Genomic DNA, 57,671 nt, shown 5'->3' with positions numbered 1-57,671 from the left:
ACTCGTCAAATGGCTCGAAGCCAGGTCCCGATTCCAAAAACCAGTCTCCGTTGCAGGATCTGTCTCAAATCCAGCTTCCTCAATAATGTTGACCACAAAGCGTTTGCGGGAGACCCCTAGAAAGATCGGATACCCCTTTTGGTGAATCGTCTCAAGTTCTTGTAATAAGAGTAAGTTCTCACGCTTGGTCAAACCAAAGCCGATCCCAGGGTCCAACATAATACGATCCGTCTGGACACCAGCTGCTTTCGCTACCGCAAGCGAGCGGTCAAAGAAGGTCCACATCAAGTCTTGAATCGGTTCTTGAGCCATCTGTTGAAGCTCTTGCTCTGAAAAGACTGGTTCGAAACCAAAACTTGGAAAGATAGTGGAACTTGGATGATGCGGTCTTGCCATCACTGGATTAAACATGAGAACTGCGCTCGCTTCATGCTCCGCGACGACAGCAGCCATCTTAGGATCTCCAAGAAAACCCGTAATATCGTTGACAATATCAGCCCCAGCTTCGAGCGCCGCCGCCGCCACCTGGGACTTCCAGGTATCCACTGAAATCAAGACATCACTTTCTTTCCGAATGGCTTTAATTACTGGAACCACGCGGTCAATCTCTTCTTGGATCTCTACATAATGACTACCTGGTCTGGTTGATTCTCCCCCGATATCGAGGATCTGAGCTCCTTCTTGGATCAGTTTTCTCGCCTGCTGCAAGGCTGCATCCAGACTCGTATACTTACCGCCATCAGAAAATGAATCCGGAGTGACATTTAAGATCCCACAAAGAAGGGTCCCTTGGCCACTCAGCCATTTATTATCAATCATTTTCGTTCTCCTTCGATTCCCTTCCTACAGCATGCTTGCGAACAAAAGAGGCTAGAACAAGTGTTCTAAACCCTTGAGTCTACTCTCCATACGGATTTCTGATTTTATCTGACCTTCTGTAGGATGGTTCTGCATCAAAACTCATTGGTACCTACCATTTTATCATAATTTATCATGGAAGAAAACTCTCGATACCGGCAATAAACAAAGGAGGAATACAGCAGGATAATAATAAGCTAGCGCATTCAAGGTCATATGGAGGCAAATACTGTACTCGATCCGCTGGTAGCGATAAGCCACCCAAGTTAAGATCAAAGACATACCTCCGTAGGCTACCCATTCCCCCAAGGCGCTCGGTCCATGCAAATAAGTAAAAAAGAGAGCACCGGCTAAGTAACCGATCGGTTCTGCTCCTCGAAAGATCAAACGAGGGATGATGGCCCGACAAAGCAGCTCTTCTAGAATCGGAGCGACAAGGATCACGACCATGCCCATAGCAAGAAAAGGAGCATGAGATTGCAGCTCATTCAGAGCCGCTTGGTTTGCTGTTGTACCACCTGCCTCTTGTTTCAACAAGGGATAGGCGAGCAGATTATTAGCCATCAACAAGAGAAGAAAAAGAAAATTTCTCCCCAAAGCCGGCCAGGTAATGACCCGAACATCTAAGTTCTCCAGAGGGCTCATCTTGATGACCTTATAAAAAACAAAGAGCACTGCCACTGTCACCATGAGAGTGAGGATAGTGACCCACCTTGCATCTACTCCTTCTTGAAGGGAATAAACCATGGTGATGAGGGGGAATTGTGAGAGAAAGAATACGGGCACAAAAAGAAGGAGCCAGAGGGCATTCTTACATAATGGGTGCTTTCGAACAAAAGACTGTATATTTTTCAATGGACAACCTCTTTCTTGTATAAAATAAGAAGACTGGGGCTTTCGCCTCCAGCCTTCTCTCTTTATTACAGTTTACTGATTTTTGAAACGTTCAACGTCACGCGCAATCACCAACTCTTCATCCGTTGGAATCACCAATACCTTCACACGGGAATCATCTGTGGAAATGTCTCCGACAACTCCAAAGACGTTCTTTTCAGGGTCGACCTTGCAGCCAAACCAGCTGATGCCATTGATAATAGAAGAGCGAACGTTTACTGCATTTTCACCGATTCCTGCTGTAAAGATGATGGCATCTGCACCATTCAAAACAGCCAAGTATTGACCGATGTATTTTTGCAAACGATCGATAAAGATATCGTAAGCCAATTTAGCTTTTTCATCTCCATTGTGCATCGCTGTATGGATATCCCGCATGTCACTAGAAGATCCAGAAACACCCAGAAGACCTGATTCACGATTGAGGATACGGCTGATATCTTCAGGCTTATTGAAATCCTCTGTATGTTCCATCAAGTAAGGAATAATCGCTGGATCGAGATCCCCTGTACGGGTTCCCATCATGACTCCACCTAGAGGGGTGAAGCCCATTGAGGTATCGACAGAGATTCCCTTGTCAACCGCTGTAACAGATACACCATTTCCAACGTGGCAGGTGATCAATTTCAATTCTTCTAATGGTTTTCCAAGAAGTTTAGCAGCTTCACCAGCTACATACTGATGACTGGTTCCATGAGCGCCGTATTTACGGACCTTATTTTCTGTGTAATATTTAGTTGGAAGAGGGTAACGATAAGCTTTTTCCGGCATGGTTGTATGGAAAGAAGTATCAAATACCACAACACTGGTAATATTTGGACAAATCTCTCTAAAGGCACGAATTCCAGCTGCATTTGCAGGATTATGAAGAGGTGCTAACAAAGACAATTCTTCTACTTTTCGAAGGACTTCGTCATCTACCAAGGCAGAATCCTTGAAGTATTCTCCACCAGCAACGACGCGGTGGCCCACACCTGTAATCTCATCGTAGGATTTGATAATATCAAAGCGAATCAAATCATCCAACAAAATTTTTACAGCTTGTGTATGGTCCTGGATATCTAATACTTGTTTTTCAGAGCGTCCATCAAATTTAACGGTTGAAATAGAATCCTTCAAACCGATCCGTTCAATCAACCCTTTTGCAAGAACAGTTTCCTCTGGCATTTGGTACAATTGCCATTTCAAACTAGAGCTTCCTGCATTAATAGAAATTGTTTTCGACATATATTCACCTCATTAAGCGTTTTCACTTCCTCTATTATATCAGATCTTTGATCAAATTTCACTATCCTTTAACCAGTTTTGGAAACTTTCCATAAAGTGAACCACCTGGTCTTGATCCTGGAGATCGGTAAACGGATAGACAAAGGGCTGAACAGACTCTTCTTCTTGTTTTCGTAGGACGAAAATCGTCTTAGCATATGCCGGATTTGAAAAAAGAGATTCTGGCAAGGTCAGCATGGCAAGGAGTTGAGCCTTGTCTGTTAGCCAAGCTTTCAACAGATCACTCTGAGAGCTCGTCAAGAGGTTGTTTGGAGCTAAAAAGATGGCTACTCCTTGAGGTTTCAGGTATTTCAGAGCCTGTTCCATCATAAGGTGATGAGCATAGGTATGGCCTTCGGAGCTCGCTACCTGATAGCGCTGTGCAATCGCATCATCTGGATAATAACCAATTGGAAGATCACTGACGATCAAGTCACTTTCTTTCAAAACTTGTGGGCGAACCGCATCGCCTTGTGCAAAGACAACACTGGACTCCATCACATCTGCGATACTAGCAGATAGATCAATCAAGAGATCATCTACTTCCAATCCTAAGTAATCAATCGTGAGACGGCTATTGTTGACAATAGTCTCAGCGAGATTTCCGGTTCCACTTCCCACTTCTAAGACATCCAGTTGGTCGCTTTTAGCCAACTGATCGATCAAAAATGTAATGATAAAACCAATCGCATCTGGTGTGAACTGGTGATTCGCTTGTAAAGGCTCTGTCTGAGCAGCTTTCATAAAAAGGAATTGGTAGGCTCTGCGCCATTCTTCCTTACTCAAACCTAGTTCTTTTAATTTTTTGCTATTGTTTTTAACAATGTCTAGATCTGTCTTGCCATCCAAATACATGGCATTTTGTTCAATCAAGGCGTCATAAAAGTTGGTCGACAATTCATTTTGAATACTTTGAGTGTTTTCTAATAGATAGGTATAGGCTTGTTCAATTTTTTCGAAATTCATGATTTCCTCCGCACCCTATCATACCAAAAATTAGTCTTTTTCGCTATTTTCTGATGGTTCCTTGGTCTCGTTTGGCGTCTCTTCAGAAGGCGTTTCGGTCTCTGCCTTCTCCTTATCTTTCTGTGTCTTCTTTTCTTTTTGACTCTTCTTGTTTTCCTTTTCTTCCCTTACAGGAAGGACAAACTCATAGCTTTCGCCATTCATCTTAGCCTGAGCATGAAGAAAACCAGTGTCCTGCTGTAGCTGAACAACTCCAGACTTTAAATGAATCTCTGATGTCTTCTCATCACTCTTTCTCTTTTCAAGAGCCAATTGCACCAAAGCATAGGCCCGTAGACGATCTTGACTCGTCTTTAAGATCCGTCTTTCCGCAACCTGACGATGCAGGTAAAACTGAAGCAAGAGACTAAAAATCGCTGCCATCAAGAGAGCGTAAAGCAAGACACCAGCCTTAACTTTTTTCATTTTGTATCGCTGGTACCACATGGTAGACATACTCCCTTTCTAGACCTTCTTCAAAATTCAACCGCAGATGAAGGAGCTCTCCCTCCTGCCAAATTTGGCTAGAGCGAACCCCTGAAATCATAGGCTGATAGCCTCTGCCCTTATCATCTGTTTTTCGGATATCATCTCCTTTAGATTGGCCAATAGCAATTGGTTTTTGATCCTGAACCAAGTAGATATGATTGTCCGCTACTTTTTCAAAATGACTCCGGTCCAATTCCACCTGCAATTGTTGCTGAAAAAGTATCCATTCCTCCTGCTTTTGGTGTGCTTGGTAGTCCAATTCAGCATGCAGGAGCTTAGTCAAGCCTTGAAAGACCAACACACCCCCACTAAGGACCAAGAGAGCGACCAAGGCTTCGAGCAGGGTAAAGGCCTTGACCTTACCTTTATTCCACATGCAGTACCACCTTTCCTTGATGATAGACCGTGAGTTGATCGGCATCTTTTTCGACTTGAACTTGAATACCATTGGCCTCCAGATGATTTTGCCCTGTCTGAAGTGCCATTTGAGCGACAGATAAGACCTCTACCTCTTTGAAATCCGCTAGTCGCTCCCTACGCGAACGCCGGATCTCCCCTAACAATAAGGTCGTAATCATGGCAAATAAACCCAAGGCTACCAAAGATTCTATGAGAATACTAGCGGGAACGGATGCTTTTTTTAATTTTCCCATTTCCAAGCGACAGTTGATAGGTCACCACTCCTCTCTGTGTCTGAAAGTGAACATTGGCCAGGGATGAATTGCCACCTGCACGGTCTAAACGAATGGTTTTAGGATCTTGCAAAATGACAGAATCAGGAATCTCCACTGTCTGGTAGGGCGTTTGAATCTTCCTTGCAGTCACTTCAACATCCAATTCCGTTTGCCTTGCCAGTGCTATCTTCTGACTTTCTTGATAGAGGTGTTCAAACTCTGCAAAAAATACTTTTTCTTCCACCTGCTGAAAGCTCGTCCTGATCGATCCCGATAAGCCCAGATAGATAAAACTGACGATCATCAAGGTCAAAAGGGTCTCCACCAAGGTGAAGGCCTTAATCTGCAACCGCACGAGTTTCTCCACTATTTTTCGCATAATAGGCACGATAAGATTCTGCTTGTTTGTTGGTAATATTTCCATCAGCAATTAGCTTTGATAGAGTGGCTTGGTCATTGGTATGATTGAGCTCGTACAATTCAGCCTGACTTTCGACCACCTTGACAACGGCTGCATTGCCTGTCTCTTTCACAGAGTCTTTTTGCTTGGTCAAATTCGGCACAAAGAGCAATAAGAGTACACTGATGATCAATAAGACCACCAACATTTCAATCAGCGTAAAAGCTTTTACCTTATATGTTTTTAATTTTTTCATAAATGAACCTCCATATTTTGATAAATCGGCAGCAACATGGCTGCATAGAGTAACACAATCACAAGAGCCACAAAGACAAACACCAAGGGTTGTATTACATTCATGGCCTTGTGAACCCGACGAAAGAAATCTTCCCATGTTTTTTCAGCATAGATCTCTAGCTCACTTCCGAGCTTTGATTTGACTTCACCGTATTCAATCATAAGGGGCAATTCTTTTTTGAAAAAAGGATACCCCCTGACCGTCTCTGAAAAGGACTGGCCACGGTCTAAAGAAAGAGCTAAGTCCCTTCCAATTTCCTGAAAAAGCTGGGATTTTTGCTCCTGCATCATGGAAAAAATCTGAGACAACTCCAATCCTTGCCCAATCAGATTGCCCCATTCTCTGGCATAATAGGCTGTCAAATAAGCTTGAATCATGCCTTTTCCGAAAGGCAGATGAGACAAGGTTCTAAAAACGTTGATTTTGCCCGACTTCCGATAATAGAGAAAGCCGAGTAAGAAGAAGGTCACCAGTCCCGCTCCTAAGACCAAAAAGAGTTGGGGGAAGGAACTGATCAATTGCGTCCCAATATTTTGAGCATCCATTTGAGGAAGCAAATAATTGCGGAGGCCTAGCATAATTAGAACTAAAAATCCAAGCAAGATGAGAGGATAGGTGCTCACCTCAATCAGCTTTTTCTTGACCTTGCGCATGTTTTCAAGGTAAGCACTGATTTTCTCCAAGCTCAATGCAAGATTGCCATGGAGCTCAGCAAGAGACAGCTGTGTCGTCACCGCATCTGAAAAACCGATCCCCGCCATCATCTCTGAAAAACTCCGGCCCCGCGAGAGATCCTCTCGCATCTGGGAAACCAAACGACTCTCCACTAGGTGAGAGCGATCCAGAAAATCGACAATCTCAGACAGATGAAAACCACTCGAATAAAGATTCAAAAACAATTCGATGATTTGCTTTTGTTTAGCGGTAGATAATTTTTTCGGCTTGGGCTTGAGCCAGCTGGATATATCCCGATTGAGCCAAGAGATCCATTTGTTGGTTCCAGCGGCTGGCTGAGTGCTCTTGGTAGTTTTCCGTCGCAAAATCGACCACACCTCCTCCTGCAATTAATCGTTGGTAGCAAATACCTTGTAAAACAATCTTGAGCTCTTCCTCACTCACTCCAAGTTCTAAGAGCCTCTCATAAACACCTCGAACGCTTTTCGCATGAATCGTAGAGAAGACGGTGACTCCTGTCAAACTAGCTCGTACGACCGCACGAGCTGTTTCCCTATCTCGGATCTCTCCAATAATGAGAAGGTCCGGCCGATGGCGTAAGGAGAGTTTGATCAGGTTGTCATAGGTCATGCCGATCTGGTCATTCAGCTGAAGTTGAAGCATATTGTCCTGCTTGATCTCGACAGGGTCTTCAATAGACATGACTTGCTGGTCCGCAAAGCGCTCTTGCGCCAACGCATGCATGAGAGTGGTCTTTCCCGAACCAACAGGACCTGCAAAGAGATAGAGGCCACGACCAGCCAATTTCTTCTTCAAGTCCGGCAACTGATCAAACCAAAACCGCAATTCACGTTCCTCATCATGCAAGAGCCGAATGACCAAGCTTTCATAACCACGATAATCCCCCACCGTCGACAAGCGAATCGAGACCACTCCATTCTCCAAAGGGTAATCACACGATCCTAGCTGGCTGCGCCTTTTTTCTCCCACATTCATCCCTGCTACGAACTTAAAGTGGCTGATAATAGCTGTCATCTCTTCAAAAGGGAAGGACTGCACAAAGCGCCTCTCGTCTCCCACCCTCATAAAAACTTGGTACTCCTCCTTCCGAGGAATGAAGTAAAGATCCTGAGCTTCTTCCTTTTTCCCTATACGGATCAGTTTTTTTGCAATTTCTTGAACCATAGTTCCTCCTCTCACTTATACTATTCGAAAAAGAAGACAAAAAAAGAAGACTTTCTAGATCGCTCTAGAAAATCTTCCGAATGTCTCTTATGACAGGGTTGTCCCCTTTTTTGAATCGAGTGTATATTGACAAGAACGGTGTTTGCGACTGCCTCTTTCCTTTTCGTAGCCTGGGCGGAGCTTGCTTTTAGGGATCTTGTGCTCGTCTTCTAGAAGGACAATCGAATGGAAAAACTGCACATCTTCACTGCAGTCCTCACACCACTCTTGCTCCTTGGTATCCCAAAAGATCGTCATGAGGTCACTCCGACTCTTATAACTTGGAAAATGCTCATTTAACTCCAACCATTTCTGCTTGTAGTATTTCAAAGCCTGGTAATAGTCTTCAAACTTCCGACTACTCACGATATCATCTTCCCAACCTTCTAAAAACCACCAGGGTTCACAGTCCCCGTACATTTCAATCACTCGATACATAAACTCTTCCATCCTTTGTATCCTCTATTATATAGAAAATCCTTTGAGAATAAAAGTTTTCTGCTCAGAGCATGATTTTTCAGGTAGTTTTCAGGCGATTCTCACCATTATTTTTCAAAAATAGACTGCCTAATTGCTATTGGGTCCTTTTTTCGAGAATCAAAAGAAGAGAGTCCCCCAAAATGGCGAGCCATCTTGGGGAACTCTCTTTTCTCAAGTATTTAGAACAATTCTAGTGCAATCATAGTTGTCATGGTTGCATCATAATAGTTATTTAGAGGTAGATCTTGTGTAAAGATATACTTGTTCTGTTGCACCAACTTCAAATAGCCTTTTTCATGTTCAGAGGCATAGACAATCGGTGCCAAAAAACTTGCTGCCTGATGATTGTTCAAGGCCTTCCCTTTCAAGTCATAACCTGCATACAGGTTTCTTTGACTCTTGAAAAAATTAAGCATCTTTTTCACCAATTTTTGACTGGTTTTGTCCTTACTTTGAACAAGGTTGTATGGAAGGCGACAAGCGTTATACGAGTAGGCACCATCATACTTGGATTCAATCGTCTTGGGATCCGCTACGCGCGTTCCTTGCTCATCTACCCAGATGAAATCAGGTAGTAAACCTGTTTTGGTTTGGGAGCTGATCGTTTGGAGTTGCTGCAACATCTTTTCTTTGATATCCAACCACTTCGAATCTTTTGTCACTTCATAAAAGATCTGGAATTGCGCTGGCAGTGTATCAGACGTCCGCATCAAATGATAGAATTCCGAGTCCTGATTGGCCCAATTCCCCACCGTTAACACACCGGTTTCTTCATTGTAGTTGTGTGCGAGAATATCTTCTAAAATCGCTTTGGCTTGAGCCTGGTAGTCTTTAGCTTGCTTTGGCCATTGCTGAGCAGCTTTTAGAAGAGCACAGGCGATGTAGAGATCCCCATCTGTGGCGTTATGATCCTCATCCTTTGCTTTTCCATTGCTGATAGTTTGTTTCCAAGACATCAATTGGGTACCTTCCAAGCGATGATTTAGATAATAGTGATAGAGTCGGTCAAAGTCTGCTTGTTGGGCTTGTCCTTTTTCGGCAGCCGCAACAGTAATGAGCATTCCATAACTTTGCGCCTCGGATAACACTACCGTTTGATTGCTATCATTGGTGGTTCGAACATAGGATTCTTTCCCTTTTGAAACAACAAAATGCTCATTCCACTGACGATAAATTCGATTTCGCATCTCCACTTTACTTCTCGTTCTCGCTAAAAACAAGGTCAAACAGAAAATGCAAAGGATGACTAGAAACCATACATATCTCATCTTTTTCGTATTCATAATTTCTCCTATCCTGCGAATCGTTTTGTTTTAACCCATTTAGTTTCTTTCCGGTGCAATAGTTTGTCCATCACAATCGAAGAGATGGCATCAATCGATACAATGATAAACAGTTGAGAATAGGTGAAGTAGGCAGCTAAGGCCAACCAAATTTGCTTGGTAGTTGCTTGACCAAATTGTGAGGCAAGAGCCACATTAATCTGAAGTAAGTAGAGCCCAATCATCAAGATCCAATTGAACAACATCAATTGCGCAATATAGATATTTTCTGAATCAAAGGCAAATGGAATTTGCACGCCTGGCAACACTGTATGGAGACACATGGCCAGAATATTGGCAAAAAAGATCAAGTCTGATAACACGATAGCTGCATTGAACCAGAAGAAGATACAGGAATAGTTGGTCACTTCTAACTTCACGCGCCAATTTCCCTTACCAAATAAATGCTTGAAGTTAGAAAGAACCACTTCATAATTCCCTTTGGCCCAACGTTTCCGTTGCATATAATAACTCTTCAGAGTTTCCGGCTCTTGTTGAAAAGCTTCTGAATTATAGGCTAGAGCAATCAACTTCCCACTTTGCATAATCTTAAAGGAAATATCCGTATCCTCTGTTAAGGCACCGTTTTTCCATCCCCCAATACTCTTGACAAATTCAGTTTGAATAATGAAGTTGGTTCCTGGAATCCGTCCAATCTTAAAGAGATGCCACATGCCTACATGGTGAACCCGTTGGGTGACGACAATTTCTTGGTTGATACAGCGGGTCAAGAAGTTTTGACCGGCATTCCGCGTTTTATTGCGACCAAAAGAAGCCACATGACGCTCTGGATCTTTGAGCACTTCTTTCACAAGGAAATAAAGAGCATTCTTTTCAGGCATGGCATCTGCATCATAGACACAGATATAGTCTCCGGTCGCCATGGCCAAAGCGTCATTTAACACACCGGCTTTCCCACCTGTCCCACTGCGATTGATGATGGTCAAATCACGTCCTGCATACTCTGGCAATGCTTTAACTGCCAAACACTCTTCATAAGTGCGATCGGAACAATTATCCGCAAACAGTAGTAATTCTACACGATCATGTGGGTAGTTCAAATCAAGGATCGCTTTGGCTGTCTGTGCAATAACCACATCCTCATTATGGGCAGGTACGACGATCGTCACTTTTGGATAATAAGGAAGCGGATCCGTATTGACACGAAAATCACTGTGTTTAAACCAAAAATGAACGGCTGAAAAGAGGATTACTAGGCCCCAGGCTAAGGACAGCCAAATCGAAATCAAGGCAATAATCATCACAATTTGACTAATCATGGTCCACCGCCTTAAAGTTTTTATTGACACGGCGGTAAATCACCGTATAAGCTACAAATAATACAATAAAGCACAAGGCAAAAAATACACTAATGCCTACAGCTATATTAAAAAATATATTTGTAAGAGACATGTTTTCCTCCTAATATTCCACAATAATATCTGTTTCAAGTTGACGTTTTAAGTAACGAATCATTTCTTTATAGCGATGGTATTTGGTGCGATTGGATTGATCCACTACAAGAAAGCCGGACTGAAATTGGATGGCTTGCACCCCATCTTCTCCTTGGAACACCAGTCCTTCCAACTGTGGTTTTAAGACTGTCATATAATCGCCCTTCAGATCCCGCTCGCTATCAGAAGATAAGATCAAGAAATTACCATCTGATACATAATACAAGCTTTCATTTGGCTTTAGATGATGCGTTACCAAATAGTTGATTTGGTTCAAGGTCCGATTGTACTCTCTCGGTTGCAATTGGAAGAACAATTCCTCGTGCGACCAGTGAATGAGTAAGGCTTGAATCGTATCATTGGTTTCCCCACCATAAGAAGCGATGCGGTTACGGTAATCTGCGTAAGCTTCTGGCTCTTGATCCTTCACTTTTGCAATCTCTTTAAAGAGGTGGTAGCGAATTTGGGTCAAAATTCCAATCAAGATTGGAAAACTAAAGAGCAGAAGCAAGGCTTGATGAAATGGGATATAGACAACACCCGCCACCAAAAAGACAATCCCTAGGGCAAATGACAACAGGATGGTCCATGTCAACAACAAATCTGATAAAACAATAGCAGAAAATAATCCTAAAACAAAGAATAATCCTTCTTCAATCAGAATCTCTCTTGCAAAAAACAAGCAGTAAAGTAAAAGAAGTACTTCGAAAACAATCAAAATTAGCAACCATCTACTTAACTTTTCCGTTTTTTTCATTTATTCTTTCTCTCCCTCATGAAATTCTTCAGCAGCATCTCCCTGGCCAAAGTAATGTTTAATAGCTTGCACGATTCGCTCAGAAGCTCTTCCATCTCCATAAGGATTTCGGGCATTTGCCATTTCTAGATAAAGATGTTCGTTGGTTAAGAGCTCCGTCATCGTGGATTTGACGACGGCAGGATCCGTACCAACTAATTTCAAAGTTCCTGCTTTGACCCCTTCTGGGCGTTCTGTTGTATCACGCAATACCAATACCGGTTTCCCCAATGATGGTGCTTCTTCTTGTACCCCACCTGAATCCGACATGATAAAGTAACTTCTCGAAGCCAAGTTGTGGAAGTCAAGCACATCTAAAGGTGCAATGAGATGGATCCGATCATGATCTCCTAATAGATCGTTTGCCGCCTCTTGTACCGCTGGACTAAGGTGCACTGGGTAAACCACTTCAATATCCGGTTCTTGATCCACCATTTCTCTCAGAGCTCCAAAGACCGCTCTCATGGGAGCTCCTTGATTTTCTCTTCGATGCATGGTGACAAGGATGATTTTTTTAGCTGGATCTAATTGATCCAGTACTTCGTGATGATAGTTCTCTTGAACCGTGAGTTTCAGTGCATCAATAGCAGTATTTCCTGTCACCACAATAGAGGATTCCGGATGATTTTCTTTTAAGAGATTGGCCTTACTTTCGCCAGTCGGCGCAAAATACAGATCCGCTAGATCATCCGTCATTTGACGGTTCATCTCTTCTGGATACGGAGAATATTTATCAAAGGTTCTCAAACCAGCTTCGACGTGACCAATGCGGACTTGATTGTAAAAGGCAACCAAACTCGCCGCAAAGGTAGTGGTCGTATCTCCATGGACGAGCACCATATCTGGCTTTTCTTTTTTGATAACTGGATCTAATTGATTCAGAATTTTAGAGGTAATGTCTAATAAGGTCTGGCTTTTCCCCATAATATCCAAATCGTAATCAGGTACGATGTTAAAGGTTTCTAAAACCTGGTCCAGCATTTGACGGTGCTGGGCAGTGACCACCGTAATGGTCTCAATGGTCTCCCTCTGCTTTTGCAACTCCAACACCAAAGGGGCCATTTTAATGGCCTCCGGTCGCGTCCCAAACACAACCATAATTTTCAATTTTCCCATAAACTTCCCCCGTTGACATACATGTAATTCGACATTTTTTTAATTTGTGTACATCTTTTTCCATTCTACCGCCAATGACTTTAAATGTCAAACCGTTTTTGGGTTTTATAAAGAAATTACTAATAGTTAGTCATTTTATTATTTTGGTATTTAGAATACATATCCATATAATCACTAATTGTAAGTATTTACAGCACGACTTCTACCGGGCTAATATTTTTGGTAAAAAAATAAATCAATAATTATACAATTATTTTTTCAAATAATAAATTTTTATAATTTTTTCAAAAAAAAGCCGGAACATGTAGTTCCGACTTTTTTTCTTATTCTTCTACGACTTCAGCTGTTTGAACTTCATCGACTGTTCCATCTGTTACTGGCACTTCTTCGATGATTTCAACTTCGTTAATCGCTTGTGGTTCCAAGTTACGGTAACGAGCCATCCCTGTACCTGCAGGAATAATCTTACCAATGATAACATTTTCCTTAAGTCCAAGGAGATGGTCTTTCTTACCACGGATCGCTGCGTCAGTAAGAACACGAGTGGTTTCTTGGAAGGAAGCAGCTGACAAGAAACTGTTGGTTTCAAGAGAGGCTTTGGTGATTCCCATAAGGACTGGACGAGCAGTCGCAGGAACTCCACCAGAGATAAGGACATCCTTATTAGCATCTGTAAAGTCTGTAATGTCCATAAGCGTACCCATGAGAAGGTCTGTATCTCCTGGATCCATGACACGTACTTTACGGATCATTTGACGAACCATTACCTCGATGTGTTTGTCGCCGATTTCTACCCCTTGGCTACGGTATACTTTTTGTACTTCCGCAAGAAGGTAAGTTTCAACCGACAAGACATCACGAACGGCAAGGAGACGTTTTGGTTGGATAGACCCTTCTGTCAGAGCCGCACCACGAGAGACTTGATCTCCTACTTCGACTTTCATGCGGGCAGTGTAAGGGACAACGTATTCACCTTCACCAGTTGCTCCGCTAACAAAGACTTTCTTGGTCCGTGTAGAAGCATCTTCTTCGATCGCTGTGACTTCCCCTTTGACCTCAGTGATGACCGCTTCCCCTTTTGGATTGCGGGCTTCAAAGATTTCTTGGACACGAGGAAGACCTTGAGTGATATCGGTATTTGAGGCAACCCCACCCGTGTGGAAGGTACGCATGGTCAACTGTGTACCAGGTTCCCCGATAGATTGGGCAGCGATGGTTCCGACTGCTTCACCCACTTCAACCGCATCACCAGTCGCCAAGTTGATACCATAACAGTGACGGCAGACACCATGGCGGGTGTTACATGTAAAGACAGAGCGGATAGTGACTTCTTCCACACCAGCATGAACAATTTCACGTGCTAGGTCTTCTGAGATCAAGGTATCTGGACCAACGATGACTTCACCTGTTTCAGGATGTTTAACAGATTTCTTGGTATAACGACCAGTCAAGCGTTCTTCGAGTGGCTCGATCATTTCCTTACCATCAGTAATGGCACGGATCACAAGTCCACGGTCTGTTCCACAGTCATCTTCACGAATAATGACGTCTTGGGCAACGTCAACCAAACGACGAGTCAAGTAACCTGAGTCGGCTGTCTTAAGGGCCGTATCGGTCATCCCTTTACGGGCACCGTGAGTTGAGAAGAACATTTCGAGTACTGACAAACCTTCGCGGAAGTTTGACAGGATTGGCAATTCCATGATCCGTCCGTTTGGAGCGGCCATCAAACCACGCATACCGGCAAGTTGCGAGAAGTTTGAGATGTTACCACGGGCTCCAGAGTCCATCATCATAACGATTGGGTTCTTCGGATCTTGGTTATCCACCAAGCGTTTTTCCAATTTCTCACGGGCTGCACGCCATTCAGCTGTAACAGCATTGTAGCGTTCGTCATCCGTGATCAAACCACGACGGAATTGTTTCGTGATCTGTTCCACACGTTTGTGAGATTCTTCAATGATTTCTGCCTTATCTTCAACGACCGGAATATCGGCAATCCCCACTGTCAAACCAGCAAGGGTTGAATGATGGTAACCTAAGTCTTTCAAGCGGTCCAAGAAAGCAGACGTTTCAGTTGTACGGAAACGTTTGAAGATTTCGGCGATGATATTTCCAAGATTTTTCTTCTTGAAAGGAACGTTTAATTCCAATTTCTCAATCGCTGATTTGACATCTTGACCAGGCTCCAAGAAGTACTTAGCTGGAACACCTTCTGTCAAGTTGGCATTATTAGGCTCTTGAAGGTATGGAAGCTCTGCAGGCATGATATCGTTAAAGAGAATCTTACCAACAGTTGTCAAGAGAATCTTGTGTTGTTGTGCTTCTGTCCATGGTTTGTTCAAGCTATCCGTCGCAATTCCGACACGGGTATGCAAGTGAACATAGCCATTGCGAAGAGCCATCACGGCTTCATCACGGTCTTTAAAGACCATTCCTTCACCTTCACGACCAGCTTCTTCCATAGTGAGGTAGTAGTTCCCCAATACCATATCCTGAGATGGCGTAACGACTGGTTTACCATCTTTAGGGTTCAAGATATGCTCAGCAGCCAACATCAAGATACGAGCTTCTGCTTGAGCTTCTTCTGAAAGCGGTACGTGGATGGCCATTTGGTCTCCATCGAAGTCGGCATTGTAGGCTTCACAGACAAGGGGGTGCAAGCGAAGGGCTTTCCCGTCAATCAAGACAGGTTCAAAGGCTTGGATCCCCAAACGGTGAAGGGTCGGTGCGCGGTTCAAGAGAACTGGGTGTTCTTTGATGACTTCTTCCAAGATATCCCAGATACGTTCATCTCCACGTTCGACCAAGCGTTTTGCAGCTTTAACGTTTTGTACGATATCACGTGCAACGATTTCACGCATAACAAATGGTTTGAAGAGCTCGATAGCCATTTCACGTGGCACACCACATTGGTACATCTTCAGAGTTGGACCAACGGCGATAACGGAACGTCCTGAGAAGTCCACCCGTTTACCAAGCAAGTTTTGACGGAAGCGTCCTTGTTTCCCTTTGAGCATGTGGCTCAATGATTTGAGTGGACGACTACCTGGTCCTGTGATTGGACGACCACGACGACCGTTGTCGATCAAAGCATCGACAGCTTCTTGGAGCATCCGTTTTTCGTTTTGCACGATGATACCAGGGGCATTCAATTCTAACAAACGTGCCAAACGGTTGTTCCGGTTAATTACCCGGCGATAAAGGTCATTCAAGTCAGAGGCGGCAAAACGGCCACCATCCAATTGGACCATCGGACGAAGATCTGGTGGAATAACGGGAAGGATGTTGAGGACCATCCATTCTGGCTTGTTGCCAGATTTGTAGAAGGCGTCCAAGACATCCAAACGGCGCACAGCCTTCACACGTTTTTGACCAGTTGCAGTCTTCAATTCTTCTTTCAAGAGAGCAATTTCAGCTTCCAAATCCACTTGTTTCAAGAGGTCTTGGATGGCTTCTGCACCCATCTTAGCTACAAAAGAACCTGGTCCGTATTCACGCAAGCGTTCACGGTATTCACGTTCTGTCATGATGGATTTGTGCTCAAGTGGAGTATCTTTTGGATCGATCACCACATAAGCTGCGAAGTAGATGACTTCTTCAAGGGCACGAGGACTCATATCCAAGGTCAATCCCATACGAGAAGGGATTCCTTTGAAGTACCAGATGTGTGATACAGGTGCTTTCAACTCGATATGCCCCATGCGTTCACGACGAACTTTCGCACGTGTTACTTCAACCCCACAGCGGTCACAAACGATCCCTTTGTAACGGATTCGTTTGTATTTCCCACACGCACATTCCCAGTCTTTTGTAGGTCCAAAGATGACTTCATCAAAGAGACCTTCGCGTTCTGGTTTCAATGTACGGTAGTTGATTGTTTCAGGTTTCTTGACCTCTCCATAAGACCATGAACGGACCTTGCTTGGAGAAGCTAGGGTGATTTGCATACTTTTAAAACGATTTACATCAACCACTATTTCTTACCTTTCCTTGTTTTCATACTTGTTTTATTTGGATACAGCTTAGGTGGAGGAAGAAAGGAAACTTTCTTGCCACCTCCTTGTGTCTGTATCTTGTTATCGAATCATCCTGCTAGAAGCATTGGTTGCTCACAGGACAATCATTTTTACTGATTATTTTTCTGATTCTTCGGCATCAAAGGCTGCTTTTGCTTCCTTTGCTGCTTTTTCGCGTGCTTTTTCAAGGTCATCCACATGAATCACATCATCGTCTTCCCCTTCATCAAGGTCACGAAGTTCCACTTCTTGATCATCTTCGTCCAAGACACGCATGTCAAGACCAAGTGATTGCAATTCTTTGACAAGAACGCGGAAGGATTCTGGTACACCTGGTTTTGGAATTGGTTTACCTTTGGTAATCGCTTCATAAGCTTTCAAACGTCCGTTAACATCATCTGACTTGTATGTCAAGATTTCTTGAAGGACATTTGATGCACCATAAGCCTCAAGGGCCCACACTTCCATTTCCCCGAAACGTTGTCCACCAAACTGAGCTTTCCCTCCGAGTGGTTGTTGGGTAACCATTGAGTATGGTCCGACTGAACGGGCATGGAGTTTATCATCAACCATGTGGTGAAGCTTGATCATGTACATGACACCGACAGAGACACGGTTGTCAAACGGCTCACCAGTACGTCCATCGTAAAGAATCGTCTTGGCATCGCTATCCATACCAGCTTCTTTCACAGTATCCCAGAGATCTTCTGAGCTTGCTCCATCAAAGACTGGTGTTGCGATGTGAATACCCAAGTTACGAGCTGCCATACCAAGGTGAAGTTCCATAACCTGACCGATATTCATACGTGATGGCACCCCAAGAGGGTTCAACATGATATCAACCGGTGTACCGTCTGGAAGGTAAGGCATATCTTCAACTGGAACAATACGAGACACAACCCCTTTGTTTCCGTGACGACCGGCCATCTTATCTCCGACGCGGATCTTGCGTTTTTGTGCAATGTAAACACGAACCAACATGTTGACACCAGATTGTAATTCATCACCGTTTGCACGGGTAAAGATCTTAACATCGCGAACGACTCCATCTCCACCGTGAGGTACACGGAGTGATGTATCACGCACTTCACGAGATTTATCCCCAAAGATAGCGTGAAGGAGACGTTCTTCGGCAGAAAGGTCTTTTTCACCTTTCGGTGTTACCTTACCGACAAGGATATCGCCTTCTTTAACCTCAGCACCAATACGGATAATACCTGTTTCATCCAAGTCACGAAGAGCATCTTCCCCGACGTTTGGAATTTCACGGGTAATTTCTTCAGGGCCTAACTTGGTATCGCGTGTTTCTGATTCGAATTCTTCCAAGTGAACAGATGTGTAGACATCTTCTTTCACCAAGCGTTCGCTCATGATAACAGCATCCTCGAAGTTATACCCTTCCCAAGTCATGTAAGCGACGATTGGGTTTTGACCAAGGGCCATTTCCCCTTTTTCCATCGATGGACCATCAGCGATAAAGTCGCCTTTTTCAACGGTTTCACCAACTTTAACCAGAGTACGTTGGTTGTAAGCTGTACCGGAGTTTGAACGACGGAATTTTTGAACATGGTAGACGTCCAAAGAACCATCTTCCCGACGGACTTCCACCTTATCCGCATCTGCATAGGTAACCTTACCACCATGTTGTGCAATAACTGCAGCACCTGAGTCATGGGCTGCTTGGTATTCCATACCAGTACCCACATAAGGGGCTTTTGGATCAATCAATGGAACAGCCTGACGTTGCATGTTGGCACCCATGAGGGCACGGTTGGAGTCATCGTTTTCCAAGAAAGGAATACATGCTGTCGCAACGGCAACTACTTGTTTTGGAGACACGTCCATGTAGTCGACTTGATCAGATGGGAACTCTTGGTTGTTACCACGGTGACGTCCCATAACGATCGGCTCAGCAAAGCCACCCTTTTCGTTCAACTTAGAGTTGGCCTGCGCGACGATGTACTCATCTTCTTCATCGGCTGTCAACCAAACGATTTCGTTGGTCACTACACCTTTTTCACGATCCACTTTCCGGTATGGCGTTTGGATGAAACCATATTTGTTCAAGTGTCCGTATGAAGACAAGTTGTTGATCAAACCGATGTTTGGTCCTTCAGGTGTTTCGATTGGACACATACGACCATAGTGGGTATAGTGCACGTCACGCACTTCATATCCGGCACGGTCACGTGTCAAACCACCAGGCCCTAAGGCAGACAAACGACGTTTGTGAGACAACTCAGAAAGTGGGTTGTGTTGGTCCATGAACTGGGACAACTGTGAAGACCCAAAGAATTCTTTGATCGCTGCAGTTACGGGACGAATGTTAATAATTTGTTGTGGTGTCAAGACATCGTTATCTTGTACAGACATCCGTTCGCGAACGTTTCGTTCCATCCGTGAAAGTCCAAGACGCACTTGATTGGCAAGCAATTCACCAACGGCACGAATCCGACGGTTTCCAAGGTGGTCGATATCATCTACACGGCCAAGTCCTTCTGCAAGGTTCAAGAAATAGCTCATCTCTGCCAAGATATCTGCTGGAGTTACAATGCGTACTTTGTCAGATGGATTCGCATTCCCGATGATGGTGACAACACGGTCTGGATCTGTTGGAGCGACAACTTTGAATTTTTGCAATTCAACCGGTTCTGTCAAAACAGCAGCATCATTTGGAATGTAAGTGATTTTGTTCAAACCATTATCCAATTGTTCTGAGATGCTGTCGATGACATCGCGCGTCATGACAGTACCAGCTTCTACAAGGATTTCTCCTGTTTCAGCATCCACCAATGGTTCTGCGATTGTTTGATTCAACAAGCGGTTCTTGATATTGAGTTTCTTGTTGATCTTGTAGCGACCAACTGGTGCCAAGTCATAACGACGTGGATCAAAGAAACGGGCTACCAACAAGCTACGTGAGCTTTCCGCTGTTTTTGGTTCACCTGGACGAAGACGCTCGTAGATTTCTTTGAGGGCTTCATCTGTCCGCGAATCCATTGGATTTTTGTGAATATCTTTTTCGATGGTGTTGCGAACCAATTCGCTGTCCCCAAAGATATCGATAATTTCATCATCTCCAGAGAATCCAAGAGCACGCACAAGCGTTGTAAATGGAATTTTACGTGTGCGGTCGATGCGCGTGTAGGCGATGTCTTTTGAGTCAGTTTCAAGCTCTAACCAAGCTCCACGGTTAGGGATAACTGTTGATCCATAGCCAATCTTACCATTCTTGTCCACCTTATCATTGAAGTAGACACCTGGTGAGCGGACCAACTGAGATACGATAATCCGTTCTCCACCATTGATGATGAAGGTTCCCATTTCAGTCATGATTGGGAAATCACCAAAGAAAACTTCTTGGGTCTTGATTTCACCTGTTTCTTTGTTGACCAAACGGAAGGTCACAAAGATTGGTGCTGAGTAGCTGGCATCGTGAATGCGCGCTTCTTCAAGCGAATACTTGGGTTCGCGGATTTCATAACCCACAAATTCCAATTCCATTGTATCCGTGAAGTTTGAGATTGGAAGCACATCTTCAAATACTTCCTTCAAGCCATGATCCAAGAAATCTTTGAATGAGTCTGTCTGGATTTCAATCAAGTTTGGTAAATCAAGAACCTCTTTGATTCTTGAAAAACTACGACGGGTCCGATGTTTCCCGTATTGAACGTCATGTCCTGCCAAAGTTTTTAGCTCCTTTTTCTATACTAGGATAGCTTGGTAACATCACTCCTACCACCTATCCGGTTTTAACTACAATTTTGTGATTTGCATCACGTGAAGAACTGTCTCTTCACCTTATTCGTCGCTTTTTGTAATTTTTAGAAAAATTAAATTTGTGTAACAAACTAGGGTTTTCCTGAAAAATAGGCACAAAAAGAGCAGCTAAATCGACTTATTCAAGTAAGATTTAACTGCTGTAAGCTCTTATTTGGACAATATTTCAAATAAAGCACACGACAAATTAGTTATCACTATTATATCGTTTTTTGCTCCAAAAATCAAGGCTTTCTCTAGTTTTTCTACTGGATCAGACTAGCGTCGATTGCCGCGATTGGAACTATTTCGATTTGAACTATTGCTTGATGAACTATTGGTTGTCGAATTGTTCTTATTATTGGACTGATTTCCACTGCTATTACCGAGAATCGCTGCCCAAGCACTTTGGTAATCGCTATCCGATCCCCCGATGGCAAAGCGGTATTGAGTGGTTGGCGCTCCGTTTTTGGCCCAAAGGCTCGTCACCATTTGACCGCTCACATCGATATCCCGGCCATTGACATTGACGCGACCCGGTCTTTCACCAGTCGATTTGAGCACTTCAGAGCGGATCACACTCTTATCGAGAGTGAATTTATCCTGAATTCCGAAGAGACTTGGATCTGCTTGGTAGATCGCATTTGCCAACTGCGCCATGTATTGGGCATTGTTGTTGTATCCAGTCAAGGTCTGCATAGAAGCATTGTTGTCATGGCCAATCCAACCTCCTAAAGAAACATTAGGGGTGGACAGCATGAGCCACATATCCCCATTTGAGTTAGTGGTACCGGTTTTTCCAATCCAGTCAGCACCTGCCAGCGTTGGATTGACTTGGCTAATCCGTGACTTAAAGGTCGTTGTAGCACCAGACGTAATAACCCCGCGCAAGAGATCCTGCATAATCGTTGCCGTCGCTGGAGAGTAAACACGAACAGGATCTGCCTCGTGCTTGTATACTACATCCCCATCTCGATCAATGATTTGCTCTACCATGTAGCGTTTGAGGTAGTTCCCATTGTTAGCAATGGTTTGGAAACCATTGGTATGTTGGGCAACAGTGACCTCAATTCCTCCCCCCATTGGCAGACTCTCAATGCCATATTCAGGGATATCATAGCCCATTTTCTTCATGTAGGATGGGACATCCACACCCTTTTCACGAAGGGTCCGGTAAGTCCAGTAAGCTGGAATATTCCATGAGGTATTGAGGGCCTCACGGAGATCCATCATGGCTGTCCCTCGGCTATCCACGTGCATGATTGGCTCACCACTTGAGAAATTAGTCGGGTAGTTAGAAAGGATGCTATTGCTTCCCATCAAGCCTTGGTCGATGGCAATACCATAGGCCAACAGTGGCTTGATAGTAGATCCTGGGGAACGTTCTGTATCAAAGGCATGGTTGTTTTGGTTACCATCAAAATTCCGACCACCGATAAATCCTAAAACAGCACCCGTTCGGTTGTCCATCAGGACATTCCCAACTTCTACCAGTCCCGTTCCATCATCCAAGACGCTTCCAAAATTCGCGACTGCAGCCTGCATCGCATTGTGAACCGGTTTGTTAATAGTGGTTTGGATAGTGTAACCACCTTCGCGCAACTCACTCTCAGCTAATTCTTGATAAGCCTTGACGGTTTCATTATTTTTCAGGTCTTGCTTGGTGACATTGTCTCGCTTGATCAAGTAATCATACATGGCCTCTTTTGCTTCTTCCATTGCTTGGAAGTAGAGGTAGTCATGCGGTGTTTTCTCGATGCCATCTGGAGCAATGAAGTCTTTGGTCAAGTCGTACTGAGCATAGGTTTCGTAGTCTTTTTTCGATAAGGCTCCCGTCCGGTACATATTGAACAAAACATCTTTGGCACGCGCCAAACCTAACTCGAGATTCTCCTTGCTCTTTAGGCTTCCGTCTGCAGCATAAGGTGAGTAGACAATCGGACTCTGTGGCAAGCCAGCGATAAAGGCTGCTTGTGGAACAGACAAGTCTTTCGCAGAGACGCCAAAGATCCCTTGAGCTGCGGCTTCCACACCTGCAATATTTTGTCCCCGATTGTTTCGTCCAAAAGGCGAGACGTTTAAGTAGGTGGTTAGGATTTCGTTTTTATCCATTCCCCTCTCTAAAGCTAGAGCATCGACAATCTCTGTCGCCTTACGAGTAAAGGTTGGAGCATCTCCTACGACTTGCTGTTTGATCAACTGCTGGGTTAAGGTCGATCCCCCACTAGAGGAACCGACACCGGCTACAGATCCAAGCGTCGCCCGAAGAACAGCTTTGGGTACAACCCCCTTGTGGCTTTCAAAGTTCTCATCCTCAGTAGCGATCACAGCCTTTTTGACATTGTCGGAAATGGCATCTCCAGCTACCAGCGTGCGGATCAAATCACTGTCCACTTCTGCAATCAGGCTCTTATCGGAATAGGTCAGTTTTGAAACACTGCTGACATTGCGAACCTGCTGGACTAGTTCTTCTGTCTTTGGAACCTTAACATTGCTAAAGAGGCTTGCTGCATAACCAATCCCGATCCCTGCGCCAAATAAAAAGAGGCACACAAATAAGGCGATCATCACATCCCACAAGAGTTTGAGCGTCCTCAAAAAGGTCGCAAAAATATCGCCGACAGACCAGCCACTTTCTTCATTTTTTTCCTTATTCGGAGTTTCTGTATACATCTTTGCAAAGAATTTTTGGACTTTCTTCCAAAACTCTTGCAGCTTCTCTTTTAATTGATTCACTGATTCTTTCTCCTTGTTCCCTATATTATAGCAGATTAGCCCCTTTGTTTTCAATCACAAGAGCGTAGAAATCCTCGTTCAATCTTCTTGAGTAAGGACAAGAAAATGACGGAAAGCATTGCCATTTCCGTGGTTTATGGTAGAATAGAGAAATGAATAAACTTATAAAGGAGAAAAGACACATGCACATTTTTGATGAGCTAAAAGAGCGTGGTTTGGTATTTCAAACGACGGATGAAGAAGCCTTGCGCAAAGCACTGGAAGAAGGTCAGGTTTCTTATTATACTGGTTATGATCCAACTGCTGACAGCCTTCACCTTGGTCACTTGGTTGCCATCTTAACGAGCCGTCGCCTTCAACTAGCAGGCCACAAACCTTACGCGCTCGTTGGCGGTGCGACTGGTCTCATTGGAGATCCGTCCTTCAAAGATGCTGAGCGTAGTCTCCAAACAAAAGAAACTGTTCAAGAATGGGTTCGCTCCATTCAAGGGCAATTGTCTCGTTTCCTCGATTTTGAAAATGGTGACAACAAAGCCGAAATGGTCAACAACTACGATTGGTTCGGAAGCATTAGCTTTATTGACTTCCTTCGAGATGTTGGAAAATACTTTACGGTCAATGCTATGATGAGTAAAGAATCTGTTAAAAAACGGATTGAGACAGGGATTTCTTACACAGAGTTTGCCTACCAAATCATGCAAGGCTACGACTTCTACGTCCTCAACCAAGAACACAATGTCACCCTTCAAATCGGTGGATCTGACCAATGGGGAAACATGACAGCTGGTACTGAGTTGATGCGTCGTAAGGCAGATAAAACTGGTCATGTTATGACTGTGCCTTTGATCACAGATGCAACTGGTAAGAAATTCGGTAAATCAGAAGGCAATGCCGTCTGGCTCAATGCAGACAAAACATCTCCATACGAAATGTACCAATTCTGGATGAATGTGATGGACGCCGACGCTGTGCGCTTCTTGAAGATCTTCACTTTCTTGTCACTGGACGAGATCGAAGAGATCCGTAAGCAGTTTGAGGCTGCTCCTCATGAACGTTTGGCTCAAAAGATCTTGGCGCGTGAAGTGGTCACCCTCGTTCACGGTGAAGAAGCTTACAAGGAAGCCCTCAACATCACGGAACAACTCTTTGCAGGAAACATCAAAAACCTTTCTGTCAAAGAACTCAAACAAGGCCTTCGTGGTGTGCCAAACTACCAGGTCCAAGCAGAAGACAACCTCAACATTGTAGAACTCTTGGTCACAGCTGGTGTAGTGAATTCTAAACGCCAAGCCCGCGAAGATGTTCAAAATGGAGCGATCTACGTCAATGGCGAACGCATCCAAGACCTTGACTATGTCTTGAGCGATAGCGATAAATTAGAAAATGAATTGACCGTTATCCGTCGCGGTAAGAAAAAATACTTTGTTTTGACTTATTAAGAAAGTAAAACCACGAAGTTTCGTATGAACTTCGTGGTTTTCTTATACACTTTTTTCTGAGACTATTTCCCTTTTCTGCGATGCAACAAAGCTTGGTTGATTCGTTGAGTTTTTTTATGGAGTTGCCAAATCTGGTACAGCCAGATCAGGCCGTAAATGGCTAGAAAGATCAACCAAGGAATCGGGCTCCGTAAGGCTGTCCCCCAGCCAAAAAACAAGTAGGTTAATGCTAAGATGGCAGCTGTCACAACTAAATGCAAAGCCACACGCAAACTATAGGTCAAAAACTCTTCTTCCTCAAGAATGAAGGTCAAGATGCCCATTGTCCCACTCATCAAAAATATCGCTAGGATGTTGCGGACATTTACAGCGGGATAGACGATGTTGGTATAGACATGGGATAATAACACCAAACACAAATAAAAGAAGGATCCTGTCCTCATACCAGATACAAAATAAGCTATAACTCGTTTCATCACTTTCTCCTATACCCCTAAATAATCCATCAAGGATTTGACATATTTCCGACTGACACTTGATTTTACTCCACGTGTCAGTTTAGCCATCATATTGCCTGAAAAACTATCCGATAGCGATTCTAAATGGTCGATATTCATCACAGCGTGGCGTGATATCTGTAAAAAATTACGACGATTAATCCGATGTTGAAAATTTATCAAAGTATCTCTGATGGTGAACGTTTTGTCTGTCGTATAAATGGTGAGCTGATTCTTATCAATCTCAGCTAGAATAATGTCATCAATTTTCACCATGATCAAATGATCATCTGTTTTGATAGGGATCACTACTTGATTCACTGTCGAAAATTGTTCGAGATAGTCCATCACCTCTCGTGCTTGATCAGATAATTGCTTGGCTTGAATGACCACACAGGGGTCGTTTTCTGGGATATCTTGTTTTTCCTCAAAACGAATCTTCATTCCTACTCCAATTCTCACTTACTTTCTTTTACTCGATCTTTTTGCCAAGGAAATCCAAATCCCCAAAGCTAGAAGAATACCTCCTAACACTATAAGGTATGTTTGTTCCTTTGTCAATAAAGTTTGCCATTTGAGCTGAACACCCATTTTTTCTTGAAACTCTTGAAGAAGCTTATCTTGACCTTTAAAGGTCTCACTTAATGCTTCTTTCATGAGGACTTGTCGATAAAGTGCAGCAATATAAGTAGCTGGGGTACATTTCATTAGTAGTTGAGCAAAATTAGGTAGAACCCCCAAAGGAACATAAGTCCCTACCAAAAAACCAGAAGCTGTACCCACTATGGTCGAAAACTTCCCAAGACTGTCTACGGAATGGAAAAAATAAACAAAAATGGCATTCACCAAACTAGAAAGCAGGCTACTAAGCAGCATGATGTGGAGTACTTCAGGTAATAGAGAAAGGGTTGGAACTTCTCTAAAATAACCACACATCAGCACATACATAAGGGCCTGCATGAAAAAAGAGATGATGATTGCGCTCGTTAGATACGAAAATGGTAACCGCCACTTTCCTTGATCCGATAAATAAAGATCCTGATCTACTTGACGTTCACGATCCTTTACTAACTGAGTCAGGGCAGCCAGACTTGTCGTAATCCCTGTTACAGCCAGCGTCCCACTCATTAACCAATTATTTAACACAGGACCTCTATTGGGGAGCTGAGCCCAAGCATCTGTTAGATTTTTTTGAAGAAAAATAATATAGAGAACAAAGGAAATCAAGGCTCCCAACAGGGAGAAGAAAACTCCTGAACGATTTCTGAAGTACAATAAAAAATTTCGCTTTAGTAAGGCTAGCATTAGCGGACCTCCCTTCCTGTAAGTGCAATAAAGGCATCATCCATGGTCCCTGGACGAAACTCAAAATGGGCTATTCTATCTCTAACTTGCGCCAGGTAATCAATGGCTTCCCTTTCACTCTTGGGTTGAAAAATATACTCCAATTGACTTTGTTGCTCTACTGACATTCCCAAAGATTTGAGACTTTCTATCTGCTGTCTCTCCTTGAAACGAATCTTCAAGATGTTTTTTGCATATTGACTCTTAATATCTAGCGCCGATCCTTGAGCAATCACTTCCCCATGGTCCACAATATAAATTTGATCAGCTTCATCTGCTTCGTCAAGATAATGCGTGGTCAATACAACAGTCATTCCCTCTTCTCTCTGCAATTGATAGAGCAAATCCCAGATAGACTTCCGAGTTTGGATATCCAAACCTGTCGTTGGTTCGTCTAAGAACAGAATATCTGGTTGTGAGAGCAGGGCACGCGCAATGTCAACCCGACGCTTTTGGCCACCTGAAAGCGTCCCGTATTTCTGCTTTTGGAAAGCTGATAGACCTAGCCGATCAATAAGATCAGACACACGATTTGGTTTTAGGTCTTTGTACTGTCTGGCACGAATGGTCAGATTTTCCCTAACTGTTAGCATCTCATCTAAAACACTGGTTTGGAAGACCACACCAATTTTCGTACCTGGTTCATAGATGATTTCACCTTGCGTTGGTTGTTTCAAACCAATCAACATGGAAATCGTCGTTGATTTCCCCGCCCCATTTGGTCCTAGAATCGCATTAAAGGTTCCCTTTTCAAACTGTAAATGAATATTGTTTACGGCTAAATGATTTCCATATCGTTTACTGATGTTTTTAGCTTGTAATATCATGTTCTCTCTCCTTTTTGACAATATCAGTCTAGCAAAAAAGCCGTTTAAAAAACGGCCTTTTGGGATAAGCGGTCAAAATGAGAACCTAAGTGGCAAGATGAAAGTGACAAAAAGAAGAAAATTTAATGCAACCATTCTTTTCCCCATTGATTCAAGTCCTTTAAAATCGGCATCAGTGATTTCCCTTTTTCTGTCAGCTCATATCCTGTATGAAGAGGCAGAGACTCATAATCATATTTCTCAATCAATTGGAGCTCTATTAAAACATCTAATCCACGTGTCAAACTGATAGTTGTAATCCCTTCAACTTCTCTTCTCAATTGATTGAAACGAACTTTCTTATGCTTGTTTATAACCCATAATATATTCATCCTCCATTTCCCACCAACCACATCTAAGACTCGAGACATACTACAGTTCCAATTTTTATTTGTTAACATTTTTTCTCCTTACAAAAATGTGCCTACTATTCAGGTAGTTTGTAAAGTATTATAATCTATTTATCATTTATTTTAAAGGAGTCACTTATGTTTATTGTAAATCTTACCTATATCAAGCCCCTTGATGAAGTTGAAAAATTCTTAGAAAAACACATAGATTTTTTAAATCAGTATTATACAGAAGGTCATTTTATCGCATCTGGAAGAAAAAATCCAAGGACCGGCGGTATCATTCTCATGAGAGCAAAAAATAAAGATGCTGTCCAAGAAATCATTGCACACGATCCATTCTATCAAAATAAGATTGCTCAATATGAGATCATTGAATTTGAGACAAGTAAATATTGTCCAGAATTGAAAACCGTCCTGAACAATCCAGTGGACAAAATTAGATAAAGAAACTCAAGGTCCACTCAATTCCGCGTAGAACCGTTAAAAAAGTGTGACTTAGTCCCATTAAAGCATCAGTTGCTATCTAGAGGCTCTTTTGTTACACTACTAATATGAATACACCGATCAAACCAAAATTACAACGATTTCAAACAGCCACTGCCTTTGCCTGTCCCATCTGTCAATTGGACCTAGAACTTGTGGGTACTAGTTTTAAATGTCCCAAGGCCCATTCCTTTGATTTGGCGAAATTTGGCTATGTTAACCTGGCTCCCCAGATCAAGCAATCAAAGGACTATGACAAAGAAAATTTCCAAAATCGCCAGCTGATCTTAGAAGCAGGGTTTTATGAGCCGATTCTAACAGCGATCGGACAAAAAATTCCGACTTGTGATGGCAAGATTCTAGATATCGGTTGCGGAGAAGGTTATTACTCCCGAAAACTACAAGAAGCTTATCCCCAAGCTACTTTCTATGCATTTGATCTTTCAAAGGAATCCGTACAACTAGCTGCCAAGAGTGATGCTAGCTGGAAGGTCAATTGGTTTGTAGGAGATTTGGCTCATTTACCCATTCAATCTAAGAGTATGGAGGTCATTTTGGACATCTTCTCCCCGGCTAATTACGCTGAATTTGAACGTGTCTTAAAGACAGAAGGGGTGATCATTAAGGTCGTCCCAACCTCTTCTCATCTAAAAGAAATTCGTCAGTTGGCCCAAGATCAATTGACCAAGCAATCTTACTCCAACCAGGAAATTTTGGAGCATTTTGAAGACCACTGCCAGTTCCTCTCATCCGAAACGGTCAGCCTTACCAAGAGTTTAACTCCTGAAGAACGCCAGGCGTTCCTCGCCATGACCCCCCTTCTATTTCACGTTGACCAAGAAAAAATCGACTGGAGCCAACTTACAGAAATCACCATCGAAGCTGAGCTGCTGGTTGGGAAAATCAAGATACAAAGGACTTAAAATACAAAGTAAAAAGGCTGAGACAAATCGTCTCAGCCTTTTTACTCATCTTCTGTATGCTCTGTCATGACTTGTAACGCACGTTTTTATATCCTTTTGGCTATCTGTACGATTTTTTCGAGTTCTTCTTTCCGTTGACGATCACTCATATACTCCACTCGTGTAACTTGTGTCATTTTAACCGGTTTAATACCACAGGGTTTCAAGATTTGAGATTTTAGAACCTTTGCGTAGTCTTGAGAAAAAGGAAGAAAAATTTTTGGCGTATTATGCGTCGTAATGATCCACGCTTTTCCATCTAGTTGCCCCACCGGACCTCGAGGTCCATTCTGATAAGCAAAACCTGCAACAAAAACACGATCAATAAAACCTTTTAAAATAGCTGGCATTCCACTCCACCAAGTAGGGAAAATAAAAATCAACTGATCCGCCCAACTCAATAAATCTCTATATGGTTTCATATCTTCATTATGCTGTAAATCTCTCCTTTTATGCCTTTCATCAAAACGTAAAACCGGATCAAAGTTTTCTTTATATAAGTCTACTATTTTAACTCTATGCTCTGGTGCTAAATGCTTTTGCACAGTTTGAAGGATTGATGCATTATAACTTGTTTCATTCGGATGTGAATAGATTATTAAAACATTCATCAGCTATCTCCTTTTATATAAATATCAAGCATCGTTCTGACGGTCTTTTGAACATCATTTTCTTTAAAGCTTTCTCCAACAGGACTCCTTACCAATAGAGCCAAACCAGCAATAAAACTCCAAAAATGGATCAAAATTTCTGCGTCACCACTAGAAAGATTTTCCTCATCTTTAAGTCTTAACGCTACCGACTTAAAATGTTCAAATCCTGGTAAAGAGGAGTTGACTGAAATAGTTTCCTGGAACAACTCCATATAGTTATATGGAAATTTGATAAATAATGCTTCAAATAGATAGGTTTCCTCTTGGGCAAACCTTACAAAGTTACAGCCCATCAGAGTTAGTTGAGTTATTGCATCTATGGAAGTATCAATTCCAAGTATCATATTTTTCAAAAAGAACATTGATAAGTGTTCCATAACAACTTGAATATATCTATCTTTACTTCCAAAATGCTTATAGGGAGCTCCATGAGTCACCCCACATTTTTGAGCTATTGTACGCATAGACATCCGGTCAATCCCGTTAGTTCTGATTTCTTCAATGCCGACCGAAATTAACTTTTCTTTCAGTTCTTCCGTATTCCGTTTCATTTGACCACCTTCCCTTATCGAAGTATACGTTGTCTACTTTTTATAAAGTATACACCGTCTACTTATTTTTGTCAAATAAAAAAATACTCAAAACTTAGCTTTAGAGTCCCTAACCTTCTGTTATGTACTCTCCTAAGGAAAGTTTCTAAGAAGATTTTATCTTCAATTAAAAGGCTGAGACGATTTGTCTCAGCCTTTTACTCATCTTCTGTATGCTCTGTCATGACTTGTAAGCGATAAGTTTTAGGCGATTTTCCACAGAGTTTGCGAAAAACCTTGTAGAAATAGCCAACATTACTGTAACCGACCTTGTAGCAGATATCTTCAATACTATCATTGGTCGATAAGAGGAGCTGCTGGGCAGCCTTGATCCGCTGTTTGTTGAGGAGTTCTGCGAAAGTCGCATTGGTTTCTCGTTTAATCAATTGGCCTAAATAGACTGGATTGATAAAGAGACCCTGACTGATGTCCTTGAGTGACAGCTCTTTTTGGTAATCGCGGCTAATCACTTGAAGGACACTCGCTACATTTTCATTCATCCGATAGTGGGATAAGAAACGAGACAACTCTTCCTGGATAAAGCCAATCATCTCGCTAAAGGTGGCAGCATCATGGACTTTCTTGACCACATCGGCCAAATCATCTCCTTGCAGGTATTCAAACAAATGAAAGACATCCATCAAAAATTGGATAAAGAGCTGCTTGGTCAGTGAAACCTTAGGTGTCTTCTCAAGGATCATTTTTTCTAACCAGTCCAGTTCTTCTAAGATCTGCTGGATATTTCCTTGCATGATCACCCGATAGGCAGGCTCGTAGTAATGGAAGACCTCTTCATCTTGATTGAGAGGGATCGCCCCATAAAAGAGGCTACGCTCTACTAGGTCCTTAAATTTATGAAAGTGCTCCTTATATGGAGGCTCAAAGGCCTTCTCAATCATGGCTTCTTCTTTTTGATCCGAGATAAAGAGTTGAAGATTTTGCCCAAGAACTTGATAAGACGAGCTGATAAAGCCTTTTTTCTCCTTAGCGACTCCAATCCACAGTGAGTTCCGACCTGCGATATACTGACAAAACTCTTCCTCAGAAATATCATCGTGAATCAGACGGTTGGCCAACTCTTGGCTTGGTTGCTGGATTTTATGCTGAATTTTTTCTAGGATATTGCCCATCTCCACCTTATTGACAGGTTTGAGCAGGTAGTCTGCCACACGCAAATTGAGGGCTGTCTTGACATATTCAAAATCCTGATAGCCTGACATAATGATATAGGCAGCATCTGGGATCAAATCCTTCATTTCAGCAATCATCTGAAGTCCAGTTTTCCCAGGCATATTGACATCCGTGATCACCACATCTACCGGATACTCTCGCACATAATCAAGGGCCTGGTCTGCATCTTCTGCAGTTGCGACCACTTCCATATTCCAGTGGTCAAAGGGGATTAATTTTTTTAAGCCTTCTGTAATCATATACTCATCGTCTACTAATAAGACTTTGTACATTCTGTCTCCTTTATTCATCTTGAATGGTTATCGTATAGGTCACTCCATGGTGAGGTTGGGAGAAGACTTGGATATGGTAGCGATCTCCAAAATAGAGTAGCATGCGTTCATGGACATTGACAATTCCGATGGACTGCCGGCCACTCTTTTCTTCGATTTCTGAGCGGGGATTGCGATTGGCCAGTATCTCTTGAATTTTTTCTAGCTGTTCTTCTTCCATCCCACGCCCATTATCAGTAACTAGGATCATGACTTGCCCTTCTCCTTGCAAGACTTTGACACTAATCACATTGTCCTTGCGTTTGTGATCCACTCCATGCGCAAAATAGTTCTCGACCAAAGGCTGGATGGTGAATTTGGGAATCTTCATCTTTTCCAAACCTGGATCGATCTTAAAGCCATAAGCAATCGATTTTGGATAACGCACCATACAGAGGTAGCTGTATTTGCGACAAAATTCGAGCTCATTTTCAACTGTCGTCACTCGCTCGTCTGAGATATTATTGCGCAAGAGACTACTAAACTCATAGATAATATCACCCAATTCATCCTGCTCTTGCATGACGGCATACATCCGGATAAATTCCAGTGTATTGTACATGAAGTGGGGATTGATCTGGGCTTGTAGTGCCCGCATATTGGCATCTTTTTGGCTGAGCTGTAGCTGGTAGATATCCCGAATATTCTTATCCATATTGTCTAACATGGTATTGATCATATTACCAATAACCAGCAGTTCTTGGTCCTTGGTCGAGGTATCAATCCGTCGTTCACTCTCGCCTTGACTGATCAGATTCATGGTATCGACCAAATCGAGGACTTGACGCCGGTAATTTTTGAAAATCTGCCGTAATAACAAGTAAAGGATCAAGAAAATCAGGAAAGCAATGGAGAGAAAAGTAGTCAGGTTAGCTAGACCCTTTTTGAGCAGATAACTTTCAGAAACAGCTACATCCACCTTGTAGCCATAGATCGTGCTACGGGTTTGCCATTTAACATCTTTTGATTGCCCCTTATCCCCTTCATGGTACATCTCTTTCCCAAAGGGAGTGAAAATCCGCACAGCGATCGGAAGATCGCCTCTGGCATTATCAATCGCTGCCGTCAAAATTTCTTGGTCCAGCGTCATATAAGCAATCCCAACTCCAGCACCCGTAGTCGGATCTGTCAAAGGAACCGGAATGGCTGTCGCAGGAGCCTTGTAATGGTCCGCCGATACTTGCTTGCCTCCCTGTGATTGCCGGGTAGAGACAAATACCGTCTTGTAATCAGACAAGGTGACATCGATACCCTCGATGTTTTTATTACTCAAATAGAGACTGTCAATATTCTTATGTAGGGACAATTGGATATAAGAAGGGAATTGGGCATTCAATCGCCAAGTCTCATACTCCGATGGTGACAAGGTAAAATAGCGATAAACTCCTTCTAATTTTGCAGGGTTTTCAACGAGGCTACGACCTTCTTGTGTGACCCGTTGATAAGAGGTCTCAAGATCCGTCACCACTTCGGTCAAGACCCGTTGGGCGATCCGGTCGGCTTCAGCTTGCTGGTTTTTCCAAGAGATCCCCGCGACAACTAGGCCCATAATGGTCAAAATGACTACCATGACATAGGCGTAGAATTTTAAAAGCGTACTTAACCAGATTTTTTTCATCGTTAGGATACCAATTTTTCGTGGATGTTTTGATAGACAGGGTCAAAGATATCATTGACAAAGAAATGCCATACACCGATCAAGACGAAAAAGAGAAGGGCTGGCATATAGTAGCTAATGACACCAAGTAGCGCGGTTCCAAGGATGAGCTTGAGAACCGGACGAATGTCCAGCAACATTCCGATCAAACTGAGCTTGATACTGTTGGCATAAGAGAGATCAAAATGAACTTGCAATTTCAAATAAACGGCGTAAGCTAGAGGCGCAACCAAGAGGAAAACCAGATTAAACAAGAGAACCAAAATTTGGAAGAAATTCAAGTGAGGAATCTGGACCATGAGGTACATGCCATAGAGGAGAACCCCTTCAATGGCAAAGAAGGTATAAAAGACTTGATTAGCCGGGCGTAGATTTTCTTTGAAGAGTTCCCAAGCGCGTGACCAATGATAGTCCTTGTAGGTCATGCCATTTTCCGCATAGAGGCTCATGATAGTGGCACTAGCCGGTCCTACTCCTAGTAGAACACCCCCACAGATCGTCAAGACCCAAAAAATCCCTGTTACCAGCATAGCAACATAGACTCTCGTAAAAATGAACTCGATGATTTTTCCCATCATTCAGCCTCTTTTCCAATTAGTGATTCTATTATACCATAAAAATAAAACGCTTTCCCTTATTTGCATTGGTAAATTGAAATATTGATTTTCATTTACAGTTCTATTTTCATAAAGATATGAAAAGGCTCTGGAGATCCCTCCAAAGCCTTTTCGAACTACCTGTTCTTATTTTTTAGAAGCAAGGAATTCGTCGTATTGTTTTTGCATTTCGTCAAGCACTTTTTGGTAAGCACCTTCTGATTTCAATTTTTCAAGCATCTTAGGAACTTCTACTTCAGGATCCACAGTACCAGTATTGATCGCACCTGCGAATTGGTTCAAAGTATTTGTAAGAGCAGTGATTTCTGATTTCACTTTGTCTGTGTTAAAGATGAAGCCAAGTGCTGGAGATTCTTTTGCAGTTTCCAAATCTTTCTTAGATTGTGCAATTTGTTCATCTGTTACGTTTTCGTTGATGTAAAGAATCCAGTTGTTACCAGTGTTCCATCCAGACATGTGAGTGTTTCCGTTGTAGCCATCCAAGACTTTGACACGGTTTTCTTTGCCGGCAACTTTTTCCCAGTTCTTGCCTTCTGGTCCATAAACAAGGCCGTTCAAGAGTTCTGGATCAGTGTTCAAGAGGTTCAACACTTCCATGGCTTTTTCTTTGTTCTTAGAGTTGTTTGAGATAACAAAGTTAGCTACTTGAGTAGTGTTGTTCTTCTTGTAAAGTTCAGTAAATGGTTTGATTTCGATCTTACGGTTTGCTACACGAGTAAGCAAGCTGTTACCGTAGTCAGCTGGTCCTACTGTTTCTTCACGAACCAACCATGTATCTTGAGAAAGATCATAACCAGTGTCGCTCGTTGCTACGTCTTTTGGAATGTATCCTGCTTCGTAGTATTTGTGAAGAGTCTTCAAGTTTTCTACATAACGAGGAATGGTGTAACGGTCAACGATCTTAGTGGTGTCACCTTTCAAGTCAACAACGAATGGAAGTCCATCAACAGCCACATAGTCGAAGTCATCTGAAGGTCCACCGTAGCTCTTGTTCATTGCAAATGGAACAACGTTTGGATCTTTTTCTTTGATAGCTTTCAAGACTGGTTCAAGAGAAGCATAGTCTTTCACGTTTGAAACGTCGATACCATATTTTTCAAGAAGTGGTCCGTTGAAGGCAAAGTTTTGAGAAGATGCCACGTTAGCTGCTACTGGAACAGCATAGATCTTGCCATTTACAGTGTTCCCTTTGATGTAAGCTGGGTCAAGTGCTTTGTAAAGGTCTTTTCCTTCTTTCTTGTACAATTCTGTCAAGTCAGCATAAGCACCTTTTTGAGCGTTGATAACGTAGTTATTAGCAAAGGCAATATCATAGTTTTCACCAGATGAGATGATAACGTTCATTTTTTGTGCGTAGTCACCCCAACCAAGATATTGGATATCCAATTTTGCGCCAACTTTCTTTTCAATGATCTTATTGGCATTTTTAAGAAGAACATCCAAGTTATCTGGTTTATCACCGATTTGGTACATCTTGATGATTGGTTTACCGTCTTCAGTTGTTGCTGACTTCTTGTTGTTCCCTGTAAGGTTTCCACAAGCAGCAAGAGTAGCTCCAAGAGCGATGACACTAGCAGATGCTAACGCGTATTTTTTCCAATTTTTCATAAGAAAAATCTCCTTTATGTTATTTTCTTTTTAGACTAAGTTATGAGTTGAAAATCCTGCTGATTTTCAATGAACGATGTTATTCTTTCACACCACCGATGGTCAAGCCTTTTACAAAGTAGCGTTGGAAGAATGGATAGAGAATGGCGATTGGCACTGTTGCCACAACCACCATGGCCATACGTCCTGTTTCCCGTGGGATGGATTGTACAGCTCCTGCCAATTGGCCGGATACCCCGACGTTTTTAGCGATGTAATCCATATTGTTTTGGATTTGCATCAAGAGGTATTGCAATGGGTAAAGGTTGTCACTCTTAATATAGAGGAGGGCATTGAACCAGTCATTCCAGAACCCTAAAGCGGTGAACAAACTGATGGTCGCAATCCCTGGAAGAGACAATGGCAAGCAGATTTGGAAGAAGATCCGTGTTTCACTTGCCCCATCGATCCGAGCGGATTCAAGGATAGCTTCTGGAATGGTCCGTTTAAAGAAGGTCCGCATCAAGATGATGTTAAATGGACTGAGCAACATTGGGATAATCAAAGCCCCGATGGTATCACCTAACTGCAAGAGTTGAGTGGTGACAATGTAGCTTGGAACCAACCCTGCACTAAAGAGCATACTAAGGAGTGAAAATACGGTAAAGAACTTGCGGTATTTAAAGGTACTCCGTGAGATAGCGTAAGCATAAGTTGTGGTGATAAAGACATTACATGCTGTTCCCACAATGGTCACAAACAAGGTAATGAAGAGGGCTTGCAAGATTTTGTCTTTGAACTGTACCAAGAAAAGGTAACCATCAAATCCAAATTTTGCCGGCCAGAATTGGAATCCATGGACTGCCAAACTTTGTTCGTCTGTCAAAGAGATCATGACAACGAAGATGAAGGGAAGTACACAGGTCAATCCGACTAAGGTCAACAACAAGGTAAAGAAGAAGTTGCTCTTCTTACTGAAAGAATGGATCCCGACATTATCAATTTTTTCTTTTTGAATGGTTGATTTTTTCATACGATCCTCCTTTCTAGAAGAGAGCGGCATTCTTATCAATGCGACGGGCAATGATATTTGAGATTAAAACAAGAACCAAACCGACTACCGATTGGTAAAGACCGGCTGCTGCTGTCATCCCGATATCCCCTGACTTGGTCAAACCGTTGTAGACATAAACATCAATAACGTTGGTCACACTATAGAGCGCTCCAGCATTATGCGGGATTTGGTAGAAGAGACCGAAGTCTGCGCGGAAGATATTTCCGACTGCAAGAATGGTCAAGACCGTAATCAAGGAAGACAACTGAGGAATGGTGATGTTGCGAATGCGTTGCCACTTAGACGCACCATCCACGGTCGCTGCTTCATAGTAAGTTGGGTCAATTCCCATGATGGTTGCATAGTACATGACACTACTATAACCAAAGCCTTTCCAAATTCCTAAGAAGAGGAGAAGCGCTGGCCAGATCCACAATTCTGAATAGAAATTGATGGCCTTCATGCCAAGTGAAGTTAAGATGTGGTTGACCAATCCTTTGTCCACGTTCAGGAAGGCATCGGTGAAGAAGCTGATGATAACCCATGATAGGAAGTATGGGAAGAGCATGGAGGTTTGAAGCACCTTGACCACTCTTTTTGATCTCAACTCACTAAAGATGATGGCGATCCCAACGGAAACAATCAATCCTAAGAAGATAAATCCTAAGTTGTACAAGACCGTATTTCTTGTAATAATGTAGGCATCTTTGGAACTAAAGAGGAACTTGAAGTTGTCAAAGCCAACCCATTTACTCTTCATGACACTGTCGATGAAGCCTTCTCCTGTAATATGATAGTCCTTAAATGCTACGATATTCCCAAAAACCGGAATATAGAAGAATAAGATTAACCACGCTGCACCAGGTAAGACCATTAAAAGAAAAATGAAATTTTCTCTCAGAGTCCTTACAAACTTTTTCATTTAACTCCCCCTTTGAGCCTTGAGCGTGTTTATTTGCTTTGGTAGCGTTTACATCACCTATTATAAGATAGCCCATTTACATTTTCAAACTCCTAATTATAGAAAAAATTCTACAAATTTATGACATAGCTTTAAAAAAGAGTAGAAAAGGGTGGTCATAAACACAGCTCCTCTTCTACTCCTATCGACCATGGATGAGATATCTGTCATCCAACTTGGCTTTTTTTACGTTGTATAAATGGTTGAGGCAGTCGCAATAGTATGCCACTGGTTAGCCGTTGTTGCTGCGAAGTCCTGATCCCTGTAGAAATCGTTGAATGGCAAGATCTCTACTTCTAGTTCATCGATACGTGTGATAGAACCAGCTAGATAGTCTTCAATCCGACTTTCTGCTCGCTTGATCCGTTGCAAGAGTCCACCCATCCGGATGTCTACGGTATCCAAGCCAAAGACCTTGTTTTCTTTCAACCATTGGTGGCTAAAGAGGTCATGGAAGTGTTCAATCTGGCTTCTGAGTTTTGGCAATTCTTCCCGAGCGATTTGTTGCAAGCTCTCTTTATCACCTGCTTGATAGGCTTGACGAAGGCGTCGTCCTACATCCACCTTGCTACTTAAAATGGCATTCAACTGAGCCTGAGTCTCAAAGAGATAGGCGTAGACACCCGCTTTTTCTTTAATGTCAGCAAGTGTCTCAGCTGCCTTGGCAAAGTGAGGCTTATCCTGTTCAGGTGTCATGTGCTTGTCAAGGATTGGGCAAAGAACATCCTGATAAAAGACATAGCGGTTAGGGTTAATCCCACTGAGATTGTCTGGTAGGTCTGGCAAGAGGTTGGCCAGATCCAGCTGCATAAAGTCCTCAACCGAGAGGCCTGTATTGGTCTTGAAGTGAACTGACAGACGCTCTAAATCATTGCGGTAGCTGAGTTCTGCCCAGATTTGTAAACTTGGGAGAATCGAGAACTGGGCTGTTTCACCGCCATTATCCCCCCAACCCGTCACGATGATTTCTTTGATCTGATTAGCACGGCAGGCTTTATTGGCTTCAAGAGCGATGAGACGGCTGAAATGGTTGTGTGGTGTGAAACCAATCCACTTCCAAGCACCACCTGCAAAGGCAATATCCTGGCTAATCTTGTGGTGATTACCGAAGTTACGGTTGTATTTTTCTTCGCTATCCTGATAATAATCCCAGTAAACCAAGGTCACACGGTCTTTGAGACGGTCAAGATAAACACGAGTTTCTTCTGGAATTTCGACATCACGGTCGTACTGGCCATCTGATGACATGAGTTTGAAGAACATATCGCTCCACATCTGGCAGTGGAAACCATACTTGTCTGCAATATCCAGCACGCGCTCCAAATGTTGACACATGAGGAGGCTACGGTCCACAACACCGTTTAAGATGAGATAGCGTCCCAAACCAACCAAGTGAGCTTCGTCCATCCCGATATTGACCTTGCGTGTTTGTAGTTTAGACAGAGTAGCAAACATGCCGTCGATTAGGTCGTAAACTTTTTCTTCGCCGATGAGGAGAATGTCCTCTACATCACGAAGTTGCTGGACTTCTTTGACACCCCATTTGACAAAGGCTGATAAGTGAGCCAAGGTCTGGATACATGGTACAAAGGTCATATCAAACTGCTGGGCGTAAGCTTCGATTTCCTGTAATTCTTCAGCTGAGTATGCTCCACGGAAATAGCCAAAGTAAGGTTGCCCTTCAATCTGATAGGTGTCTTCCATGTAGAGCTCAAAGGTTGAATAACCCATCAGAGCCAAGACTTCAATCATCTGCTTGGCAGATGCAACATTTAGAACTGCATTTCGCGAACAGTCAGCCATGTAGGCTAAATCTTCATAAGCCGCTTGTTCTTCAATCTCTACCTTGTCACCTTCTGCTAATGCTGTTGCGAGAATCGATAAGGCACGATAAATCTGATGAGGTTTGCGATAAGTCAATTGATATTCTCCACCCTCACCCTTGATAGAGATAGAAGCTTGGTCAGACTGAGCGACTGCCACTTCTACATCTGGTAGAGAAATGTGCTTTTGAAGTAAGTCTATAGCTTGCTGTTGTTTACTGCTAATTCCGGTAAAACTTACCATTGCTTTTCCTCCTGTAACCAGTTGACAAGGGCACCGTAGAGATTGGCATCTGCCTGATAGGTGCAAGCTTGGATGACTGGCGCAATTGTATATTCTTCATATCTTTCCACAAAGACGTCTACCGCTTTTTGCACCCCTTTGATAAAATCTGGGTTCTGACTGATAGAGCCACCTAGGCTAATGACATCTGGGTCGATTAGATACTGGATATTGAGCAAGCCTTGAGCTAGATTACGATTCATACGCTCAATGGCTTCTTGGCAAAGGGCATTGCCTGCTGCAGCCTCTTGATAAACCTTACGGCCATCCCAATCGGTTTGACCAGATTTTTCGATGACATAGCGAACCATGTTTCCTGTAGAAGCGAGTTGTGACCAGTTATTGAGCTTTTCTGCAGGCTCGATAGTTGTCATGTAGCCAAACTCACCGCCCAAGCCATGACGTCCACGGTGAAGCTTGCCATTGATAATCATGGCTCCACCGATTCCGGTACCAATCACGACACAGGCTGCATTTTCAATCTCAGGATGCGCCAGCAATTCACTCAGTCCAACACAGTTGGCATCATTTTCTAGATGGACAGGTAGCTTGTGATGAGAAAGGGCCTCATACCATGAAAAACCATGGATATAAGGAATGGCACTGATCCCTTCAATTACCCCTGTTTCTTGGTTAACAGCCCCTGGCACACTCATAGCAATCCCACGGTAGTCACGTTCTGACAATCGCTGGTCCAGCCAAGCTAGCAAATCTTCTAGAGTTTCTGGAGTTGGGGTGCTGGCCTTATCTAAAATCTTTCCATCCGGAGTGAGACTGGCAAACTTAATCCCAGTCCCTCCGATATCAATCGTTGCAATGGTCATGGCTTTTACCTGTAAAAAGGAGCGAGTCAGCAGTCGGTTCTTACTTTTTCGCTCCTCCTTTCTTTTATGTTACCTTTTTGAAATTAGATTTCTTCTTTTTTAATCCATTCTGTCCGGATTTCTTGCGGTGCCAATAAACCTGTATGGACCGGATACGGTTGTTCCAGAAGATCGACAACCGTTTGTTGTCCTTCTGACACGCGCACATTTTCTTGGCTCATGTTGTAATAGCGAAGGATGTAACCTTCTTCATTTTCTGCTACCTTAAAGGCTGTTGGACAAACCTGAGGATGCGTCAAGGCGGTATGCTTGAGTAAGCTACCAGACGCTGCTACACTTCCTTCTTGTTTTTCAACTTGAAGGCTGGTCATCGGTGTCTGCAAAGCTTTCGCTCGGCGATAAGCAGAGAAGCGCCCCTGAGCTTGATGGCATTCTACTGCATATTCCACCTCAAAGTCCCGCAAACATTGTGCTTCTGGTGTTGGAAAGTAGCCCCAGTCACCGAGTTCCCCTGAAGCACGAAGAAGTGTTACAGCTATCGTATCGTCTCCAAGGATTTCGTATTCATGCAATCCTTTATTGGCCACTGTTACCCCTTTGACGTCATCATACAAGCTGACGAAAGCTTGCTGGTGTTGAGGATTTTCAGGATTTTCCCAAGAAGCAGCCGGTTTATTTGGCCGTGTCACAACCTCATAGATACTTTCAGAATCGTTGCTTGGACGTGTATTGTGAGTCTTGACCAGAAGACGGATGCGGTGATCCTTGGCAGTATTGGTAAAGCGCGTCTTGAAGCGAATTTGCGGATCATCTACAAAAATGGTCATCTCCGTTTCAAGAGGGATAGTTGTCACCTCTTCTGAGCGACTTGCCTTGCGGTTCATAAACTCGATAATGCCTCTTTGCTCCGCATCCAATTGTTCATCCGCGCTGACCGGGATGGTCAAGTCATGCTTGAGCAAGATTTTGGCATAGCGAGCATTGTTTTCCAAGACCTCATAAGCTGTTAACTCCGCATAGATCGGCTCTGTTCCTTTTGGTTGGAAGTAGATATATTCATTTCCGATATCACCACGATCTTCAAAACGAAGGAAATCCTCATAAGCCTCATTGGTCGTTTTATCATAGAGGGTCAAGCCATCATCGATACTAAGGGTTACAAATGGCGTATCGATCACCCCATTTTGGAACAGACCATCATGATGAGGTGCTTTACCTTCCAAGAGCTGGAAGGTGGTCCAAGAAAGAGGCGCTAGGTGAACCGGAACCGTCACGCGCACTTGACGCGCGATATAAGGTTGACGGAATTTATCCTTAGGCAGGGTATAGCCAAAGCTTGCTCCCAAGTCCTCAATCTCTGCTTCTACAAGATGTCCATCTAAATCCTCTACATGGTAGTCTGGCAAGCTCAAAGCAGCCATTTTCTTGAAGCCTTCTGTCGGATGCAATTCCTTAAATGGACAAACCGCAACATCGACAATCGTGCTGACGGTGTCCACCTTATTATGCAAGCCAGTGTTGATGACCGTAAAGAGGTGCTCACTCTGGGCTTTTTGAGTCGCTAGTTTACCCTTCCATTCGTTCAAAAGGTTGGTCTTGACAAAGTTTCCGACTTGATTGACCTTGGCAAAACGAACTTCCATTTCACGGTGAACTTCGTCAATACTACAACCACAGATACTATCATGAGGTGCATTTTGTAAGAGCGTCTTCCAGGCATAGGTCAATTGATCCTTGTGATTGTGACCACCTGTAATGATGGTCAAAGGTTCCACCACTTGCTCCAGCAAATTGCTGTTTTCTTGGAAGGCTTGCTTGAGATAAATCCGAGAGGAAGACGTATTTGCCAGTGTGTACCAACCATCGGTTTCCTGACTGGTCAATTCTCCCGTAACTGTTGATAATTGTTCAGGAAGCGCACTTTCCACTGCTTGCACATATTCATCAAAAGAGCTATGAATAAAGGTCACGTCAGGGAATAGTTCGTTAGCCACGCGAATAGCTTCACTCAAGTTTCGTTGAACCGGTTGGTGGTCACAACCGTTCATCATCAACCATTGGTTGGTGGAGGCATAGTCACGAACATCTGCCAATTTTTGTTTCCAAAAAGCTAAAGCCTCATCTTTATCCACTGGAATTTCATTCCCATTACTGTACCAGTTGGCAAAAAGAATACCGAGTACGCGACTACCATCCGCCCCTTGCCAGTACATTTCAGAAAATTGAGAGGTAAACTGCTCATCTTCGAGGACTTGGTTGTCAAATCCGATTGGTTTGACTCCACGACCAAAGGCTGCTACGTGGATACCTGATTTTTGAAGAATTTGAGGTGCTTGCCCCATATTTCCAAAGGTATCTGGGAAGTAACCAATCTGAGTGGATTTGCCCCATTTAGCGCATTCAGCCTGTCCAATCAAGGTATTGCGGACGTTGGCTTCACTGGAGATCAGGTAATCATCCTGCAAGATATAGAAAGGACCAATCTTGAGCTTGCCCTCGTCGATATAACGTTGCACCTTGTCGCGGTTTTCAGGGCGAATTTCTAAATAGTCGTCAAGGACAATGGTTTGTCCATCTAAGTGGAAACTTTTGAACTCCGGATCATTTTCAAAAAGATCAAAGAGATTGTCAAACAGTTCCACCAATTGCATCCTGTGGCTTTCAAAAGGTAGATACCACTCACGATCCCAGTGGCTGTGAGAGATGATATGTACAACAACATTTTCCATGAGTAAAACCTCATTCTAACTTAAATTTAAAAATATATTTTTGATTCTTTCCCAGAATCTGTTAAGCGACAGCTCATTAGCGAATATCCAAGTAATCCAAGACCAATTCACAGAACATCATGTTGGCCCAAGAGAACCATTCACGCGAATATTTGGTTGGATCATCCACGTGGAAACTTTCGTGCATGACACCTGTTCCACCATCGCAGGCAACCAACTGATCCAGCAAGAATTTCTTCTCAGCTTTATCTGTCGTTGTCAATCCTTGGATGGATAAAGCAATCGGCCAGATATAGCGATAGAAGGTATGAGAACTTCCGAGTCCGCTTGCGTACTTCCCTTCATAGAAGTATGGATTTTCAGGGCTCAAAATCGTCCGACGAGTAGCTTGGTAGACCTCATCGTCGATCGCGCAGTAGCCAAGATAAGGAGCTGCCAACAAGCTTGGCACGTTTGGATCATCCATGATGCTAGCATTTCCCAAACCGTCTACCTCAAAGGCATAGATCTTCTCGCCCTTACTGTTAGTAGTGTAGGCGTAGTTTTCGATCCCTTCTTGAATCTCCGCTTGGAGGCGTTTGGCATCTGCAATGACACTCTCACTATCAACTAGATTCAATGCTGCAAAGATTTCTTGGACATAACCCAAGACAACGACTGCGAACATATTGGACGGAATCAAGTAACTATACTGACAGCAGTCATCACTTGGACGAAAGGCTGACCAGGTCATCCCTGTCACAGCAAAGTCAGGACCAAAGCCGTCATTTACCAGCGTATCTTCCTTACGATCTGTATCCCGAACGAAGCGATAAGGGGAGTTCTTGTGGTCTTGTTCCACTGCCCAGAGATGAAGGATTTCCTTGGTCGCAGTGATAAAGGTTTCATCAAATTGGCTAGTCTCACCAGTTTCCTTCCAAAGGAGGTAAGCCAACTGCAAGGGATAGCACAGCGAATCCACCTCATACTTGCGCTCCCAAATCCAGCCATTGAGATCTGTATGGTCAGTCTCGTGATGGCCTTTCCAGTTCTCCTCAATATTAAAAGAGTTGGCATAGGGATCTTTGAGAATCAAGGTCATCTGGCGTTTGACCAAACCAGCAATGGTCTGACGCAAACGAGGGTCTCTTTTTGCCACATGAAGATAGGACCTCAATTGAGCCGTCGAGTCACGCAACCACATAGCTGGGATGTCCCCTGTTAACACAAAGGTTGAACCATCTTCTAAAATTTCAACTGTATTGTCCAAAGTGTCTGTATAACAACGTTCAAAGACATCCACCCACTCAGGGTACTCCTTAGCTCGCTCAGCCACTTGATCCAACCATTCTCGCACAATTTCTTTTGAATAGGTCATTTATTTTCCTCACACGTATCGATTCTTTCCTATTCAGTATAAAAGATTTCAAAAGGGAAATACATACGCAAACTATAGCCCTTTTTCTACTAAATTTTCCATTTGATAAAAACGCTATCATATTTGACAACACTTTGATACAATGAAGAAAATACCACCGCGTGTTCCAAGAAAAACACAGATCATTTAAGGTTGATGAAGAAAAAGGAGACAAGATGCGCACACATTGCCAAACCATCGATACCCGCTGGGGAAGCGATAATCATCCTCACTATTCCCACGGAAACACCCTCCCTTATACAGGAGTCCCTTTTGGGATGAACTACTTCCTTCCTCAGACGACACACGAACAAGGGGCTTGGTTTTTCAACCCCAATCTCCCTATTTTTCAGGGATTTCGTCTCACCCACCAGCCTAGTCCTTGGATAGGAGACTACGCTTGGTGCCTCATCACGCCCATCACAGGAGATATTGCAAGTTCCGACCTCTTCCGTCGCCAAAGCAGTTATTCGATGAAAGAAGCTATTTTCCAGCCCCACTACCTTCGGATTTTTTCGGAACGTTATCAGATTCAAAGCGAGCTGGTTCCAAGCCGCTACGGGGCTGTCATGCGCTTTCGAGCACCAGAAAAGCTGACTCTCTGCTTTCATGCAGCAAAGGAACTAGAGGACTTGACTCTGACAGACCAAACCTGCCACTTCCACATTCTGGATCAGGCCCATACCGCAGATACTTCCTACTCTTTCTATCTCCAGTGGCAATTTAGCCAGCCGATTGAGAACGTCACTCACATCGATCAAGATCTTTTTCTGACCTTTGCTAGCAAGGAAGTGACCGTCCAATTAGGAACTTCTTATCTGTCCCAAGACATGGCTCACAGTCATCTTCCCCACCTTTCCCTAGAGGAAGCTAAAAAAGAAGCAGCCGATCAATGGAATCAGCTGCTAAAACGAATTGAAGTAAAAGATGCTGGAGGGCGTGACCAAGCCTTTTTCGACCATTGCCTGTACCGACTCCTCCTTTTCCCTCAAACCTTTTATGAAACAGATACCGAGGGAAATGACTGGCACCTGGATGTTACTCATAATGAAATCAAACCAGGAAAAGCTTATACGAATGTCGGTTTTTGGGACCTCTTTCGGACCTCTTTTCCGCTCTTTAGTCTTGTCTACCCCGATTACTACCGTCACTTTCTCGAAGGATTTTTAAATACTTACAAGGATACTGGTTTTCTACCAAAATGGTTGGCCCCAGATGAACGAGGAATGATGCCAGGTACCCTCATCGATGGCGTCTTTGCGGATGCTGTCACAAAAGGGATCGCACCAGACCTACATGAAAACATGCTGACAGCTATGCTCCAGACGGCCCAAAAAATAGACCCCACTCAACATTTTGGCCGCCATGGCAATGAAAGCTACAAGGCCCTTGGCTACCTACCCGATGATTTTCACGAAAGTGTGAGCCACAGCCTAGATTATGCTTATAGTGATTTTTGCATTGCTACCGTTGCCAAGCACTTGGGGCATACAGAAACAGCCGCTCGCTATGCTGCTTCCAGCCTCTCCTACCGGACATTGTATGATGCCCAAATGGGCTTCATGAGGGCGCGATCCACTAATGGAAACTTTAAAGAACCCTTCTCTCCTACCAGCTGGGGAGGAGATTATGCAGAATGTTCTGCAACCCAGGCTACTTTTGGAGCCTTACACGACTTCTCCGGCCTGATAGAGCTAATGGGCGGTAAAAAAGCCTTCACCCAACGACTGCTGGATCTGGCCAATCAAAAACCTCAATTTGACGTAAGAGGATATGGCTATGAAATCCACGAAATGAGTGAAATGGCCCAAGCCCCATTTGGGCAGATCGCCATCTCCAATCAACCCAGCTTTCACATTCCCTACCTCTTCCGTCACAGCCTTCATCCCGAATACACCAATCTCCTGATCCACCAGATCCGTTCCCAAGCTTTCCATCAAAATTTCCAAGCCTATCCAGGTGATGAGGACAATGGTAGTCTATCTGCTTGGTACATCTGGTCAGCCCTTGGGCTCTATCCAACCTGCCCAGGAAAACCAATCTATGATCTGGGACTCCCTCTCTTTAAAGAAGTCCTTCTCCATCTTCCCAAGCAAGAGCTCAAGATTTGCGCCAACTCACACACTGCAGGCGCCTATTTCATCCAAAAAGCCCTATTAGATGGCAAAGAAAAACAAGAGGTTTCCCATCAAGATCTCCTTGAAGCCCAATTGCTCCAATTTGAGCTTTCTTGGCTTCCCCCACATACATAAGAAAAAGAGAGTGGGACAGAAATCGGTAATTCGTTAGAATTCGATTTCGTCATCCCACCTCCGCACAGTTTAGTAGGGCTGTAAAAGCTGATGAAATCAGCGTAGTAGAGCCCACTCAACCACTGCGTCTTGCTCGACAATCCAAAAATAATTGAGAGGCTAGGACTTTTGTCCCAGCCTCTGTTTTTCCATTATTCATCTCCTACATGATAGTAGATCGAGCCTTGTTCCCCAAAACTAGCGATACCAACACCTGACCACAAGCGGTTTTTAGAGGCATCTGATGTGTCCTTAAAGACGACTTGTCCTTGATCATCGACCTGATCACCAATGGTCACTCCTGCAGGAATATACTCCAACAAGAAGCCTCCATCACGCCCACCATAAATGCCTTCTGAGGCGGTTCCGTAATCCGTCAAAGAAGCTCCATAGCCCTCTAACTCTTGCGAGACCAACCCTTTGTCGTTAAAGACCAGCTTGTTTCCCTTATCATCTTGCCAGACACCAGCAATACTGCTGTAGTCTCCATTGGCAATCGCTTCAAGATCCATTTTCTTCACTTCTTTTTTCTCTTCTTTTTTTTCTTTCTCCTTCACTTCCGAACTAGAAGCATCCGTCTTTTTGACTTCAGAAGAGGTCGTCGTTTGACTAGAGGAAGTGGTTGATTTTTTGCTCGTTCCCTGTTGCGAACAAGCTATCAACAGGACCACACTGAGAAAACTCACAAGAATTGCACCAACTTTTTTCATTTAAAATTCCCCATACATTTTTTAATTTAAAGCCCTTTCATTGTAACGTATTTTCAAGCATTTGACAAGCTTTGCTCCCCATTTTTAATCAAAAAGAGACCGGGATAATCAGTCCTAGTCTCTCTTTTGATACAGCTCTTAATGAGCCAGCATTTCCTGTGCCACTTCTAAACCAGATAAGTTGGAAGGATAATACGTTGGCCAATTTTCTAACTCATCATAAAGCGCTTCTTGACTCTTTCCTCCATGGAAAATGTGGAAGTGAGCTGCCTTTGCCGGAGTAATTTCATGGTCACTAAATTGAACATATTTGAAGTCTCCCGCATCGCTCTCTTTCGCTTCAAAGAGATAACGAACACCACGATTTCCCTTCTTATAAGTCAAAATGTGCTTACCTACGTATTTATAGGTATATTTCTTAGAAGATCCTTTTTGATAAAACTCCATTGAATCCTTATCAATCTTAATCCGATCAATATCTGTTTGGTAACCCTTGGTATAATATTCCTTATACTCAGCAGCCGTCATAGTTGGATTTAATTTTGCCTTATAATCAAAGACCTGATCCAACGTTCCGTCTTGCAAGTATGGATAAACCGATTTCCAATCACCTACATAATTTGCTAAGCTACGATCCTTAACTTGACTATCCTCGAAATAGCCCTTTTGAACCGTCTTAGCATCTTCCTCATGTTCCGGTTGAATATCCTTACCAGCTTGTGACGTTGTTTTCTCTAGCGCCTTCAGATTCTCCTTCATAACAGACACGTAGTCTTCGCCATCTTTCATTTCTTGATCCGTCAAGCTTTCCAAAGGATTTAAGACAGCCAACTCAACACCAGCTTCAGAAGACAAGGTTTTCGCCAAGGACTTAGAAGCATTTTCCTCAAAGTAAATGACCTTGATCTCATTTTTCTTGATATACTCTGTCAATTCACGCAATCGTGCAGCAGAAGGCTCGCTATCAGGTGAAATCCCTGAAATGGCCACCTGGTTTAATCCATAATCCAAGGCCAAGTAACGGAAAGCCGCGTGTTGGGTCACGAAATTCTTTTGCTTCGCATCTTTCAATCCATCCTGATAAGCTTGATCCAAAGCCTGTAATTTCTTCAGATAGGCTTGGGCATTTTTCTCAAACGTCTTTTTCTTATCTGGATAAGCTGCGACCAACTGATCACGAATCGACTCTACCATCTTCATGGCACGATGTGGAGAGAGCCAAAGGTGAGGATCATATTCATGATGGTGTTCTTCGCCCCCTTCGTGTTCATGTTCCTCTTCCAATCCAGGAAGCAAGACCATACCCTTGGTAGCATCGATCACTTTGGTTTTCTTATCCTTCATGGATTTCAAAAGATTTGGAACCCACGTTTCCATGTTTTCATTCTCATAAACGAAAACATCCGAATCTTGAATCATAGCCCGCCCCTTAGCAGACAATTCATATTCATGAGGCTCTGATCCCGCTCCAATGAGCAGGTCTACCGTTCCTTCATCTCCGACAATATTTTTTGTAAAATCATAAACAGGATAAAAAGTGGTCATCACTTTTAATTTTCCATTTTGACTCTGACTTTTACCACAAGCAGTCAAGATAAGGGCAAAAGCCACCAACAACATTAAACCTATTTTTTTAAATTTCATATTTACTTCCTCAAACGTGATCCAAGATTCACAAGCAAGAACAAGGCCACAAATAAAAGCGTGATGCTGGCACTCGCTGGTGTATCTGCAATATAAGACAAAATCAACCCACTAAACATCCCGATAAAGCCAATAATGACCGCAAGCAGCATGACCCCACGGAAGTTCTTCCCTAATTTCAGCGCAATACTAGCCGGTAAGACCATGATGGTTGAAACCAATAACGATCCTGCTGCAGGAATCATCAAGGCGATAGCAACCCCCGTTACCACATTAAATAAGATGGACATGGTCCGGACCGGAAGGCCATCCACAAAGGCCGTATCTTCATCAAAGGTCAAAATATACATAGGCCGCAAGAATAAGGCCGTCAGCACTAATACAACGAAAGCAATCACAAACAAGGCGATCACCTGTTCATCCGTAATGGTTAGGGTAGAACCAAACAAATACTGATCCAAGCTCATCGAGCTCTTCCCACCACCACGCATCAGTACCAAAGCTAGGGCAAGACCTGTGGACATTAAAATTGCCGTCCCGATCTCCATAAAGTCCTTAAATAAGGTCCGCAAATACTCAAGAAAAACCGCAGCAATAATGACAATGATCATGGTCGAGAGCGTTGGAGAGATCCCAAGGAAAAGCCCAAAAGCGACACCCGCAAGAGAGACGTGACTTAGCGTATCACTCATCAGACTCTGCCGTCTTAAAATCAAGAAAATCCCTAATACAGGAGAAAAAAGACTCATGGCAACCATAGCCAACAAGGCCCGTTGCATAAAATCATACTGGAATAAATCAAGCATGGTCACCCTCCCCTTCAGTATCATGGACATTAAAACATCTCCAAGGAGAGCTTTGGTCACGAACCAAATGAATATTCCGATCCGCAAATTGGTTAACCTCTTCAGGATCATGCGTAATCATCAAAACAGATTTTTGATGGTGATGCGCACTGTGATGCATCAACTCATAAAAATCACTCTTTGTCGTCGCATCCATCCCTGTCGTAGGTTCATCTAAAACAAAGATATCCGGATCTGAAGCAAACATCCTAGCAATGACAGCCCGCTGTTTCTGACCACCAGACAAAGAACCAATCGCCCGATCCTTGAACTCCAGCATCCCAACAGATTCTAAACTCTTCAGAATATGTTTTTCATCGTGCTCATTCAACTTTCGAAACCATCCTTTACGAGGGTACCGACCTGATTTCACAAATTCATAGACCGTACTTGGAAACCCTGCATTAAAACTAGCAATCTGTTGTGGAAGATAAGCAATCCTTAACTTCTTTCCCTTTACATTTGTCTTTGAAATCTCAACTGTCCCGACCTTGGGCTGTAAAATCCCAAGGCTAGCCTTAATCAAGGTTGACTTAGCAGCACCATTTTCCCCGGTCAAGGTCACAAACTCCCCACTATCTAAGTAGTAATTGATCCCTTCTAAAACCGGTTCCCGATCATAATAAAACGATAAATTTGAAACCGTAATATACCTCAAACTATAACTCCTCTTCCAATAAATCTAAAAACCTCGAAATAACCCCTTGCTCATTCTTAGTAAACTTCGACAAAACATCCTCATAAGTGTGAAGAGTATGCTTATGGTGGTGCTGATGCTCTAATGCAATTGGCTTACCAATCTCAGTTAAGCGATAATAGAGAACTCGAGCATCATTCTCATCACGATAAGTCTCTAACATCCCCTGACTTAATAAGGGCTTCACGGCCTTTGTGATAGCCGCCTGACTGACATTCAATTTCTTAGCTAAGACAGAATTGGTTAGAGATTCATCAGCAACCAGCATCAAAATATGTTCCTGAGTGTTGGTTAATGAAACACCACTTGTACAAGAACCAACTAAAATCTCATGCTGATTTTCTGATAACAATAAAATAGAATTTAAAAATCGATCGATTTTATTTGCAACTTCAGACAAAATTAACTCCTTCTAATTCACTAAAAGAAACTTTACCGGTTAATTATATCACAAAAAAGAAAAAAATAAAACAAAAAAAGGAGTAAAACTCCTTTATAATCTATACCGGCGGCCGGGGTCGAACCGGCACGTCCTTGCGGACACTGGATTTTGAGTTCCATAACTCCATTATTTAAATCTTACAACCCTGATTTAATAGGGTTTTAAGCCTTTTGAATCTTGCAAAATAGACTCATTTTTCAAATTTTAGTAACTTTTTGGTAACACTCCATACCTTATCGTTCTAAGAGCATCATCAGAGAATAGACGATATGTCCCAACAGGTTATATTCATCCAGAGGTATTCAAGACACTTGTACGATTAACAGTTAATGTAATCATTTTATTTTCTCCTTTAATTAGGGTAAGTGTTTTTTATTATTTTAACAAAAATAACTCTTTAGCCCAAGAATTTGATAATTCATTTTCTAACAAAACTTTTTTTTTTAAATTTATCTTATGATATACTAAACTTATCAGCTATTGGTTCTGAAAAAGTGTCTGCCACAGTTTTACTACAAATTCTCATGACTTGTGCCAAGATTTATAAAAAACGGATAGCTATAATAGCTCTTAGAGCAAAAACATGACATATAGGAGGTTAAAGACATGTCATACTTTTATCTTTTTATCGCCATTGTAGGAGAGATATTGGGAACTAACCTTTTGAAATTATCAGACGGTTTTACAAAGCCTATTCCAACCGTTTCTGCCCTACTTAGCTATGGCGTTTGTTTCTATTTCCTCTCACTAGCAATGCAAAAAATTCCTTTAGGAATAGCTTATGCAACATGGTCAGCTGTCGGTTTAGTTTTGACAGCCTCTATCGCAGTAATGATTTTCAAAGAAACACTAAATGTTTATAGCATTATCGGTTTAATTTTGATTATCATTGGTGTTGTCATGGTTAACTTATTAGGAAATGCAGGACATTAATAAAACCGGCTCTATACTATTTGTAGTGGGTAAATCCCCTATGGATATTATGGAGCCTATTTTGTTGTAGAAAAAAAGTTCCATAAGAACTATAATGAAAAGCTAGAATTCTGTCAATATTTTGGACACATTTTGGGAGGGAATTTTGAAGACTAGCGTCCTCCTAATTTTCCCAATAAGTTTTAACTTCTTCAAAAATCTTATTCAAAAGTTCTGCATCTTTTTCTGACAACTGATTTTTTTCTATAACTCTATCTTTTAGTTCTGTTGCCTTTATTTTATTTCTTGCCACCGAAACTGCTATTGAATGTTTCAAAATATCAAACTCATCCTTTGAAAAGTTTGCAATATTGGTAAGATCTAATTGTTCTAGAGGTAAACTACTGATAATTGAATAAGGTTTTTGTCCCAGCAAATAATCTGTAGTAGTCCCAAAGATATTTGCTAATTTCACAACGAATTCTAATCCTGGTTCTAACGTTCCATTCTCCCACCGAGAATATGTCCCTTGTTGAACTCCAATTAATTCCGATATTTGTACTTGAGTTAACTTTTTTGATTTTCTGAGAGTTTTTAACCTCTCTGAAAATTTATAATCCTCTGTATACATAATTCTCCTATAGATATTCTTATTCGTATATTTTAGCTTGACAAAATATTCTAAACGGTATAAAATAGAATTATTCCATAAGGAATATTTATTTTGAGATTGAATATTCCATTGAGAATATTATAGCATAAAAGGAGGTAAAAGCGTATGTAACTAGTAGTCGATTTAAAAAATTTTAATAAAGGAGGTAGGATTCGACAAAATAAAAAATCTTGAAACAAATGTGCCGTTCGTTCCAAGATCAAAACATATTATGTAACAATTATACCACAGAAAACTCTTCAGTTGCACAAGAAAATTTCGGAGGTTTCACAAAAAGATGACCAATAAAGAGTTAGTCAATCAAATTTCTGGCCTAAACTCTACCTCTACTCTTAAAAATTGGATTCAACTGATTAAAGAGATAAGTGGCAAGGAATTTAAGAAAATTAAAGTTCCTATCAGTAGAAATCCCAGAACTCATCAATTAAGTTATACAGTTGCCTATGATTTTACAGACGAAGACCTTAGACAATTTCAAAAGTTAGCTAAACTAAAACTTGAAATAGGTCTAAAAGAGGCTATACAAGCCGTATTTGGGAGTCTAGCAGACAATGAACATGAATCCCTAAACCAAGTAATAGATGAGCTCTACGATGAACTGAGCGCCTTAAAACAGGAATTTAAGCGAGAAATGCGACTGATAAAAATTGAGAATTCCAACCTAAAAAAGAAAATCCAAGATATTGAAGAGTCGATGCAAACCGGCTTACTAGGGTTTGTTAACAAGAGGTCAAAAAATAGGTTCGGCTAATAGCGAGTTTTCGGCTGAGCCATGAGGCAGAAAGCCGAAAATGAGCGTAGATGCGGACGGACCATTTTTGACCGATAGGGTGTGTAGTAACACCACCCTCTGCAAGTTAGGTGTACCATCGAAAGAATTCAGTATTTCCAAGGGTTTTGGAGATTTTAAGGGTGGCAAAATTAGGCAAAAAGTTGAATCAAAATCTATGGCAAAAAATGAGCATTTACGTTCTGTATTTGACTGGATTCAAATTCAGTTTGATAAGACTGAATTTTCGCCAAAAGAAATAATCGAAGATATCCTATTTCTTGACTTTGACCTATTTATTGAGAATAAGGGGAGCCTTAAATACTATAACTATGATAGCCAGCTTCATTATGGGAATATCCGTATCTACTATGGATCGAAAGAGTCGTCCTACATGCTTGTCATGTCAGGACAGGCACTAGAGTTCTATAGAGATATGGTATTAGATCCAAATAGTCTCTCCGAAAGACAGTTTCTGAACAACCTCTACTACAATTACATTCATTTTTCAGTAAGACGAATTGATATTGCAATAGATGATTTTAATGAAACACCCTATTTCACTCCTAATCAACTTCTAAAGATTTGTCAGAAGAAACGCTTTCTATATGGAAAAAGCACCTACTACAATACCTACGGAGATGAAACGATCGGTCAGACCTTATATTTAAGAAAACCCAATGATGATGAAAGACTTAGAATTTACGATAAGCGCTTAGAACAAGCTGAAAAGCTCGGGATCAGCAAGCGGTATATAGAAAATTGGATAAGAACTGAGTTAGAACTTAGGAAAGCAAAAGCTCACTACTTCATTCAAGAATGGTTGCATTCAGAAATAGATCTTCTCAACTTTACCAAGGGATATCTCAAAGAAAAAGTGAGGTTCTATAGTGATAGCTATTTCTCAAAACCTTTGAGATCTTGGGAAAAGTTTTTAGGCCATTCAAAACCCGTCTCTATCATTATTTCAAAATCAAAAACAGAACTAGAACAAAAATTAGAATGGTTTACCTATAAAGGTTCAGGAGCTATTCTAAAAGCGTATAAATTTCTATACGACAATAACTTACTGCATGAGTATGAGAAAGCTAACTATCTCGCACTCAACAATATGGAATATCCACCAGATTTAGCAAGTGGATTAATAGAAAGAGCAATACTCTTTAAACGAGAGGATTTGATCCCTACAATCAAAGAAAATATTAAAAGGAGAAATTAACTATGGCAAAAATGCTTTCACAAAATGACTGGAATTTTAATAACATTGGAACAAAATTTGAATTGGATGAAGTCATTCCAAAATTTGAAACGGAAGTCCGAGCAGATGCAAACGGAGAAATTATCAAAAACCGAGATGGTAGCGAAAGACGTTTTAATACCGATAAAATCATTGGTTGGAAATACAATGTAACAATCAAGGATGGACAATTCAAAAAGAAATCAACCCAAGTCTCAGTAGACAATCCAGATGCCTTGGTTGATAATGACTATATCCAAGCAATGGATGAAGTACCAGTTACATTTGACAATTTACAAGCTACTATGATTAGCACGACAATGTATTACAAGGCTGATGCTATCCATTTAGTAGATGTAAAACAAAAATAAGTAAAATACAAGGGGAGTTAATCCTCCCCTTAGTTAATCTAATTAGAAAAGGAGATCACATGATTAAAACTGTAACAAAAGATGACCTTATCGAACTTGGATTTGCTCCAGGAACTGCAAGAAAGATTATCCATACCGGCAAATTACTATTAGTGAATCGTGGTTTTAACATCTACGATAACAAAAGGATTGGTACAATTCCAGCCAGTGTCGCAGAAGAACTATTAGGAATTGAACTCCAGAAAGAAGCGTAGCTTATGGCTTTACGTAAAAGTAGAGACGGAACTTGGATTGTTGATGTTTCCAATGGTATAAATCCAATATCTCTAAAACAACGTAGAATTGTAAGAAAAGGATTCAAAACTAAAAAAGAAGCATTGGAGGCCGAACAATACTTACGAAGTGTCGAACTTAAAGAAAAAAGTTTCAACTCAAAAATATCAATTGATATCCTTTATGATCTCTTAAAAGAAGAGGATAGAATAAACAACAGAAAACAAAGCTATATAGATACACAAGAAAACAACTATAACAGGCATATAAAAAACTATTTTGAAAAAGTTGATGATGTAGCTAAATTAACTTATGAAGATATCTATCAATTCAGAGAACATCTAAGAGATAAAAATACTCAAAACTCAGAAAAGAAGCTAAGTCCAAACACTATTAATAAAATTATAATTTTACTAAAGAAAATTCTGGATGTTGGATTAAGAAAGGGATTTTACAAGGAACATCCCGTAGGATTACTGAAAAAATTACCCATAGAAAAAGTAAAATTAAATTTCTGGACAGTAAAAGAATTTAAGCATTTCTTAACACTATTTAGCAACGATGAATACAATATAAAATTACTATTCACAGTTCTATTTTTTACTGGTCTAAGACTCGGAGAAGCTCTTGCTCTAACGTGGAAGGACATAGAGTTTTCTACAAATACAATCCATGTAAGTAAATCAATATACGTTAAAAAAGGTGAAGAACACATTAGTAGTACAAAGACAAAAGCTGGAACCCGAAGAATCATCATGAACACCAAACTAGTGGAGACACTAGAAGAATGGAGGCAAACACAGCATGAAAGATTAAAAGAATTTACAACCAACCTAGATGATCTACAGATATTTCAAAATAGCCCGATTACGATAACTAAGGATTCAATCGAAAAACAATATAAAAAAATATTACAAAGAGATAGTTCTTTAAAAAAAATAAGAATTCATGACTTCAGGCATTCACATGCTTCCCTACTAATAAACCAAGGAGAAGATTATCTTGTCGTAAAAGAAAGATTAGGACATGCTTCTATAACTACAACAATAGATACATACTCTCATTTGTATCCAAGCAAGCAACAAAAATTAGCGGATAAATTAGATGATTTGTTATAAAACTAGTAATTTTAAGTAACTCAGCGTTACAAATTCAACAAATAAAAGAAAAAGACAAGGTCCGAAAACCTTGTCTTTAATACTATACCGGCGGCCGGGGTCGAACCGGCACGTCCTTGCGGACACTGGATTTTGAGTCCAGCGCGTCTGCCAATTCCGCCACGCCGGCATAAATTTAACTGGGGTAGCTGGATTCGAACCAACGCATGAGGGAGTCAAAGTCCCTTGCCTTACCGCTTGGCTATACCCCAATAATGTAAATAATAAATAGGCGAGTGATGGGGATCGAACCCACGCATGCCAGAGCCACAATCTGGTGTGTTAACCACTTCACCACACCCGCCATAATTATTAACACGGGCAGTAGGAATTGAACCCACACTGAAGGTTTTGGAGACCTTAGTTCTACCTTTAAACTATGCCCGTAAAGGATGGAAGGGGAGGGATTCGAACCCCCGAACCCGAAGGAGCGGATTTACAGTCCGCCGCGTTTAGCCTCTTCGCTACCCTTCCTGATTATTGAATTGATGGCGCGAGACGGAATCGAACCGCCGACACATGGAGCTTCAATCCATTGCTCTACCAACTGAGCTACCGAGCCAAA

General features: G+C 42.3%; 53 protein-coding genes and 6 tRNA genes (1 of these 59 running past the window's edge). 10 read left to right on the top strand and 49 right to left on the bottom strand.

What is annotated here, in order from left to right:
• From folP to pbp1b, 20 genes are all read right to left on the bottom strand, one after another.
• A protein-coding gene (gene folP, locus I2E70_RS05400) for a dihydropteroate synthase (RefSeq protein WP_155125028.1) crosses the window boundary here: on the bottom strand, positions 1-819 show its 5' portion. 132 nt of this gene lie to the left of the window's left edge; only the first 819 of its 951 coding nucleotides appear in the window; its start codon is at positions 817-819; its stop codon lies beyond the left edge, outside the window.
• Positions 820-981: 162 nt separating this feature from the next.
• On the bottom strand, positions 982-1,713 hold the full coding sequence (locus tag I2E70_RS05395; RefSeq protein WP_195423853.1) for a CPBP family intramembrane glutamic endopeptidase: 732 nt from the start codon (positions 1,711-1,713) through the stop codon (positions 982-984).
• A 72-nt stretch (positions 1,714-1,785) separates the two neighbouring features.
• Positions 1,786-2,979, bottom strand: a complete 1,194-nt coding sequence (locus tag I2E70_RS05390; protein ID WP_023919646.1) for an acetate kinase — start codon at positions 2,977-2,979, stop codon at positions 1,786-1,788.
• Between the two features lie 51 nt (positions 2,980-3,030).
• On the bottom strand, positions 3,031-3,984 hold the full coding sequence (locus tag I2E70_RS05385) for a class I SAM-dependent methyltransferase (RefSeq protein ID WP_118397210.1): 954 nt from the start codon (positions 3,982-3,984) through the stop codon (positions 3,031-3,033).
• A gap of 30 nt (positions 3,985-4,014) precedes the next feature.
• Positions 4,015-4,479, bottom strand: coding sequence for a competence type IV pilus minor pilin ComGG (comGG, locus tag I2E70_RS05380; protein WP_229060271.1), 465 nt, complete (start codon positions 4,477-4,479; stop codon positions 4,015-4,017).
• Entirely contained in the window at positions 4,436-4,888 is a 453-nt protein-coding gene (gene comGF, locus I2E70_RS05375) for a competence type IV pilus minor pilin ComGF (RefSeq protein WP_049472872.1), read from the bottom strand. The genes comGG and comGF overlap by 44 nt, the downstream gene beginning before the upstream one ends.
• Positions 4,878-5,165 carry a competence type IV pilus minor pilin ComGE gene (comGE, locus tag I2E70_RS05370; RefSeq protein ID WP_049472874.1) on the bottom strand — a complete coding sequence of 96 codons (288 nt, stop codon included), beginning with the start codon at positions 5,163-5,165 and terminating at the stop codon, positions 4,878-4,880. Before comGE ends, comGF begins: the two co-directional genes overlap by 11 nt.
• Entirely contained in the window at positions 5,131-5,535 is a 405-nt protein-coding gene (comGD, locus tag I2E70_RS05365; protein ID WP_134974548.1) for a competence type IV pilus minor pilin ComGD, read from the bottom strand. Before comGD ends, comGE begins: the two co-directional genes overlap by 35 nt.
• Entirely contained in the window at positions 5,525-5,842 is a 318-nt protein-coding gene (gene comGC, locus I2E70_RS05360; RefSeq protein WP_023919650.1) for a competence type IV pilus major pilin ComGC, read from the bottom strand. The genes comGD and comGC overlap by 11 nt, the downstream gene beginning before the upstream one ends.
• Positions 5,839-6,870: a competence type IV pilus assembly protein ComGB gene (gene comGB / locus I2E70_RS05355; protein WP_272161481.1), complete on the bottom strand. Its 1,032-nt coding sequence runs from the start codon at positions 6,868-6,870 to the stop codon at positions 5,839-5,841. The genes comGC and comGB overlap by 4 nt, the downstream gene beginning before the upstream one ends.
• A complete protein-coding gene (gene comGA / locus I2E70_RS05350; RefSeq protein ID WP_195423851.1) occupies positions 6,803-7,744 on the bottom strand; it encodes a competence type IV pilus ATPase ComGA in 942 nt (313 codons plus the stop codon). Before comGA ends, comGB begins: the two co-directional genes overlap by 68 nt.
• An 87-nt stretch (positions 7,745-7,831) precedes the next feature.
• A complete protein-coding gene (locus I2E70_RS05345; RefSeq protein WP_070587909.1) occupies positions 7,832-8,221 on the bottom strand; it encodes a DUF1033 family protein in 390 nt (129 codons plus the stop codon).
• A 221-nt stretch (positions 8,222-8,442) separates the two neighbouring features.
• On the bottom strand, positions 8,443-9,546 hold the full coding sequence (locus I2E70_RS05340; protein ID WP_195423848.1) for a glycosyl hydrolase family 8: 1,104 nt from the start codon (positions 9,544-9,546) through the stop codon (positions 8,443-8,445).
• An 8-nt stretch (positions 9,547-9,554) separates the two neighbouring features.
• Positions 9,555-10,865 (bottom strand): glycosyltransferase family 2 protein, encoded by a 1,311-nt coding sequence (locus I2E70_RS05335; protein ID WP_195423844.1) that lies wholly within the window; start codon positions 10,863-10,865, stop codon positions 9,555-9,557.
• Positions 10,858-10,998 carry a hypothetical protein gene (locus tag I2E70_RS05330; protein ID WP_003004308.1) on the bottom strand — a complete coding sequence of 47 codons (141 nt, stop codon included), beginning with the start codon at positions 10,996-10,998 and terminating at the stop codon, positions 10,858-10,860. Before I2E70_RS05330 ends, I2E70_RS05335 begins: the two co-directional genes overlap by 8 nt.
• Before the next feature lie 9 nt (positions 10,999-11,007).
• Positions 11,008-11,796, bottom strand: a complete 789-nt coding sequence (locus I2E70_RS05325) for a hypothetical protein (protein ID WP_070664737.1) — start codon at positions 11,794-11,796, stop codon at positions 11,008-11,010.
• Positions 11,797-12,951 (bottom strand): non-hydrolyzing UDP-N-acetylglucosamine 2-epimerase, encoded by a 1,155-nt coding sequence (wecB, locus tag I2E70_RS05320; RefSeq protein WP_049513846.1) that lies wholly within the window; start codon positions 12,949-12,951, stop codon positions 11,797-11,799.
• A 323-nt stretch (positions 12,952-13,274) separates the two neighbouring features.
• On the bottom strand, positions 13,275-16,928 hold the full coding sequence (gene rpoC, locus I2E70_RS05315) for a DNA-directed RNA polymerase subunit beta' (RefSeq protein WP_195423841.1): 3,654 nt from the start codon (positions 16,926-16,928) through the stop codon (positions 13,275-13,277).
• Positions 16,929-17,087: 159 nt separating this feature from the next.
• The gene (rpoB, locus tag I2E70_RS05310) at positions 17,088-20,657 is read right to left on the bottom strand and encodes a DNA-directed RNA polymerase subunit beta (RefSeq protein ID WP_014712771.1); all 3,570 of its coding nucleotides are present in this window, start codon (positions 20,655-20,657) and stop codon (positions 17,088-17,090) included.
• A gap of 351 nt (positions 20,658-21,008) precedes the next feature.
• Entirely contained in the window at positions 21,009-23,465 is a 2,457-nt protein-coding gene (pbp1b, locus tag I2E70_RS05305) for a penicillin-binding protein PBP1B (protein WP_195423838.1), read from the bottom strand.
• A 182-nt stretch (positions 23,466-23,647) separates the two neighbouring features.
• Here pbp1b and tyrS point away from each other — a divergent pair, with 182 nt between their 5' ends.
• Positions 23,648-24,904 (top strand): tyrosine--tRNA ligase, encoded by a 1,257-nt coding sequence (gene tyrS, locus I2E70_RS05300; RefSeq protein WP_003004779.1) that lies wholly within the window; start codon positions 23,648-23,650, stop codon positions 24,902-24,904.
• A 62-nt stretch (positions 24,905-24,966) separates the two neighbouring features.
• Here tyrS and I2E70_RS05295 read toward each other — a convergent pair whose 3' ends face one another.
• The 5 genes from I2E70_RS05295 to I2E70_RS05275 form a co-directional block, all read right to left on the bottom strand.
• Complete coding sequence (locus I2E70_RS05295; RefSeq protein WP_070505316.1) at positions 24,967-25,380, bottom strand: DUF3021 domain-containing protein; 414 nt, start codon at positions 25,378-25,380, stop codon at positions 24,967-24,969.
• 9 nt (positions 25,381-25,389) lie between these two features.
• Entirely contained in the window at positions 25,390-25,845 is a 456-nt protein-coding gene (locus I2E70_RS05290; RefSeq protein WP_070505315.1) for a LytTR family DNA-binding domain-containing protein, read from the bottom strand.
• 18 nt (positions 25,846-25,863) lie between these two features.
• Positions 25,864-26,706: an ABC transporter permease gene (locus tag I2E70_RS05285; RefSeq protein ID WP_195423835.1), complete on the bottom strand. Its 843-nt coding sequence runs from the start codon at positions 26,704-26,706 to the stop codon at positions 25,864-25,866.
• On the bottom strand, positions 26,706-27,572 hold the full coding sequence (locus tag I2E70_RS05280) for an ABC transporter ATP-binding protein (RefSeq protein WP_049492108.1): 867 nt from the start codon (positions 27,570-27,572) through the stop codon (positions 26,706-26,708). The genes I2E70_RS05285 and I2E70_RS05280 overlap by 1 nt, the downstream gene beginning before the upstream one ends.
• A 122-nt stretch (positions 27,573-27,694) precedes the next feature.
• Positions 27,695-28,012 carry a winged helix-turn-helix transcriptional regulator gene (locus tag I2E70_RS05275; protein WP_129824439.1) on the bottom strand — a complete coding sequence of 106 codons (318 nt, stop codon included), beginning with the start codon at positions 28,010-28,012 and terminating at the stop codon, positions 27,695-27,697.
• Positions 28,013-28,099: 87 nt separating this feature from the next.
• Between I2E70_RS05275 and I2E70_RS05270 the strand changes: the two genes are divergently transcribed.
• Positions 28,100-28,408 (top strand): YciI family protein, encoded by a 309-nt coding sequence (locus I2E70_RS05270; protein ID WP_129824438.1) that lies wholly within the window; start codon positions 28,100-28,102, stop codon positions 28,406-28,408.
• A 107-nt stretch (positions 28,409-28,515) separates the two neighbouring features.
• Entirely contained in the window at positions 28,516-29,370 is an 855-nt protein-coding gene (locus tag I2E70_RS05265; RefSeq protein WP_129824437.1) for a putative RNA methyltransferase, read from the top strand.
• A gap of 86 nt (positions 29,371-29,456) precedes the next feature.
• Here the strand turns inward: I2E70_RS05265 and I2E70_RS05260 are convergent, their stop codons facing one another.
• From I2E70_RS05260 to I2E70_RS05205, 12 genes are all read right to left on the bottom strand, one after another.
• On the bottom strand, positions 29,457-30,020 hold the full coding sequence (locus I2E70_RS05260) for an NAD(P)H-dependent oxidoreductase (protein WP_129824436.1): 564 nt from the start codon (positions 30,018-30,020) through the stop codon (positions 29,457-29,459).
• A complete protein-coding gene (locus I2E70_RS05255) occupies positions 30,020-30,613 on the bottom strand; it encodes a TetR/AcrR family transcriptional regulator (protein ID WP_129824435.1) in 594 nt (197 codons plus the stop codon). Before I2E70_RS05255 ends, I2E70_RS05260 begins: the two co-directional genes overlap by 1 nt.
• A gap of 197 nt (positions 30,614-30,810) precedes the next feature.
• Complete coding sequence (locus I2E70_RS05250; protein WP_155124978.1) at positions 30,811-32,115, bottom strand: response regulator transcription factor; 1,305 nt, start codon at positions 32,113-32,115, stop codon at positions 30,811-30,813.
• Positions 32,116-32,125: 10 nt separating this feature from the next.
• Entirely contained in the window at positions 32,126-33,772 is a 1,647-nt protein-coding gene (locus tag I2E70_RS05245; protein ID WP_195423831.1) for a sensor histidine kinase, read from the bottom strand.
• Between the two features lie 2 nt (positions 33,773-33,774).
• On the bottom strand, positions 33,775-34,386 hold the full coding sequence (locus I2E70_RS05240; RefSeq protein ID WP_045758983.1) for a YesL family protein: 612 nt from the start codon (positions 34,384-34,386) through the stop codon (positions 33,775-33,777).
• Between the two features lie 168 nt (positions 34,387-34,554).
• A complete protein-coding gene (locus I2E70_RS05235; protein ID WP_118397177.1) occupies positions 34,555-36,036 on the bottom strand; it encodes an ABC transporter substrate-binding protein in 1,482 nt (493 codons plus the stop codon).
• 79 nt (positions 36,037-36,115) lie between these two features.
• On the bottom strand, positions 36,116-37,048 hold the full coding sequence (locus tag I2E70_RS05230) for a carbohydrate ABC transporter permease (RefSeq protein WP_003004100.1): 933 nt from the start codon (positions 37,046-37,048) through the stop codon (positions 36,116-36,118).
• Positions 37,049-37,061: 13 nt separating this feature from the next.
• Positions 37,062-37,991, bottom strand: coding sequence for an ABC transporter permease (locus tag I2E70_RS05225; RefSeq protein WP_049492090.1), 930 nt, complete (start codon positions 37,989-37,991; stop codon positions 37,062-37,064).
• Positions 37,992-38,216: 225 nt separating this feature from the next.
• Positions 38,217-40,097, bottom strand: a complete 1,881-nt coding sequence (locus I2E70_RS05220; protein ID WP_195423827.1) for a beta-N-acetylhexosaminidase — start codon at positions 40,095-40,097, stop codon at positions 38,217-38,219.
• Positions 40,091-40,960 carry an ROK family protein gene (locus tag I2E70_RS05215; protein WP_195423824.1) on the bottom strand — a complete coding sequence of 290 codons (870 nt, stop codon included), beginning with the start codon at positions 40,958-40,960 and terminating at the stop codon, positions 40,091-40,093. Before I2E70_RS05215 ends, I2E70_RS05220 begins: the two co-directional genes overlap by 7 nt.
• An 83-nt stretch (positions 40,961-41,043) precedes the next feature.
• A complete protein-coding gene (locus I2E70_RS05210; RefSeq protein ID WP_195423821.1) occupies positions 41,044-43,689 on the bottom strand; it encodes an alpha-mannosidase in 2,646 nt (881 codons plus the stop codon).
• Between the two features lie 76 nt (positions 43,690-43,765).
• A complete protein-coding gene (locus I2E70_RS05205; RefSeq protein ID WP_195423819.1) occupies positions 43,766-45,046 on the bottom strand; it encodes a glycoside hydrolase family 125 protein in 1,281 nt (426 codons plus the stop codon).
• Between the two features lie 215 nt (positions 45,047-45,261).
• On the opposite strand from I2E70_RS05205, the gene I2E70_RS05200 reads away from it, so the two are divergent.
• Positions 45,262-47,337, top strand: a complete 2,076-nt coding sequence (locus I2E70_RS05200) for a GH92 family glycosyl hydrolase (protein WP_195423816.1) — start codon at positions 45,262-45,264, stop codon at positions 47,335-47,337.
• Positions 47,338-47,528: 191 nt separating this feature from the next.
• Here the strand turns inward: I2E70_RS05200 and I2E70_RS05195 are convergent, their stop codons facing one another.
• The 5 genes from I2E70_RS05195 to I2E70_RS05175 all read right to left on the bottom strand — a co-directional run bounded on the left by I2E70_RS05195 (position 47,529) and on the right by I2E70_RS05175 (position 51,672).
• Entirely contained in the window at positions 47,529-48,086 is a 558-nt protein-coding gene (locus tag I2E70_RS05195) for a DUF6287 domain-containing protein (RefSeq protein WP_195423814.1), read from the bottom strand.
• 138 nt (positions 48,087-48,224) lie between these two features.
• Complete coding sequence (locus I2E70_RS05190) at positions 48,225-49,730, bottom strand: zinc ABC transporter substrate-binding protein AdcA (RefSeq protein ID WP_195423811.1); 1,506 nt, start codon at positions 49,728-49,730, stop codon at positions 48,225-48,227.
• Positions 49,731-49,732: 2 nt separating this feature from the next.
• Entirely contained in the window at positions 49,733-50,536 is an 804-nt protein-coding gene (locus I2E70_RS05185; protein WP_049506201.1) for a metal ABC transporter permease, read from the bottom strand.
• Positions 50,529-51,233, bottom strand: coding sequence for a metal ABC transporter ATP-binding protein (locus I2E70_RS05180; protein ID WP_003013743.1), 705 nt, complete (start codon positions 51,231-51,233; stop codon positions 50,529-50,531). Before I2E70_RS05180 ends, I2E70_RS05185 begins: the two co-directional genes overlap by 8 nt.
• 1 nt (position 51,234) lies before the next feature.
• Positions 51,235-51,672, bottom strand: coding sequence for a zinc-dependent MarR family transcriptional regulator (locus tag I2E70_RS05175; RefSeq protein ID WP_195423808.1), 438 nt, complete (start codon positions 51,670-51,672; stop codon positions 51,235-51,237).
• A gap of 648 nt (positions 51,673-52,320) precedes the next feature.
• Here I2E70_RS05175 and I2E70_RS05170 point away from each other — a divergent pair.
• Complete coding sequence (locus tag I2E70_RS05170; protein WP_009732038.1) at positions 52,321-52,647, top strand: DMT family transporter; 327 nt, start codon at positions 52,321-52,323, stop codon at positions 52,645-52,647.
• Positions 52,648-52,810: 163 nt separating this feature from the next.
• On the opposite strand, the gene I2E70_RS05165 is transcribed toward I2E70_RS05170, so the two are convergent.
• Entirely contained in the window at positions 52,811-53,257 is a 447-nt protein-coding gene (locus I2E70_RS05165; RefSeq protein WP_000287814.1) for a helix-turn-helix transcriptional regulator, read from the bottom strand.
• 319 nt (positions 53,258-53,576) lie between these two features.
• Between I2E70_RS05165 and I2E70_RS05160 the strand changes: the two genes are divergently transcribed.
• The 5 genes from I2E70_RS05160 to I2E70_RS05140 are packed head-to-tail and all read left to right on the top strand — an operon-like array spanning position 53,577 to position 57,067.
• Positions 53,577-54,050, top strand: coding sequence for a hypothetical protein (locus I2E70_RS05160; protein ID WP_000182279.1), 474 nt, complete (start codon positions 53,577-53,579; stop codon positions 54,048-54,050).
• Positions 54,051-54,090: 40 nt separating this feature from the next.
• Positions 54,091-55,287, top strand: a complete 1,197-nt coding sequence (locus I2E70_RS05155; protein ID WP_195423805.1) for a replication initiation factor domain-containing protein — start codon at positions 54,091-54,093, stop codon at positions 55,285-55,287.
• Positions 55,288-55,289: 2 nt separating this feature from the next.
• Entirely contained in the window at positions 55,290-55,676 is a 387-nt protein-coding gene (locus I2E70_RS05150) for a hypothetical protein (RefSeq protein WP_001096843.1), read from the top strand.
• 59 nt (positions 55,677-55,735) lie between these two features.
• Positions 55,736-55,930, top strand: coding sequence for a DUF3173 domain-containing protein (locus I2E70_RS05145; protein WP_000598356.1), 195 nt, complete (start codon positions 55,736-55,738; stop codon positions 55,928-55,930).
• Positions 55,931-55,933: 3 nt separating this feature from the next.
• Complete coding sequence (locus I2E70_RS05140; protein WP_009732034.1) at positions 55,934-57,067, top strand: tyrosine-type recombinase/integrase; 1,134 nt, start codon at positions 55,934-55,936, stop codon at positions 57,065-57,067.
• 85 nt (positions 57,068-57,152) lie between these two features.
• On the opposite strand, the gene I2E70_RS05135 is transcribed toward I2E70_RS05140, so the two are convergent.
• From I2E70_RS05135 to I2E70_RS05110, 6 genes are all read right to left on the bottom strand, one after another.
• Positions 57,153-57,236, bottom strand: a tRNA-Leu gene (locus tag I2E70_RS05135).
• A 10-nt stretch (positions 57,237-57,246) separates the two neighbouring features.
• A tRNA-Gln gene (locus tag I2E70_RS05130) sits at positions 57,247-57,318 on the bottom strand.
• 19 nt (positions 57,319-57,337) lie between these two features.
• Positions 57,338-57,410: transfer RNA gene (locus tag I2E70_RS05125), tRNA-His, on the bottom strand.
• 12 nt (positions 57,411-57,422) lie between these two features.
• Positions 57,423-57,493 (bottom strand) — tRNA-Trp (locus I2E70_RS05120).
• Between the two features lie 6 nt (positions 57,494-57,499).
• Positions 57,500-57,580 (bottom strand) — tRNA-Tyr (locus I2E70_RS05115).
• 15 nt (positions 57,581-57,595) lie between these two features.
• Positions 57,596-57,668 (bottom strand) — tRNA-Phe (locus I2E70_RS05110).
• Between the last annotated feature and the right edge of the window lie 3 nt (positions 57,669-57,671).

It is taken from the genome of Streptococcus parasanguinis (assembly GCF_015556095.1).
Taxonomy (GTDB): Bacteria; Bacillota; Bacilli; order Lactobacillales; family Streptococcaceae; genus Streptococcus; species Streptococcus parasanguinis_Q.
Note: the sequence above shows the minus strand (reverse complement) of the source record. Positions and strands in the feature narration are given on the sequence as shown.

Bases quoted from the DNA above. Each gene is read 5' to 3' on its own strand.
- I2E70_RS05390 (WP_023919646.1), bottom strand. From the start codon at position 2,979: ATGTCGAAAACAATTTCTATTAATGCAGGAAGCTCTAGTTTGAAATGG.
- I2E70_RS05385 (WP_118397210.1), bottom strand. From the start codon at position 3,984: ATGAATTTCGAAAAAATTGAACAAGCCTATACCTATCTATTAGAAAAC.
- comGG (WP_229060271.1), bottom strand. From the start codon at position 4,479: ATGTCTACCATGTGGTACCAGCGATACAAAATGAAAAAAGTTAAGGCT.
- comGF (WP_049472872.1), bottom strand. From the start codon at position 4,888: ATGTGGAATAAAGGTAAGGTCAAGGCCTTTACCCTGCTCGAAGCCTTG.
- comGE (WP_049472874.1), bottom strand. From the start codon at position 5,165: ATGGGAAAATTAAAAAAAGCATCCGTTCCCGCTAGTATTCTCATAGAA.
- comGC (WP_023919650.1), bottom strand. From the start codon at position 5,842: ATGAAAAAATTAAAAACATATAAGGTAAAAGCTTTTACGCTGATTGAA.
- comGA (WP_195423851.1), bottom strand. From the start codon at position 7,744: ATGGTTCAAGAAATTGCAAAAAAACTGATCCGTATAGGGAAAAAGGAA.
- I2E70_RS05345 (WP_070587909.1), bottom strand. From the start codon at position 8,221: ATGTATCGAGTGATTGAAATGTACGGGGACTGTGAACCCTGGTGGTTT.
- I2E70_RS05340 (WP_195423848.1), bottom strand. From the start codon at position 9,546: ATGAATACGAAAAAGATGAGATATGTATGGTTTCTAGTCATCCTTTGC.
- I2E70_RS05335 (WP_195423844.1), bottom strand. From the start codon at position 10,865: ATGATTAGTCAAATTGTGATGATTATTGCCTTGATTTCGATTTGGCTG.
- I2E70_RS05330 (WP_003004308.1), bottom strand. From the start codon at position 10,998: ATGTCTCTTACAAATATATTTTTTAATATAGCTGTAGGCATTAGTGTA.
- I2E70_RS05325 (WP_070664737.1), bottom strand. From the start codon at position 11,796: ATGAAAAAAACGGAAAAGTTAAGTAGATGGTTGCTAATTTTGATTGTT.
- wecB (WP_049513846.1), bottom strand. From the start codon at position 12,951: ATGGGAAAATTGAAAATTATGGTTGTGTTTGGGACGCGACCGGAGGCC.
- tyrS (WP_003004779.1), top strand. From the start codon at position 23,648: ATGCACATTTTTGATGAGCTAAAAGAGCGTGGTTTGGTATTTCAAACG.
- I2E70_RS05295 (WP_070505316.1), bottom strand. From the start codon at position 25,380: ATGAAACGAGTTATAGCTTATTTTGTATCTGGTATGAGGACAGGATCC.
- I2E70_RS05290 (WP_070505315.1), bottom strand. From the start codon at position 25,845: ATGAAGATTCGTTTTGAGGAAAAACAAGATATCCCAGAAAACGACCCC.
- I2E70_RS05285 (WP_195423835.1), bottom strand. From the start codon at position 26,706: ATGCTAGCCTTACTAAAGCGAAATTTTTTATTGTACTTCAGAAATCGT.
- I2E70_RS05280 (WP_049492108.1), bottom strand. From the start codon at position 27,572: ATGATATTACAAGCTAAAAACATCAGTAAACGATATGGAAATCATTTA.
- I2E70_RS05275 (WP_129824439.1), bottom strand. From the start codon at position 28,012: ATGTTAACAAATAAAAATTGGAACTGTAGTATGTCTCGAGTCTTAGAT.
- I2E70_RS05270 (WP_129824438.1), top strand. From the start codon at position 28,100: ATGTTTATTGTAAATCTTACCTATATCAAGCCCCTTGATGAAGTTGAA.
- I2E70_RS05265 (WP_129824437.1), top strand. From the start codon at position 28,516: ATGAATACACCGATCAAACCAAAATTACAACGATTTCAAACAGCCACT.
- I2E70_RS05260 (WP_129824436.1), bottom strand. From the start codon at position 30,020: ATGAATGTTTTAATAATCTATTCACATCCGAATGAAACAAGTTATAAT.
- I2E70_RS05255 (WP_129824435.1), bottom strand. From the start codon at position 30,613: ATGAAACGGAATACGGAAGAACTGAAAGAAAAGTTAATTTCGGTCGGC.
- I2E70_RS05250 (WP_155124978.1), bottom strand. From the start codon at position 32,115: ATGTACAAAGTCTTATTAGTAGACGATGAGTATATGATTACAGAAGGC.
- I2E70_RS05245 (WP_195423831.1), bottom strand. From the start codon at position 33,772: ATGAAAAAAATCTGGTTAAGTACGCTTTTAAAATTCTACGCCTATGTC.
- I2E70_RS05240 (WP_045758983.1), bottom strand. From the start codon at position 34,386: ATGGGAAAAATCATCGAGTTCATTTTTACGAGAGTCTATGTTGCTATG.
- I2E70_RS05235 (WP_118397177.1), bottom strand. From the start codon at position 36,036: ATGAAAAATTGGAAAAAATACGCGTTAGCATCTGCTAGTGTCATCGCT.
- I2E70_RS05230 (WP_003004100.1), bottom strand. From the start codon at position 37,048: ATGAAAAAATCAACCATTCAAAAAGAAAAAATTGATAATGTCGGGATC.
- I2E70_RS05225 (WP_049492090.1), bottom strand. From the start codon at position 37,991: ATGAAAAAGTTTGTAAGGACTCTGAGAGAAAATTTCATTTTTCTTTTA.
- I2E70_RS05220 (WP_195423827.1), bottom strand. From the start codon at position 40,097: ATGGTAAGTTTTACCGGAATTAGCAGTAAACAACAGCAAGCTATAGAC.
- I2E70_RS05215 (WP_195423824.1), bottom strand. From the start codon at position 40,960: ATGACCATTGCAACGATTGATATCGGAGGGACTGGGATTAAGTTTGCC.
- I2E70_RS05210 (WP_195423821.1), bottom strand. From the start codon at position 43,689: ATGGAAAATGTTGTTGTACATATCATCTCTCACAGCCACTGGGATCGT.
- I2E70_RS05205 (WP_195423819.1), bottom strand. From the start codon at position 45,046: ATGACCTATTCAAAAGAAATTGTGCGAGAATGGTTGGATCAAGTGGCT.
- I2E70_RS05200 (WP_195423816.1), top strand. From the start codon at position 45,262: ATGCGCACACATTGCCAAACCATCGATACCCGCTGGGGAAGCGATAAT.
- I2E70_RS05195 (WP_195423814.1), bottom strand. From the start codon at position 48,086: ATGAAAAAAGTTGGTGCAATTCTTGTGAGTTTTCTCAGTGTGGTCCTG.
- I2E70_RS05190 (WP_195423811.1), bottom strand. From the start codon at position 49,730: ATGAAATTTAAAAAAATAGGTTTAATGTTGTTGGTGGCTTTTGCCCTT.
- I2E70_RS05185 (WP_049506201.1), bottom strand. From the start codon at position 50,536: ATGCTTGATTTATTCCAGTATGATTTTATGCAACGGGCCTTGTTGGCT.
- I2E70_RS05170 (WP_009732038.1), top strand. From the start codon at position 52,321: ATGTCATACTTTTATCTTTTTATCGCCATTGTAGGAGAGATATTGGGA.
- I2E70_RS05165 (WP_000287814.1), bottom strand. From the start codon at position 53,257: ATGTATACAGAGGATTATAAATTTTCAGAGAGGTTAAAAACTCTCAGA.
- I2E70_RS05160 (WP_000182279.1), top strand. From the start codon at position 53,577: ATGACCAATAAAGAGTTAGTCAATCAAATTTCTGGCCTAAACTCTACC.
- I2E70_RS05155 (WP_195423805.1), top strand. From the start codon at position 54,091: ATGAGCGTAGATGCGGACGGACCATTTTTGACCGATAGGGTGTGTAGT.
- I2E70_RS05150 (WP_001096843.1), top strand. From the start codon at position 55,290: ATGGCAAAAATGCTTTCACAAAATGACTGGAATTTTAATAACATTGGA.
- I2E70_RS05145 (WP_000598356.1), top strand. From the start codon at position 55,736: ATGATTAAAACTGTAACAAAAGATGACCTTATCGAACTTGGATTTGCT.
- I2E70_RS05140 (WP_009732034.1), top strand. From the start codon at position 55,934: ATGGCTTTACGTAAAAGTAGAGACGGAACTTGGATTGTTGATGTTTCC.